This window comes from Mameliella sp. CS4 (assembly GCF_019392335.1).
In the GTDB taxonomy this organism is placed as follows: Bacteria; Pseudomonadota; Alphaproteobacteria; order Rhodobacterales; family Rhodobacteraceae; genus Antarctobacter.
Window position 1 is genome coordinate 1 of the sequence record NZ_JAHXRQ010000014.1, and the last position, 53,274, is coordinate 53,274.

The 53,274-nt window shown below is 65.4% G+C and carries 63 protein-coding genes, 2 tRNA genes and 1 pseudogene (1 of these 66 only partly in view); 56 read left to right on the top strand and 10 right to left on the bottom strand.

The window, feature by feature from the left end:
• The 30 genes and pseudogenes from KZZ07_RS16390 to KZZ07_RS16535 form a co-directional block, all read left to right on the top strand.
• Window positions 1–375: pseudogene (locus KZZ07_RS16390) on the top strand (hypothetical protein); the annotation flags it as partial.
• Entirely contained in the window at window positions 372–1,070 is a 699-nt protein-coding gene (locus tag KZZ07_RS16395; protein ID WP_219515854.1) for a hypothetical protein, read from the top strand. The pseudogene KZZ07_RS16390 and the gene KZZ07_RS16395, both read left to right, overlap by 4 nt.
• Window positions 1,071–1,381: 311 nt before the next feature.
• Window positions 1,382–2,011, top strand: coding sequence for a hypothetical protein (locus tag KZZ07_RS16400; protein WP_219515856.1), 630 nt, complete (start codon window positions 1,382–1,384; stop codon window positions 2,009–2,011).
• A 1-nt stretch (window position 2,012) separates the two neighbouring features.
• Window positions 2,013–4,010, top strand: a complete 1,998-nt coding sequence (locus KZZ07_RS16405) for a phage terminase large subunit family protein (RefSeq protein WP_219515859.1) — start codon at window positions 2,013–2,015, stop codon at window positions 4,008–4,010.
• A gap of 7 nt (window positions 4,011–4,017) precedes the next feature.
• A complete protein-coding gene (locus tag KZZ07_RS16410) occupies window positions 4,018–4,230 on the top strand; it encodes a hypothetical protein (RefSeq protein ID WP_219515862.1) in 213 nt (70 codons plus the stop codon).
• A complete protein-coding gene (locus tag KZZ07_RS16415; protein ID WP_219515866.1) occupies window positions 4,227–5,816 on the top strand; it encodes a phage portal protein in 1,590 nt (529 codons plus the stop codon). Before KZZ07_RS16410 ends, KZZ07_RS16415 begins: the two co-directional genes overlap by 4 nt.
• Window positions 5,806–7,206 carry a S49 family peptidase gene (locus KZZ07_RS16420; RefSeq protein WP_219515869.1) on the top strand — a complete coding sequence of 467 codons (1,401 nt, stop codon included), beginning with the start codon at window positions 5,806–5,808 and terminating at the stop codon, window positions 7,204–7,206. Before KZZ07_RS16415 ends, KZZ07_RS16420 begins: the two co-directional genes overlap by 11 nt.
• A 28-nt stretch (window positions 7,207–7,234) precedes the next feature.
• Window positions 7,235–7,654: a hypothetical protein gene (locus tag KZZ07_RS16425; protein WP_043146242.1), complete on the top strand. Its 420-nt coding sequence runs from the start codon at window positions 7,235–7,237 to the stop codon at window positions 7,652–7,654.
• Between the two features lie 17 nt (window positions 7,655–7,671).
• The gene (locus KZZ07_RS16430) at window positions 7,672–8,622 is read left to right on the top strand and encodes a Mu-like prophage major head subunit gpT family protein (RefSeq protein WP_219515872.1); all 951 of its coding nucleotides are present in this window, start codon (window positions 7,672–7,674) and stop codon (window positions 8,620–8,622) included.
• Between the two features lie 2 nt (window positions 8,623–8,624).
• Entirely contained in the window at window positions 8,625–9,002 is a 378-nt protein-coding gene (locus KZZ07_RS16435; protein ID WP_219515874.1) for a hypothetical protein, read from the top strand.
• Window positions 8,999–9,325: a head-tail joining protein gene (locus KZZ07_RS16440; RefSeq protein ID WP_043146246.1), complete on the top strand. Its 327-nt coding sequence runs from the start codon at window positions 8,999–9,001 to the stop codon at window positions 9,323–9,325. The genes KZZ07_RS16435 and KZZ07_RS16440 overlap by 4 nt, the downstream gene beginning before the upstream one ends.
• Complete coding sequence (locus KZZ07_RS16445) at window positions 9,322–9,954, top strand: DUF6441 family protein (protein WP_219515875.1); 633 nt, start codon at window positions 9,322–9,324, stop codon at window positions 9,952–9,954. Before KZZ07_RS16440 ends, KZZ07_RS16445 begins: the two co-directional genes overlap by 4 nt.
• Window positions 9,955–9,963: 9 nt before the next feature.
• Entirely contained in the window at window positions 9,964–10,386 is a 423-nt protein-coding gene (locus tag KZZ07_RS16450; RefSeq protein ID WP_219515877.1) for an acyl-CoA transferase, read from the top strand.
• A gap of 12 nt (window positions 10,387–10,398) precedes the next feature.
• Window positions 10,399–11,349, top strand: coding sequence for a phage tail tube protein (locus tag KZZ07_RS16455; protein ID WP_219515878.1), 951 nt, complete (start codon window positions 10,399–10,401; stop codon window positions 11,347–11,349).
• Window positions 11,349–11,714: a hypothetical protein gene (locus tag KZZ07_RS16460; RefSeq protein ID WP_219515880.1), complete on the top strand. Its 366-nt coding sequence runs from the start codon at window positions 11,349–11,351 to the stop codon at window positions 11,712–11,714. The genes KZZ07_RS16455 and KZZ07_RS16460 overlap by 1 nt, the downstream gene beginning before the upstream one ends.
• A gap of 74 nt (window positions 11,715–11,788) precedes the next feature.
• Window positions 11,789–12,064, top strand: a complete 276-nt coding sequence (locus KZZ07_RS16465; protein WP_043146252.1) for a DUF7697 family protein — start codon at window positions 11,789–11,791, stop codon at window positions 12,062–12,064.
• Complete coding sequence (locus tag KZZ07_RS16470) at window positions 12,033–14,105, top strand: hypothetical protein (protein ID WP_219515882.1); 2,073 nt, start codon at window positions 12,033–12,035, stop codon at window positions 14,103–14,105. Before KZZ07_RS16465 ends, KZZ07_RS16470 begins: the two co-directional genes overlap by 32 nt.
• Entirely contained in the window at window positions 14,105–14,788 is a 684-nt protein-coding gene (locus KZZ07_RS16475; protein WP_219515883.1) for a hypothetical protein, read from the top strand. Before KZZ07_RS16470 ends, KZZ07_RS16475 begins: the two co-directional genes overlap by 1 nt.
• Entirely contained in the window at window positions 14,785–15,375 is a 591-nt protein-coding gene (locus KZZ07_RS16480; RefSeq protein ID WP_219515885.1) for a hypothetical protein, read from the top strand. The genes KZZ07_RS16475 and KZZ07_RS16480 overlap by 4 nt, the downstream gene beginning before the upstream one ends.
• Window positions 15,372–15,809: a DUF6950 family protein gene (locus KZZ07_RS16485; protein ID WP_219515886.1), complete on the top strand. Its 438-nt coding sequence runs from the start codon at window positions 15,372–15,374 to the stop codon at window positions 15,807–15,809. The genes KZZ07_RS16480 and KZZ07_RS16485 overlap by 4 nt, the downstream gene beginning before the upstream one ends.
• A complete protein-coding gene (locus tag KZZ07_RS16490; RefSeq protein WP_219515888.1) occupies window positions 15,796–18,033 on the top strand; it encodes a hypothetical protein in 2,238 nt (745 codons plus the stop codon). The genes KZZ07_RS16485 and KZZ07_RS16490 overlap by 14 nt, the downstream gene beginning before the upstream one ends.
• 8 nt (window positions 18,034–18,041) lie before the next feature.
• Entirely contained in the window at window positions 18,042–20,513 is a 2,472-nt protein-coding gene (locus KZZ07_RS16495) for a hypothetical protein (protein ID WP_219515890.1), read from the top strand.
• 364 nt (window positions 20,514–20,877) lie between these two features.
• Window positions 20,878–21,177 carry a PilN family protein gene (locus KZZ07_RS16500; protein WP_219515892.1) on the top strand — a complete coding sequence of 100 codons (300 nt, stop codon included), beginning with the start codon at window positions 20,878–20,880 and terminating at the stop codon, window positions 21,175–21,177.
• 114 nt (window positions 21,178–21,291) lie between these two features.
• The gene (locus KZZ07_RS16505) at window positions 21,292–22,047 is read left to right on the top strand and encodes a hypothetical protein (protein ID WP_219515893.1); all 756 of its coding nucleotides are present in this window, start codon (window positions 21,292–21,294) and stop codon (window positions 22,045–22,047) included.
• Window positions 22,044–22,196, top strand: a complete 153-nt coding sequence (locus KZZ07_RS16510) for a hypothetical protein (protein ID WP_190285485.1) — start codon at window positions 22,044–22,046, stop codon at window positions 22,194–22,196. Before KZZ07_RS16505 ends, KZZ07_RS16510 begins: the two co-directional genes overlap by 4 nt.
• Window positions 22,193–22,480: a ubiquitination-like system serine protease family protein gene (locus KZZ07_RS16515; RefSeq protein ID WP_219515895.1), complete on the top strand. Its 288-nt coding sequence runs from the start codon at window positions 22,193–22,195 to the stop codon at window positions 22,478–22,480. Before KZZ07_RS16510 ends, KZZ07_RS16515 begins: the two co-directional genes overlap by 4 nt.
• On the top strand, window positions 22,477–22,698 hold the full coding sequence (locus KZZ07_RS16520) for a hypothetical protein (RefSeq protein WP_219515897.1): 222 nt from the start codon (window positions 22,477–22,479) through the stop codon (window positions 22,696–22,698). Before KZZ07_RS16515 ends, KZZ07_RS16520 begins: the two co-directional genes overlap by 4 nt.
• Before the next feature lie 150 nt (window positions 22,699–22,848).
• Window positions 22,849–23,448, top strand: a complete 600-nt coding sequence (locus KZZ07_RS16525; RefSeq protein WP_219515899.1) for a glycosyltransferase family A protein — start codon at window positions 22,849–22,851, stop codon at window positions 23,446–23,448.
• On the top strand, window positions 23,448–24,224 hold the full coding sequence (locus tag KZZ07_RS16530) for a hypothetical protein (protein ID WP_219515901.1): 777 nt from the start codon (window positions 23,448–23,450) through the stop codon (window positions 24,222–24,224). The genes KZZ07_RS16525 and KZZ07_RS16530 overlap by 1 nt, the downstream gene beginning before the upstream one ends.
• Window positions 24,221–24,778 (top strand): hypothetical protein, encoded by a 558-nt coding sequence (locus KZZ07_RS16535; protein WP_219515903.1) that lies wholly within the window; start codon window positions 24,221–24,223, stop codon window positions 24,776–24,778. Before KZZ07_RS16530 ends, KZZ07_RS16535 begins: the two co-directional genes overlap by 4 nt.
• 70 nt (window positions 24,779–24,848) lie before the next feature.
• Here KZZ07_RS16535 and KZZ07_RS16540 read toward each other — a convergent pair whose 3' ends face one another.
• A complete protein-coding gene (locus tag KZZ07_RS16540; protein WP_219515904.1) occupies window positions 24,849–25,547 on the bottom strand; it encodes a hypothetical protein in 699 nt (232 codons plus the stop codon).
• On the opposite strand from KZZ07_RS16540, the gene KZZ07_RS16545 reads away from it, so the two are divergent.
• The gene (locus tag KZZ07_RS16545; protein ID WP_219515905.1) at window positions 25,546–25,779 is read left to right on the top strand and encodes a hypothetical protein; all 234 of its coding nucleotides are present in this window, start codon (window positions 25,546–25,548) and stop codon (window positions 25,777–25,779) included. The genes KZZ07_RS16540 and KZZ07_RS16545 overlap by 2 nt on opposite strands.
• A gap of 47 nt (window positions 25,780–25,826) precedes the next feature.
• On the opposite strand, the gene KZZ07_RS16550 is transcribed toward KZZ07_RS16545, so the two are convergent.
• A complete protein-coding gene (locus KZZ07_RS16550; protein ID WP_219515906.1) occupies window positions 25,827–26,207 on the bottom strand; it encodes a hypothetical protein in 381 nt (126 codons plus the stop codon).
• A gap of 334 nt (window positions 26,208–26,541) precedes the next feature.
• Here KZZ07_RS16550 and KZZ07_RS16555 point away from each other — a divergent pair, with 334 nt between their 5' ends.
• Entirely contained in the window at window positions 26,542–26,967 is a 426-nt protein-coding gene (locus KZZ07_RS16555) for a thermonuclease family protein (RefSeq protein ID WP_219515907.1), read from the top strand.
• A gap of 307 nt (window positions 26,968–27,274) precedes the next feature.
• Here the strand turns inward: KZZ07_RS16555 and KZZ07_RS16560 are convergent.
• Window positions 27,275–27,358: transfer RNA gene (locus KZZ07_RS16560), tRNA-Tyr, on the bottom strand.
• A 132-nt stretch (window positions 27,359–27,490) separates the two neighbouring features.
• On the opposite strand from KZZ07_RS16560, the gene rlmB reads away from it, so the two are divergent.
• The 8 genes from rlmB to KZZ07_RS16600 all read left to right on the top strand — a co-directional run bounded on the left by rlmB (window position 27,491) and on the right by KZZ07_RS16600 (window position 32,408).
• Window positions 27,491–28,267 carry a 23S rRNA (guanosine(2251)-2'-O)-methyltransferase RlmB gene (gene rlmB, locus KZZ07_RS16565; protein WP_219515908.1) on the top strand — a complete coding sequence of 259 codons (777 nt, stop codon included), beginning with the start codon at window positions 27,491–27,493 and terminating at the stop codon, window positions 28,265–28,267.
• A 9-nt stretch (window positions 28,268–28,276) separates the two neighbouring features.
• A complete protein-coding gene (locus KZZ07_RS16570) occupies window positions 28,277–28,612 on the top strand; it encodes a hypothetical protein (protein WP_219515909.1) in 336 nt (111 codons plus the stop codon).
• A 131-nt stretch (window positions 28,613–28,743) separates the two neighbouring features.
• Window positions 28,744–29,871, top strand: a complete 1,128-nt coding sequence (gene ribB / locus KZZ07_RS16575; RefSeq protein ID WP_219515911.1) for a 3,4-dihydroxy-2-butanone-4-phosphate synthase — start codon at window positions 28,744–28,746, stop codon at window positions 29,869–29,871.
• The gene (locus KZZ07_RS16580) at window positions 29,871–30,422 is read left to right on the top strand and encodes a 6,7-dimethyl-8-ribityllumazine synthase (RefSeq protein ID WP_219515912.1); all 552 of its coding nucleotides are present in this window, start codon (window positions 29,871–29,873) and stop codon (window positions 30,420–30,422) included. Before ribB ends, KZZ07_RS16580 begins: the two co-directional genes overlap by 1 nt.
• Entirely contained in the window at window positions 30,419–30,892 is a 474-nt protein-coding gene (nusB, locus tag KZZ07_RS16585) for a transcription antitermination factor NusB (protein WP_219515913.1), read from the top strand. Before KZZ07_RS16580 ends, nusB begins: the two co-directional genes overlap by 4 nt.
• A 106-nt stretch (window positions 30,893–30,998) precedes the next feature.
• Window positions 30,999–31,574: an HdeD family acid-resistance protein gene (locus KZZ07_RS16590; protein WP_219515914.1), complete on the top strand. Its 576-nt coding sequence runs from the start codon at window positions 30,999–31,001 to the stop codon at window positions 31,572–31,574.
• Between the two features lie 90 nt (window positions 31,575–31,664).
• Window positions 31,665–32,000 carry a hypothetical protein gene (locus KZZ07_RS16595; RefSeq protein WP_219515915.1) on the top strand — a complete coding sequence of 112 codons (336 nt, stop codon included), beginning with the start codon at window positions 31,665–31,667 and terminating at the stop codon, window positions 31,998–32,000.
• A gap of 78 nt (window positions 32,001–32,078) precedes the next feature.
• A complete protein-coding gene (locus KZZ07_RS16600) occupies window positions 32,079–32,408 on the top strand; it encodes a hypothetical protein (RefSeq protein WP_219515916.1) in 330 nt (109 codons plus the stop codon).
• Window positions 32,409–32,695: 287 nt separating this feature from the next.
• Here KZZ07_RS16600 and KZZ07_RS16605 read toward each other — a convergent pair whose 3' ends face one another.
• Both KZZ07_RS16605 and KZZ07_RS16610 read right to left on the bottom strand, forming a co-directional pair.
• Window positions 32,696–33,433 carry a COG3904 family protein gene (locus tag KZZ07_RS16605; RefSeq protein WP_219515917.1) on the bottom strand — a complete coding sequence of 246 codons (738 nt, stop codon included), beginning with the start codon at window positions 33,431–33,433 and terminating at the stop codon, window positions 32,696–32,698.
• Between the two features lie 25 nt (window positions 33,434–33,458).
• Window positions 33,459–34,772 (bottom strand): hypothetical protein, encoded by a 1,314-nt coding sequence (locus tag KZZ07_RS16610; protein WP_219515918.1) that lies wholly within the window; start codon window positions 34,770–34,772, stop codon window positions 33,459–33,461.
• Between the two features lie 114 nt (window positions 34,773–34,886).
• Here KZZ07_RS16610 and KZZ07_RS16615 point away from each other — a divergent pair, with 114 nt between their 5' ends.
• Both KZZ07_RS16615 and KZZ07_RS16620 read left to right on the top strand, forming a co-directional pair.
• Window positions 34,887–35,348: an MmcB family DNA repair protein gene (locus tag KZZ07_RS16615; protein WP_255564407.1), complete on the top strand. Its 462-nt coding sequence runs from the start codon at window positions 34,887–34,889 to the stop codon at window positions 35,346–35,348.
• Window positions 35,349–35,457: 109 nt separating this feature from the next.
• Window positions 35,458–35,838, top strand: a complete 381-nt coding sequence (locus KZZ07_RS16620; protein ID WP_219515920.1) for a VOC family protein — start codon at window positions 35,458–35,460, stop codon at window positions 35,836–35,838.
• Here the strand turns inward: KZZ07_RS16620 and KZZ07_RS16625 are convergent.
• Window positions 35,835–36,032, bottom strand: coding sequence for a DUF6324 family protein (locus KZZ07_RS16625; protein WP_219515921.1), 198 nt, complete (start codon window positions 36,030–36,032; stop codon window positions 35,835–35,837). The two genes, KZZ07_RS16620 and KZZ07_RS16625, sit on opposite strands and share 4 nt — an antisense overlap.
• 92 nt (window positions 36,033–36,124) lie before the next feature.
• Here KZZ07_RS16625 and KZZ07_RS16630 point away from each other — a divergent pair, with 92 nt between their 5' ends.
• Window positions 36,125–36,604, top strand: a complete 480-nt coding sequence (locus KZZ07_RS16630; protein ID WP_219515922.1) for a GNAT family N-acetyltransferase — start codon at window positions 36,125–36,127, stop codon at window positions 36,602–36,604.
• A gap of 1 nt (window position 36,605) precedes the next feature.
• On the opposite strand, the gene paaG is transcribed toward KZZ07_RS16630, so the two are convergent.
• Together paaG and KZZ07_RS16640 are read right to left on the bottom strand one after the other, a co-directional pair.
• Entirely contained in the window at window positions 36,606–37,394 is a 789-nt protein-coding gene (gene paaG / locus KZZ07_RS16635) for a 2-(1,2-epoxy-1,2-dihydrophenyl)acetyl-CoA isomerase PaaG (RefSeq protein WP_219515923.1), read from the bottom strand.
• A gap of 53 nt (window positions 37,395–37,447) precedes the next feature.
• Complete coding sequence (locus KZZ07_RS16640) at window positions 37,448–37,939, bottom strand: MarR family winged helix-turn-helix transcriptional regulator (RefSeq protein ID WP_219515924.1); 492 nt, start codon at window positions 37,937–37,939, stop codon at window positions 37,448–37,450.
• 147 nt (window positions 37,940–38,086) lie between these two features.
• On the opposite strand from KZZ07_RS16640, the gene KZZ07_RS16645 reads away from it, so the two are divergent.
• From KZZ07_RS16645 to KZZ07_RS16690, 10 genes are all read left to right on the top strand, one after another.
• Window positions 38,087–38,551 carry a MarR family winged helix-turn-helix transcriptional regulator gene (locus KZZ07_RS16645; RefSeq protein ID WP_219515925.1) on the top strand — a complete coding sequence of 155 codons (465 nt, stop codon included), beginning with the start codon at window positions 38,087–38,089 and terminating at the stop codon, window positions 38,549–38,551.
• A gap of 225 nt (window positions 38,552–38,776) precedes the next feature.
• A complete protein-coding gene (locus tag KZZ07_RS16650) occupies window positions 38,777–40,306 on the top strand; it encodes a benzoate-CoA ligase family protein (protein WP_219515926.1) in 1,530 nt (509 codons plus the stop codon).
• On the top strand, window positions 40,303–41,121 hold the full coding sequence (locus KZZ07_RS16655) for an alpha/beta fold hydrolase (RefSeq protein ID WP_219515927.1): 819 nt from the start codon (window positions 40,303–40,305) through the stop codon (window positions 41,119–41,121). Before KZZ07_RS16650 ends, KZZ07_RS16655 begins: the two co-directional genes overlap by 4 nt.
• Complete coding sequence (locus tag KZZ07_RS16660; RefSeq protein ID WP_219515928.1) at window positions 41,118–41,546, top strand: DUF309 domain-containing protein; 429 nt, start codon at window positions 41,118–41,120, stop codon at window positions 41,544–41,546. The genes KZZ07_RS16655 and KZZ07_RS16660 overlap by 4 nt, the downstream gene beginning before the upstream one ends.
• A gap of 158 nt (window positions 41,547–41,704) precedes the next feature.
• Entirely contained in the window at window positions 41,705–43,363 is a 1,659-nt protein-coding gene (boxC, locus tag KZZ07_RS16665; RefSeq protein ID WP_219515929.1) for a 2,3-epoxybenzoyl-CoA dihydrolase, read from the top strand.
• 112 nt (window positions 43,364–43,475) lie between these two features.
• Window positions 43,476–44,927, top strand: a complete 1,452-nt coding sequence (gene boxB, locus KZZ07_RS16670; protein ID WP_219515930.1) for a benzoyl-CoA 2,3-epoxidase subunit BoxB — start codon at window positions 43,476–43,478, stop codon at window positions 44,925–44,927.
• Window positions 44,928–45,025: 98 nt separating this feature from the next.
• A complete protein-coding gene (locus KZZ07_RS16675; protein ID WP_219515931.1) occupies window positions 45,026–45,193 on the top strand; it encodes a hypothetical protein in 168 nt (55 codons plus the stop codon).
• Entirely contained in the window at window positions 45,190–46,383 is a 1,194-nt protein-coding gene (gene boxA, locus KZZ07_RS16680; RefSeq protein ID WP_219515932.1) for a benzoyl-CoA 2,3-epoxidase subunit BoxA, read from the top strand. The genes KZZ07_RS16675 and boxA overlap by 4 nt, the downstream gene beginning before the upstream one ends.
• Before the next feature lies 1 nt (window position 46,384).
• Window positions 46,385–46,819, top strand: a complete 435-nt coding sequence (locus KZZ07_RS16685) for an acyl-CoA thioesterase (RefSeq protein ID WP_219515933.1) — start codon at window positions 46,385–46,387, stop codon at window positions 46,817–46,819.
• A gap of 17 nt (window positions 46,820–46,836) precedes the next feature.
• Window positions 46,837–47,733, top strand: a complete 897-nt coding sequence (locus tag KZZ07_RS16690; RefSeq protein ID WP_219515934.1) for a helix-turn-helix transcriptional regulator — start codon at window positions 46,837–46,839, stop codon at window positions 47,731–47,733.
• A gap of 23 nt (window positions 47,734–47,756) precedes the next feature.
• On the opposite strand, the gene KZZ07_RS16695 is transcribed toward KZZ07_RS16690, so the two are convergent.
• A complete protein-coding gene (locus KZZ07_RS16695) occupies window positions 47,757–47,990 on the bottom strand; it encodes a DUF6455 family protein (RefSeq protein WP_219515935.1) in 234 nt (77 codons plus the stop codon).
• Between the two features lie 297 nt (window positions 47,991–48,287).
• On the opposite strand from KZZ07_RS16695, the gene KZZ07_RS16700 reads away from it, so the two are divergent.
• Window positions 48,288–49,487, top strand: coding sequence for a thiolase family protein (locus KZZ07_RS16700; protein WP_219515937.1), 1,200 nt, complete (start codon window positions 48,288–48,290; stop codon window positions 49,485–49,487).
• Window positions 49,488–49,600: 113 nt separating this feature from the next.
• Window positions 49,601–49,677, top strand: a tRNA-His gene (locus KZZ07_RS16705).
• A gap of 622 nt (window positions 49,678–50,299) precedes the next feature.
• Here KZZ07_RS16705 and KZZ07_RS16710 read toward each other — a convergent pair.
• Entirely contained in the window at window positions 50,300–52,264 is a 1,965-nt protein-coding gene (locus KZZ07_RS16710; RefSeq protein WP_255564408.1) for an FAD-dependent oxidoreductase, read from the bottom strand.
• Between the two features lie 74 nt (window positions 52,265–52,338).
• Between KZZ07_RS16710 and KZZ07_RS16715 the strand changes: the two genes are divergently transcribed.
• On the top strand, window positions 52,339–53,274 hold the 5' portion of the coding sequence (locus KZZ07_RS16715) for a LysR family transcriptional regulator (protein WP_219515940.1). Its footprint extends 84 nt past the window's final position; 936 of the gene's 1,020 nt are visible here — the first part of the coding sequence; its start codon is at window positions 52,339–52,341; its stop codon lies off the right edge, out of view.

Here is a 53,274-nt window from a genome sequence, read left to right on the forward strand (position 1 = left end):
AAGTGTTTCTGGCCGGATCGCGCGACCTTTCTCGCCTTTGCCGAGATCGCCCAGCCTCGGGCGCTGGAGGATACGCCGGGCGTGGCGTCGTGGTTTGCCAGTGCCGCCGGGCGCGAGGCGCTGGCGGAGGACCGGCTGGTGTCCGAGTTCCTGTTCTGGGAGCGGATGAAGCGCCCGCCCCAGTCCAAGGGCGACAAGCTGCGCGTGACCGAGGATGCGCGCGAGATGGCCGCGCGGCTGCGCCGGGCGCGGGCGGATCGGGAGGCCGGACGTGCGCCGTTCATGGACGATGCCGAGTGGCTGACCTGGTACGAGGGGCTGGAGGCGCGGGCGCGTGCCCTGGTCGAGGCGGGCAAGCGCGGGGCGGCGGCATGATGGCCTATCGCGGGATCGGGGCGCGGGCGGCTGTGCAGGCGGAGGGTGTCGGGCGCTGTGGTCAGCCTGTTGGCCCGGACGGGCGCGAGCGGGTCAGCGTGCGGCTGTTGCTGGAATGGGCGTTCGCGCGCGAGAAGGCGGCTCTGGAGTACGACGAGGTTGGCGGCGGTGCGCCTGTGGGCTGCGACTCGACCCGGCGGATCATGGAGGCGATGGCCTTGTCCACGGGTGAGCCGGGGTCGTGCCTGCGTGTCGATCAGTCGGGTGGGCGCAGCCTGCCGCACCATGACGCCGAGGTTGTGGTCAGCGTGCTGCGGCGGTCGGTGCCCTGGTCGGTGGCGGTGCAGGTGGCGGAACTGGCGCGGACCTGCGCCTGCCCCCGTTGGGACATCGGGCCTCAGCGGATGGTGCCATGCGGATGGCGCGGGGCAAACCAGAACCAGCGGCTGGCCAAGACCGAGGTGGTTGGCGAAGTCCGGTATCGGACGCGGCGCGGCGAGGTGCGCAAGTCGGTGACCGTCTGTCCGGTGACGGTGGAGCCTTCGGCCTCGCAGGTGGCGGCGGCGCGGCGTCGGTATCTCGACTGGCGCGGGGCATTGATGGACGTTCAGGCGGGGCTGCGCGGCGTGACGTTCGACCTATTCGAGTTGACAGATGCGCTGCCTGCGAAGGCGCCCTGGTCGAAAAGGGGTTGACTGAAATCCGCTGCTGTTGACATAGTGCCGTTGAACCGAAGTGCGCCCGGGGCAGAGATGCCACCGGGCGCTTCTTGTTTCGGGATACCCCGAGCGCGCCAGCCGACAGGCGCGAGCAGAGCCGGGGCGCTGTAGCGGCTGGGCGGCGCCCCATTCCCCGGCGAGATGTCAAGCGAATGTGGGTCCTTCCGGCGAAATAAACGTATACGGGGGCGCTAAGCGCGTGGGTTTCGCGGCGGTAAACTAAATGGAAAGCCTAAACATAACGGATGTTTAGAAGCCGGGACACGGTTTAGGCGGGCAGGAAAGGCATGAGCGGACTGACGGCGACACAACTGGCGACAAAGCTGGACCTGAGCAAAGGCCGCATCAGCCAACTGGTGACCGAGGGAAAGCTCGACGGGTGCTACAAGGGGGACGGGCGGTCGCGCCGGTTTGACCTGGCGGCCTGCGCAAACGCACTGAACAGGAAGCTGGATCCTGGCCAGTTGATGGGGAACGGCGCCCGGACCAGGCAGGCGCTGCGCGAGATCGAGGAAACCGATTCTCCGGTTGAGGCACCGCAGGATATGCCCGAGCGGGACTCGGCGCCGCTGCGGACCACCGACCAGGCCCGCTATGAAATGGCCCGGACGCTCAAGGCCGAGGAAGAGGCCCGGAAGCTGCGCCGCCTCAACGCCCAGGATGACGGGACGCTGGTCCTGGCGGAACAGGCAGGGCGCGAAGCCCGGCGCGCGCTGGCGGCGGAACTGGCCCAGTTCGAAAACGTGTTGCGGAATGCGGCGCGGGCGGTGGCCGACAAGATGGGGGTCGACTTCAAGACGGCCCGTCAGATCATGATCGACGTCTGGCGCGAGCATCGCAGCGCCCGGGCGCAGCAGCTCGACCAGGAGGCCGAGGCGGCAGAGATGGCGCCGGAAGAACAGGACGCCGATTTCTGAGATGGGCTTCCTGACCTCGGCGCGGGCCGTCATCGCCTCGGCGATGGCCGATGCCATGCGCCCGCCGCCACCGCCCGACATCACGCGCTGGTGCCGGGAGAACATCGTCTTCGACGAGCGGTCGCCGTTTCCCGGCCCGTTCTCGATCCGCCCGGTGCAATTCCTGGCGGAGATCCACGCGGTACTGAGTCCGGAGCATCCCTGCCGGGAGGTGACGCTGCGGGGATCGGCCCAGATCGCCAAGACGGAATCGGTGATCAACCCGACCGTGGCGGCCTGGCATGAATACATGCCGCTCAATTCGCTGGTGGTGCACCCGACGAACAAGGCGGCCACCGACTGGATCGACCAGAAGTGGTATCCGATCCGCCGGACGGCGCCGTCGCTGCGGCGCATGTTCGGGCGCGGCGGCGGGGCCGACAAGAACAGCGACGCCAAGTTTCGGCAGGAAACGCTGGACCGGTCCGGCATCCTGAAGGTGACCAGCGCCGGGTCGCCGGATGACCTGGCGCAGACCTCGCACCGGCTGGTGGTCATGGACGATCTGTCGAAGTTCGAGATGCACGCCAAGGGCGACCCCGAGGCGATGGCGGTCAGCCGGGCCGCCGCCTTCGAGGACGCGAAGATCCTGCGCGCCTCGACCTCGCAGATCCTGGGGGCCTGCCGGATCAGCGCCGCCTTCGCGCGGTCGGACCAACGGTTCTACAACGTGCCATGCCCGCATTGCGGCAACATGGCGCCGCTGACCTGGGAGAACTTCAAGAAGCGGATCGACCCGCAGAACCTGGCCGATGCGCATTTCACCTGCGAGGCCTGCGGCTGCGAGATCCGGCATTCGGACAAGCCGGCGCTGATCGCGAACGGCAAGTGGGTGGCGACGAACCCGCGCGGCGATCACCCGGGGTTTCACCTGTGGCGTGCCTACGGGCCACAGCGGGACTGGGCCTCGATCGCATACGAATACGCGCAGGTCATGGGCTGGACCACGGCCAAGGTCAGCGGCGAAACCGAACAGGCGCTGCGCGACAAGGTCGAAGCAGAGACGGAACAAACGTTCTGGAACGATGTCCTGGGTCTGCCCTACGAACAGGCCAGCAAGGGGCCGGACTGGGAAAAACTGCGCGACCGGGTCGAGAACGTGCCGGACGGTGAGGGCCGCGGTGTCGGCATCGTGCCGGCGCGGGGCGTGATCCTGACGGCGGGCGTGGACTGTCAGCTCGACCGGACAGAGGTGCAGGTGGTGGCCTATGGCGCGAACTACCAGCGCTGGGTGATCGAGTACCGGGTGATCCCGCATCACGTCGGCAGCGAAGAGGGGCGGGCGGCGCTGGATGCGTTGCTGAAAACGACCTGGCGGACCGAGAAGGGGCACCGCCTGCCGCTGGACCGCATGGCCATCGACGGCGGCACCTACACAGAGGATGTCTGGGCCTTCGCCAAGCGGTGGCAGGCCAAGCGCCTGATCGTGGTCAAGGGCGGGTCCGGCCAGACCGGGCCGATCATGAAGCGGATGGTCATGGGCGACCGCAAGGACGCCCGGGCCCGCGCTGCGCGGCGTCAGGGGCGGATCCTGAACGTCTCGCAGCTCAAGGCGGATTTCTACACCTGGCTGGGCAAGTACGATCCGCTGGCGCGCGGGTTCGTGCATTTCGCGAAGGGCCTGGGGGATGAGTATTTCCGCCAGATCACATCGGAGGTGCGGGTGCTGAAACGCGACCGGGTCGGCGTGATGGTCAGCAACTGGCAGCTGGTCGAACCGACACGGCGAAACGAGGGACTGGACACGATGATCTACTCGGACGCGGCGGCGCGCGAGCTGGGTTGGACCTCGATGACCAGGGAACAATGGGCCGCCCTCGAGGCGGAACGCGGGGTCGAGGCCCCGGAAGATCAACCGGACCTGTTCGAGACACAGGCTGCCGTCCAGGTGGCCCCGGTCGAGGATGGGGTCGCAACGGTACAGACACGCCAGCGCAGGCTGCGCGGGCGGGCAAGGTAAGGATCACATGAGCGACATCCACTACGCGGCGCGGCTTGCTCTGGTGCAGGCGGCGATCAACGCGATTCTGGCCGGCAAGATGAAGTCCTACGAGCTGGAAGGGCAGCGGGTGACCTACCTGGACATGCCCGCCCTTCGGGCCGAGGAACAGCGGCTGATCACGCTCAAGAACCGCGCGGCTGGCACGCGCAGCGCCTTCAAGCGCGGGGTCATGTCGTGAAGGTGGCCAAGCAGAACCTGGCGGACCGCCTGATCGGCTGGATCAGCCCCAAGACAGGTCTTGACCGTCTGCGCTATCGCAGCGCCCTCTCCACCGCGTCTGGCTATGCTGGTGCGCGGCGTGATCGGAACGTGACCGTCAACTGGCGCGGTGCTGCTGCCTCGGCGGATGCGGATACCTTGCCCGATCTCGACGAACTGCGCGGGCGGTCCCGCGACCTGGTCCGCAACGATCCGATCGGTCAGTCCTCGATCGCGACCAAGGTCACCAACGTGATCGGGGCCGGGCACATGGTCCGCCCGGAGATCGACGCGGAGCGGCTGCGGATGACGCCCGACCAGGCCCGCGCCTGGGAGCGCGAGGCGCTGGACATCTGGACCGACTGGGCCGGGTGCCGGGATTGCGACATCACGCGCGTCCAGACCTTCGGCGAGTTGGAGGACCTGGTCTTTCGGTCGCGGCTGCTGTCTGGGGATGTCTTTGTCGTTCGGCGGTTCAAGCGCCGGGCAGGGCGCCTGCTGGCGACGGCGGTGCAGGTGGTCGAGGCAGACCGGATCAGCAACCCGCACTGGCGGACCGACAGCGACGACATCGCTGGCGGGATCGAGTTCGACGAGGACGGCGCAGCCGTGGCCTACCACGTGGCGGACCGTTACGTCCTCGATCGTGGGTTGAAGGGCAGCACGACGTGGCAGCGCATCCCGGCCTACGGCGCGCGCGGTGAATGGCAGGTTCTGCACGTGCACAACACGCGCTGGCGCCCGGACATGAGCCGCTATGCCCCGATGCTGGCGCCGGTCATCACCTCGCTGAAACAGCGGTCGGAATACACCGAGGCAGAGCTGCAGGCCGCTGTGGTCAGCGCCTGTTTCGCAATCGGGATGACCTCGGAGGGGGGCGACCTGTCGGAGGGGCTGAAAACCTCCGGTTCAGGTGGGTCGGACGCGAAACAGGACATCCGGCTGACTGATCCGGGGATGGTGTTCGACCTGCTGCCCGGCGAGTCCGTGCAGAGCTTTGCGCCTGGGCGCCCGTCGCCGCAGTTCACGCCGTTCATCGAGGCGGTGGCGCAGGAGGTCGGGGCAGGGACCGATCTGCCCTACGAGCTGCTGCTGAAGAAGTTCCAGGCCAGCTATTCCGCCAGCCGCGCCGCGCTTGAAATGGCCTGGCAGTTCTTTCGCGTGGACCGGGCGCAGCATGTCGCCCAGTTCTGCCGTCCTGTCTACGAGGCCGTGATCTCGGAGGCGGTGGCGCGCGGGTTGATCGCGGCGCCCGGGTTCTTCGACAACCCGCTGATGCGGCAGGCCTACCTGCGCGCGACCTGGATGGGACCGGCGCGGATCTCGATTGACCCGGTCAAGGACGCAAAGGCCGACCGGGAATACCTGGACATGGGCGCAACCTCGCTGACCGCGATCACCGCGGCGCGCTTTGGCCTGGATCACCGCGACGTCCGCAAACGGCGGCAGGAGGACGGCAGCGAGGCTGTCGGCGCCTCCGGATCATCCGGCGAAGGTCCGGACGAGGAAGACGACGACGACACGTCGGACACTGAAACAGCACCGGGGGAACGCCATGCCATTTGAAAGCACGATGCAGGTTGACCGCTCGGGCCGCATCTGGGCGATGCGGCCGGATGAAATGATGATCGCGCAGGCCGTGCGTCAGCGTGAAGCCGCGCGCAGTGCGCAGTCGACCGAGGAGGTCGCGGCTCTGGCCGATGGTGAAATCCTCGACGGGTCCGATTTTGCCCGCGTGGTCGATGGCGTTGCCGTGGTGCCCGTTCGCGGTCTGCTGCTGCGTCAGTTCTCTTTCTACTTCTGGTCCTATGAAGAGATCGCGCGGGACGTGGCACTGGCACAGGCGGACCCCAGGGTGCGCGCCATTGTCCTGGACATCGACAGCGGCGGCGGCATGGTGGCCGGCTGCGACGACTGCACCCGGTTCCTGCGCGACAGCGGCGACAAGCCGGTCGAGGCGTTTGTCGGCGGCACGGCTGCCTCTGCGGCCTACTACCTGGCCAGCGCGGCCAGCCGCATCACCGTCGGGTCGGGCGCGATGGTCGGATCTGTCGGGGCCGTGATCGAATACATCGACATGGAACCGCTGTTCGAGGCGATGGGCGCGCGGATCGTCCGCGTGGTCGCAGAGCAGAGCCCGAACAAGCGGCTGGATCCCGAGAGCCCCGAAGGAAAGGCCGAACTGCAGGCGTTGGTCGATGCAGCCGGGCAGGAGTTCGTCGACACCGTGGCCGAAATGCGGGGTGTCACCTCAGCCGAGGTGCTGGACCGCTTCGGGCAGGGCCTCGTCTTTGACGGGGGCGAGGCGCAGCGCCGCGGGATGGTCGATGCGCGCGGGACGATGTCCGGCGTGATCGGCGCACTGTCGGGTGCGCGCGACATGGAAACCGGTTCGGGGCTGGCGGCCCGGACCAATGAAACCGCGGGCCCCGCCACCGCAGCAAAGGAGACTTCCATGAACTGGGAAGATCTGACCCTGGCCGGGCTGCGCGAGCATCGGGCCGACCTGGTGACCGAGATCGAGAGCGCGGCCAAGTCCGGCGCGGCCTCGGACACTGAAACCGCCGTCGCCGCAGCGCTGGAGAAAGAGCGCGCCCGCGTAGCGGCGATCGACGACATCGCCCGCCCGGAGGCCGAGGACATGGTCGCCAAGGCCAAGGCCGAAGGCTGGACCGCCGAGACGCTGGCGCTGGAAATGGTCAAGGCGGACAAGGCCAAGGGCGCCGGCTACGTCGCGGACCTGGCTGCGCAGGACGGTGAGGCGGCGGTGGTGCCGAAACGCCCGGCGCAGACCGAAGGCTCGGGTGGCACGCCCGAGGAACAGGCCGAGGCCGCCTGGGACCGCGACGCCGACCTGCGCGCCGAGTTCGGCGGCAACAAGGACGCTTACCTGGCGTTCAAGCGCCGCGAAGCCGCCGGGAACATCCACCAGTTCAACGGGAAAAAGGCCGGCTGACGCCGCCTGACCGAAAGGAGAAAGACAGATGACGACTCTTCCCGCAGACAGCCCGCGGAAGTACCTGTACGGCGACCAGACCGCCTATCCGGTGATCGCGTCCGACGTGATCTACGAGGGCGCCGCCGTCGGTGAAAACGGGTCGGGCTATGCCCGCCCGCTCCAGGCCGGGGATCGGTTCCTGGGCTTCAACATCGAGACCGCCGACAACTCGGCCGGGTCCGCTGGCGATATCGACGTTACCGTCAAGACCAAGGGCAAGATCCAGCTTGCCGTTGCCTCTGCGGCGATCACCGACAACGACCGGCCTGCGGTCTACGCCAGCGACGACGACACCTTCACGCTTGTCGCCAGCGGCAATTCCCACATCGGCTATGTCGAACGCTTCGTGTCCTCGGGCGTGGCCATCGTCGAGTTCGACGCAGCGCTTGTCGGCGCGGCGGTCTGATCACAGGAGACAGACAGATGAGCAAGAACAAGGGCCTTTCTTCCCGGGCCATCATCGGGAACTTTTACCAGCGGCTCGAAGCGACGCTCGAGGCCTCCTGGGCGTCCAGCATCGCCATGACCTTCGAATCCGATCAGGACAGCGAGACCTACAAGTGGCTTGGCCAGGCGCCGGCGATGGCCGAACGCAAGGGTGACCGCATTTGGCATGGCCTGCGTGAGAACGGCATCACGATCGCCAACATCGAATGGGAAAACGGTTTCGAGATCCCGATCGACTGGGTGCGTCGCGACAAGACCGGCCAGATCATGCAGCGTGTCGATGAACTGGCGGTGCGTGCGGTGACCCACCGCCAGAGCCTGCTGTCGACGAAGATCACCCAGGCGGAAAGCGCCACCTGCTACGATGGGCAGTATTTCTTCGACACCGACCACAGCGAGGGCGACAGCGGAACCCAGTCGAACGACATCGGCGTCGACATCTCGGCCCAGCCGGCAAGCGTTCACGGTTCGACCACTGCGCCGTCGCCGGAAGAGGTCCGGGCAATGGTCTTGAAGGGCGTCGAGCAGATCCTGTCGTTCAAGGACGACCAGGGCGAGCCGATGAACGAACTGGCCCGTCAGTTCACCGTCATGGTGCCGACTTCGTATTTCTCGGCGGCGGCATCGGCACTGCGGAACCCGGTGCTGGGCGGTGGTGACACCAACGTCATGGTCAACCTCGACGGCTTCTCCTTCGCCCTGGCCACGAACCCGCGCCTCACCTGGACCGACAAGCTGGCGGTCTTCCGGGCGGACGGTTCGGCCAAGCCCTTCATCTGGCAGCAGGAGACCGACATCCAGCTGGATGTGATCGCCGAAGGGTCCGAGGAAGAGGTCAAGAACAAGCGGTGGCTGTTTGGCACCTCCTACTGGGCGAACGCCGGTTACGGCTACTGGCAGCACGCCTGCCTGGTGCAGGCGACCTGATCATGATCGAGGTACGCGTGATCAAAGCCGAGGGGGCCGTCCTGCGCGGCCCCTGCAAGGTCAAGCTGACCAAGGAACAGTGGGCGCGGCGTGTCTCTGTCCTGGGTCCGGTGCCCAAACGCCTGAAGGCGGTCGACCTCGACGGCGGTCAGAGCCTGATGTTCAAGCGGGGCGAGGTCATCGAGGTGGCGGAGTTCAAGGGGCGACTGAACACCGCGCTGTTCGAGGAGGTCAATCCGGAGCCCGAGGCGGAGGCCGGGACGGAACCGGCGACAGTTCCCGATCCGGCCACCGGGTCAGTCCAGCAACCTCCGGACGCACCCACCACCGAACAGGATGACAGCGCGGGCGGTGATCCCCAGGCGGGGCCGCCCGCGTGACATTCGCCGCCGACGCCTCTGCCATCTTCGACGGGCCGCTGGGGGTGGATGCCACCTACACACCGGCCTGGGCAGGGCCGCCGGACCCCGAGCCCGAGGACTTGGCGATCCGCGTGATGCCTGACCTGTCCGACAGTCAGGACGGGTTCGGGGCGGGCACGTTCGTGTCCGCCTCGGCGGGCTTCTGGGTGCTGGTCTCGGATGTGGCCGCGCCAGCGGCGGGCGACACGATCACCGTCGACGGTGCAACCTACACTGTTCAGGGCGAGCCGGTTCGGGATGAGCGGCGCCTGAAATGGCGGATCGAGGCGCGCCCGGCATGAGCCTGCGCGTGACACAGGACGGCGACCTGCGCGACATCACCCGCCGGGACTTTGAGCAGCTGGAGCGCAGCCACACGGCGGCGATGCGGCGGGCAGGCCAGTTCCTGCAGGATACCTGGCGCGACGAGATCCGCGAAAGCGGTCTGGGCGGACGGCTGGCCAACTCGGTCAGGCACCAGACCTATCCGCAGGGGCAGAACAGCATGAACGCGGCCGCGCTGGTCTGGGCCAACTCGCCCAAGATCATCCTGTCGCATCTCGAAGGATCGCTGATCCGGTCGCCCAACGGGTTGTACCTGGCGATCCCGGCGCCGGGGGCCGGCAAGCAGCGGTTCGGGCGCAAGATGACGCCCGCCGCCTTCGAGCAGAAGACCGGGTTGAAGCTGCGGTTCGTCTACCGCGACAGCCGCGTCAGTTTCCTGGTGGCCGATGGCACCCGGATCAACAAGGGCGGGTTTGTCCGCCAAAAGCGCGGGCGCCGCCGGAAGGACGGAATACTGACCGGGGAACAGACCTCGGTCGTCTTCTACCTCGTGAAACAGGTCAAGCTGCGCAAGAAGCTGGATTTCCTCGCGAAGTCGGACGGCTGGGCGGCGCGCATCCTCGATTCCGTGGGCTTTGAAGAATGAGGGGCAGGGATGCCGAGTGATGTCGAGGCGCGCATGTCGGCGTTGTACACGCTGGCGAACGGCGCGGTGACAGGCGGTGTCGAGCGCAACCTTGTCGTTCCGGAGGCTATTCCCGCCGCCGGTCTGGTGATCATGCGTGACGGCCGCCCGGCGGTCGAAAGCGTGACCCTGCCGCGCACCTATCACCTCGACCACGATGTCGAGTTCGAGTTCTACGCCCAGGGCGCCACGGGCCGCGAGGCCGTGACAGACGCCCGCCGCCAGGAGCTGGGCGCCGCGATCGAGGCGGACCGGACGCTGGGCGGCCTCTGCGACTGGGTCGAGGCGCAGCCGGTCGAGAGCGACGATCAGCGCGTCCAGGGCGGCAAAAGCATGCGTGTGGACGTGGTGCGGGTCACCTTGTCCTACGCCACCACAAACCCTTTGACCTGAAGGAGGCCTGACATGGCACGAGGAAGGGGCGAGCGGTCACTGGCCGCCGCGGCATTCGAAAGCACCGAAAAGACGGCACCGGGCAGCGGGTTCTATTTCCTGCCGCATATGTCCAATGGGCTGGCGCTGGACCGGGGGCTGATCGAGGATGACCTTGTCGGCACCCGCGACCCGGGCGATGCGGACCTTGACGTGGCGAATGTCGCGGGCGACATCGGCATCCCGATTGACCTGGAGGCCCTGGGCTTCTGGCTCAAGGCGCTGATGGGTGCGCCGACCAGCGGCGACAACTCCGGCAACTCTGGCTACTACATCCACACGTTCGAATCCGGTGCCTGGTCGCTGCCCAGCTTCAGCCTGGAAAAGCAGGTGCCGGACGTTCCCAGCTACGAGATGTTCCGCGGCTGTCGCGCTGATACCCTGCGCCTGACGCTGCAGCGGGGTGGGCGGGTCAATGGAACGGTGGGCGTGATCGGGCAGGCCGTGACGACGCCGGCCTCCAGCACCGCCGCCGGGACGCCGTCCAGCTACGCGCTGTCGCGCTTCATGCAGCGGCAGGCCAGCGTCGAGATCGACGCCTCGGCGCAGGCGAACGTGGTCTCGGCGGATTTCACGTTCAGCAACAACCTGGACCAGGTGGACACGGTGACCGGCGATGAGTTCATCGGCGGGCTGGACCCGATGCGCGCCGCCATGACCGGGAACCTGCGGTTGCGTTTCGCCAGCGAAAGCCTGTTCACCACCGCCAAGGCGGGCACGCCGATCGCGCTGTCCTTCGTGCTGACGAAATCGTCCACGGAAAAGCTGACCCTGGCCATGCCGCGCGTCTTCCTGTCCGTCCCCGGCCGCCCGGTCGAGGGGCCCGGCGGGATCGAGGCCAACTTCAGCTTCATGGCGGCGCGCGCCACCGACGACAGCGCGATGCTGACCGCAACCCTTTTGAACACGGTGGAGAGCTACTGATGCTGAACCTGAACCTGAAACCCGAACCCTACTGGATCGACCTGCCGCGCGGCGTGCAGGTGCAGATCCTGCCTGCTGGCAGCACGATCGTCGAGCAAGTCCGGCTGGACATGCGCCAGGGCGCGGACCCTGACGCAGATCCCGAGGATGCTGCGCCCCAGCCCGCCGGGATGGTGCCCTTTGCCAAGGGGTTGGCGCGGGCGGTGATCGTCGCCTGGGAGGGCGTCGGCGACGAAAACGGCAACCCGATCGAACCCTCGCCCGACTACATCGACGCGATGCTGGAGGACGGGGTGATCTACCGGGCGTTCATGGACAAGTACGTCCTGCCCGCGCTGGCGGTGGACGAAGAGGGAAACGGCTGAGCCGTCGGGCCGAATGGCATTTCGGCTCAGACGGCTATTGCAGCAGTTGCGCGGGCGTCTGTGACGCCTGCCCGATGAAGGTGAACGCACCGCAGAGCATCGAGGGGCGGCAGGTCTGGGACCTGGCCCTGCGCTGCGGCGGACAGATCCGGGCCAGTTCGGGCCGGGTCATCGGATACGACATGACCGCCGTGCTGGCGGTCGGGGATGCCCTGGGCATCCCGCGCATCGCCGTGGCGGAGCTGATGCCACGGATCGAGCAGGCGGCGGTGGCCGCGATCAACGAAGCGGCAGACCAGGAAATCGAAAGCGCAGGACATGGTGCAGCGGAAGGTCACATACCGGGCTGAACTTGCCGGCGGCCAGCAGGTCGAGGGCGGGTTCAAGAAGATCGGCGACTCGGGCTGGCAGGCCTATGAAAAGATCGACCGCGGGCAGAAGTCGGCGGAAACATCCGCCAAGGCTTTCGAACGAATGCTGGATGCGGAGGAACGGCAGTTCAAGGCGCTCAAGGCCAGCATCGACCCGGCCTATGCTGCCCAGATGCGGTTCGAGAGGGCGCAGGCTCAGGTCAACCGGGCGGTGAAACTGGGGATCACCTCGCAACAGGATGCGGCGCAGGTCCTGGCGGGCCTGGAGGCGCGGTCGCGGGGCGCGGCCTCGGCGATGGAACTGGTCGACACGGCCAGCGTGGGCGCCAGCATGGGGCTGCGCAACAGCCTGTTGCAGGTCAACCAGATCGGCCAGCAGGTCGCCGCCGGCGGGAACCTGATGAGCGCGGTGGCGATCCAGCTCCCGGACATCCTCGGCGGGTTTGGGGGTATTTTGCCGCTGATCGCTGGTGCCGCGGTGGGTCTTGGCGCGGCCTTCATTCCCAAGCTGTTCGAAGCAGAAGAGGCGGCAGAGGACCTGGGCCAGGCGCTCGACTCGGCCTTTTCGAACTACAAGTCGGCGTTCGAAGAGGCGCGCACTGCGCAGGAACGGTATACTGCTGCCATCGCGCTGACCGGCATCGCGCAGGCGGAGGTCACGCCCCAGGTTCTGCAATCGCTCAGAATGGAAGCGAACGCCCGCGAAGCCCTGGCAGAACTGCGCAAAATGGATCTCGAGGATCAGCGGCGGGCCGCCAGGGCGCGGCTGGCCGAACATGCGCAGCAACTGGACGAAATGATCCGGCGAGAGCAGGAGATCGCATCTGGCCGGGCGCGTGGTCCGGGGCAGATGATCGGGCGCGATGAGTACGATCCTGCCGTGACCGCGCGTGTCAGGGCGGAAAACGACGCCCTGATCCGCTCAATGGAAGAGCTCAGGCTCAAGCTGGTGATCATCAACGCCGAAATGAACGCCGGTGTCGACGCCACCGAGAAGATCGACGCCCTGATCAAGGACAGCGAAACGGCGGCGCGGGACCTGGGCAGTGCCGTGGCCTCGATTGACTTCAGCAGTCCGAAACAGGGGGCGCGCGAGCTGCGTGACTTGCTGCGGCAGGGTTTTGTCTATGCGGCGGGAATTGCACAGGGACTGGCGGACGATGCCGTCTATGCAAACCGGGTCGGGCGCGGGCGTGGGGGCGATCCCCGCAACTTCGGGGGGTCCATCAAGGACTGGCAGACGAACCATATGGGTGCGCAACTCGGCAAGAGCCTGCAATTCACGCTGCCGGACATCGACGGCGGTGGCGGCGGTGCTGCCTCGCGAGAGGCCAACCGGCTGGATCAGGAGGCGCTGCGCATCCGCCGGGCCACCACAACGGCACTGGAGAAATACAACGCCGAGATGCGGCTGGCGCAGGAACTGCTGGAAACGGGCCGGATCAGCCAGGAGGTCTACAACCGCCATGTCGAGGCCACGAAAGAGGCCTACCGGAAGGCCAGCGAGGGACAACAGCAGTTCACCCGCTACGTCCAGCAGGGCCGGGATGCGGTGATCAACACGATCATGGGCCAGAAAAACGCCTTTGATCAGCTCAAGCAGGCCATTGCCCGCGCCGCCATCGAATACGCGCTGTATCGCACCATCGCGGGCCAGCCGGTGACGGGTGGCATCATGGGGCTGGTCAAATCGGTGGTCGGGGGTCTCCTGCCCAGCTTCGACACGCGCGGCTATACCGGCAACGGGCCGCGCTCTGGCGGGGTCGATGGCAAGGGCGGCATGATGGCCGTCGTGCACCCGCGCGAACGCTGGTCCTCGGACGCGGCGGGCGACTATCGGCGCGGCCCCGGCGGCGGCCAGCGCGACATTCCCTTCATCGGCATCGGCGACGGCGTGCAGGTGCAGTGGATGCGCGCCGCAGAGGCCCGCAGCCTGCAACAGTTGGGCGGCTACGCGCAGTTCCAGCGCCAGAACTTTGGTGCCATGATCGGTGAGCTTCAGGGTAGGGGGACGCTCTGATGGCGCGCGAGATCCTGACTGTGCCGCGCAGCCTTGTCCGGTCCAGTGGAATAAACTGGACGCTCGACCATCGCGGTCAGGACGCGGGGCCCACGACGAACAACATCAACCAGATGTTTACCTCGGCCTTTCCGCACTGGACGGGGCAGCCGAAACTGCACCTGCACCGGGCGGCGATCCTGCACTGGCGGGCCGTGGTCAGCATGGCGCGCGGTCGCGAACGGGTGATCCGCCTGCCGATGATCGACCCGTTGGGCACGGACTGGGATGCAATGGCGGGTAGCTATGCCGCCCAGGGCGTTCCCTTTTCCGGTGGTCAGTATTTCTCGAACGGGCTGGGGTTCGCCTATACGCCCTTCGGGCTGGCGGTTGGCGCCCATGCAATCGGCGCCACGCAGATCACCGTCGATTACGCGCCCACGGGCACGCCGGTCCAGATGGGCCAGCGGCTGAGCCATGACGATTGGCCCTTCGAGGTGGTCAGCATTCTGGACACCAGCGGCTCGGAGCAGACCTTGCAGGTGGAACCCTGCCTGCGCAGCGCTGTCAGCGATGGCGATACCGTCCATTTCGAGGCGCACGGGCTGTTCGAACTGGTCAACCCGGTGGGCGCGTCGCCGCACTACGCGCGCGACCACCGCGCCCGGCCAGAGATCGCGCTGCGCGAGGTGGTGACCAGATGAGCTTTTTCCCAAGCGGATATGACTTCCGGGCGCAGTCGCTGCGATTGTTGCACCTAGCCAATGTCAACACGCCCGACGGTGACTACGGGTTCATCCTGGGCGCTGATGGCAAGTTCACCGATGTCAACGGAAAGACATGGTGGGGCTCGCGCCTGGTGCGGGCGGATGCGCTGGGGTTCGGGCTGAACGGGACGGCCAAGGCCTCCAGCGTGTCGCTGTCCTTTTTCGAGGACCCGGTCGATCCGTCGGACCTGGTGACGCAAATCACCGACCTGGGATCGGCCTACGTCAAGGGGCGGGCCTTTACCCGCTACCTGCAGGTCTTCGACAGCGTGGAACAGATGTACGCGCCCGTGCATGCGCCGCGCCAGGTCACGCAGTTGACGATGGATCATATCACCATCGACGCGCCGGATGACGTGGTCCGGGTCATCCGCTTACACATGGAAAGCCCGTTTCGGGTGCGCAACGGCGCGCGGCGGCTGGTCTACAACACTGCCGATCATTCCCGGCAACTGGGCGAGGACAACCCCAGCTACGAGTTCATCCCGACCGAACCCCGGCAGGAAAAGAGAATCATCGGATGACCCGGCTGCAACTGTTTATCCAGGGCTGGCTTGCAGAGCCCGCCCGTTGGGGCGTGTCAGATTGCTGCCTGTCCGCGCTGGACTGGGCTGGACAGGTGCGCGGCCTCGACCTGACCGAGGATCTGCGCCTGACCTACGAGGACGCGGCGCAGGCGCAGCGCGTCACGCGGTTTTTCACCCAGCCCCTGCGGCTGGCATCCGAAATCCTGGAGGGCAGGGCGGGACTGGCCCGGGCGCGCGAGGCGGTGCGCGGGGACGTGGCCGTGTTCAAGCTGTTTCACCCTGGGCGCGGGCAGGTGTTGCCGGTGGGCGGCATCTGCATCGCGCCGGGTATCTTCGCCTGCCGGGGGGAGCCCGGGGGACAGGCGCCGATGCATTCGGTGCGACCGGAACGGATCATGCGCGCATGGGAGGTGGGCTATGACGGGGCGTAGACGGCTGCTGGGGGCGCTGCTGGTGACAACGGCGCTGTCGGCGCCCGCGCCGGCGCAAGCAGGCGTAGTTGTGGGTTTCGTGCAGGGTATCATTGCCGGGATTGCCAACGCTGCACTGGTGGGCGGGACCTTTGCCACAGCTGGGTTCACCGCTGGTTTCGCAATTTCGTCCTACGTCACGGGGTTCTTCGGCACACTGGCGGGGCGTGCCCTGCTGGCCCTGGGAACCTCGGCCCTTGTCTCGGCCCTGACGCCGCAGCCGGAACTGCCGAAACCGTCGCAGCGTCTGTCGAACTACAACCAGTCCGCCGCGCTGATGGAACGCGCCTACGGCAAGTTGCGCAAGGGTGGTCCGGTCGGGTTCCGGTCCGGGCTGGTCGACAATCGGCGGCACATGACCGTGACCCTGGCATCACATCCGACAAATGGGCCCGTCAGCCACTACCTCGACTTCGAAGAGGTGACGGTCAACGAGGTCGGGAACGTCGTGTCGGACCGGTACAGGCGCAGTGCATACTCTGCGACGGACACGGAACGGGGGTCCTATGTCAACCTGCGCACGCACACGGGCGGGCCGTCGCAGGCAGTGGATGCGATCCTCGATGCAGAGTTCACCGAAATCACCTCAAACCACGATTTCGCGGGGCACAGCTATGCGGCCATCCAGTACCGCCGCGCTGCGGCCGAAAAGGCGCTGCAGGTCTATACCCAGGGGCGCGAACCGGACTATGCGCCGGTCTGGGAGTTCTGGAACGAGATCTACGACCCGCGCGACGACAGCACCGGGTACAGCAACAACTGGGCGCTCTGCTTTGCCCATGAGCTGGTCCATATCTGGGGGTTCGAGGTCGACTGGGACCGGGTCGCGATCGAGGCGGATGTCTGCGACGAAAGTGTGACCAACCGCGATGGCGGATCGCAATCGCGCTACACCTTCAACCATACTTTCACCGACGACCAGAACTTTGAACAGGTCCGGGCACAGTTCATCGCCGCCGCGAACGGGTTCATCTGGCAGCGCCCGGATGGCAAAGTCGATTTCTACGCCGGGCGCTGGATCGAACCGACCCTGACCCTGACCGCCAGCGATTTCGAGTCGCTGTCGATGGTCGAGGGCAACTTTGGGATGAACCCGCCGACCGAGTACGTCGCGGAGTACCGCGAACCGGGCAATGCCTATCGCGAGACGCCATCGGCGCCGTTCATCGTCGACGCGGTGGCGGGCCGCATCGCGCGCCCGCTGGCGATCTACGGGATCGACAACCACAACCAGGCGCTGCGCGTGCTGAAACCGCTGGCACGGTCGGAACGTGCCCCCATCAAGCTGTCCGGCACCCTGCGCCTGGCGGGGTTCGAGGTGATCGGCGGGCGGGAATGGTCCGGGTCCAGCAGCGGCGCAAACCAGTTGGCGCACCGCTTCGTCACGGTGCAGCACCCGATCCTGTTGCGGGACGTGACCTGCGAGGTCTCGATGATCGAGATGAACGCCGACGGCACCAGCTTTCAAATCGAGCTGGCCGAAAGCGTCGAGGACGACTGGAGCTTTATCGCCGCGACCGAAGAACCGGCGCCGCCCAGCTACAACAACGACGACGTGTCCGGCTCGGACCCGGTCGACCCGATCACCGACCTTGCCGGTTCCGTGGTCGAGGGTACGGGCGGGGTGGCGCAGATCATGTGGACCTGGACGGCGCCGGATGACCTGTTCCCGGTCCTGCGGCTGCGCCGCGACGGCGATGAATGGGTCGAGGTCGAGCTGCAGGAAGGCGCCAGCGAATACATCCAGACCGGGCTGGTGGACGGCGCCACCTACGAGGCGCAGATCCGCGCGCGCACCTCGGGCTATGACGTCAGCGAATGGAAGCCGGACACGCCGCTGTCGGTGGTGGCAGTGGCCAATACCACGGCGCCGGCGGCGCATGGGTCCGGCAACCTGTCGGTGTCCAAGTCCGGCAGCGACGTGACCGTGGCTTTCACCTCGCCCGATGACGCGGCCTACTACGCCACCCGGATCTACCGGGCGGATTATGCCGCTGCCTATTCCGGCCCCTTCGACCTGGGCGACGCGGTGCTTGTGCGCACGGAATACGGTCTGCCGGACGCAGACGACGAATGGCTCGACGCCTCTTTGGCGGCGGGCGTCTACGCCTACTGGGTCGCGCCGATCAATGCCTCTGGCATCGAGGGCGACGAGACCGGCCCGGAAACCATTGAAATCGTGTAGGGATCAAAATGGCACTGACAACGACAAAGACCCCGCGGGCGGTTCTGCGCGGGACGCCGGTATCGGCGAACTACCAACCGGATCCGGCGGAACTGGAAACCGTGCTGGACGAGGTGATCGACGGCGCCGCCAGCGACACCGATCTCACGGCTCTCGACACCCGCGTTTCCGCAACTGAGACCGGAAAGGCCGACACCTCCGTCACCGATGCGCTGGACGTCCGCATCACAGACCTCGAAGCGGCCGCGGGGGATTTCGCGCTGCAGGGCGGTTGGGACGCCTCATCCGGGGCGTTCCCGTCTGGCGCAACAGCCATGGACCTGTGGGAAGTCGAAACCGCCGGAACCGTGGACGGCGTGACCTTTGCCGTGGGCGACCAGATCGTCGCCCTGGTGAACAGCGCCAGCACCACGACATACGCCGCCAACTGGTTTCAGCGACCGGCCGCAACCGTGCTGTCCGTCGCGGGCAAGACGGGCGCGGTTGCGCTGGACGTGACCGATGTCGCCGACGCGGCGTCGGAGGCTTATGTCGACGCCTCCGTCGCCGACGTCTCAGTCGATTCGGCCACCAGCTACAGCGATGCAGCGGGGTCCGGCGACCGGACTGCGGTGCAGACGGCCAGTGTTTCCTCGGGTCTGCTGGCCTCCGGGAGCGCGTCCAACCTGATCGACGGCGCGTCCTCAACAGGGGTGTCGGACGGGATCGCGTTCAACGCGGTGACCGCGACAGGGCATTACCTGCGGGTCATGTTCCCGGCCGGTGCGCAGAAATACCTCACCGAGGTCACAATCACCCAGTCCGGCACACAATCGCACGGCACCTGGAAATTGCAGGTCACCTATGACGGCACGACCTGGACAGATGCCGGGTCCGCCGCCACGCTGGGCGGTGCAACCTCGCAGGCATGGACGAGCGACAGCGCATTCAAGGCGGTCCGAGGCTACCAATTGCTGGGCGTCTCGGGCACCACCTCGGCCTCCCCGTTCATCTGGGAATTGACGGCCAAGGTGGTGTCGGCCCCTGGCGATGGGGTGCTCACCTATGACCCCATCGGCGACATGCCCGCCAGCCTCCGGGCCAAATTGGAGGCAGCCTATCTGCTGAACGCGGTGGATGGCTCGACGCTCTATCCGGCCTATGGCGGTGCCGAGATCGACCTATCCGCACCGGCGTCGCAAAGCTACGATCTGACGGCCCTCGGCATTCGCTTGACCGGCGGCGTATTGCGCCTGCCGACGAATTCGGTGATCGGCTCGACCGTCATAATGCGCGCGCCTGTTGACGGTCTCGGTAGTGGTTTTGTGGTCGAGGGACCGAGTGGTAGCGGTCCTTTAGGGACGGCGGGCAAAGGTTTCGGCCCGGATGCTTCGGCATCTTCTGAAAAGGTCATGGCTGCGGGCCAGTCGTGGCGTGACACCCGCGCGCTGTTTGACTACGGTTTGGACCGGGGCACCTGGGCAGCGCACCACCGTGAGCGCGCGTCTGCCTTGACGGCGGGGCTGGCGGTTGGCGGCAGGTACACGGTGGATACATCCCGCGTGACCGAGATGGAGGTCGCCGTGGTCCTCCTCTGGACCTCGGCGCTCGACGCCGACGACCTGGTGGCTCTGGGGCACTGGGTCCGCCGGTACATGGCGCGGCACGGCGTCAGCATGCACTTTGACGACTGCCAAGAAGAGCGTGACGTTTATATCGGAATTGGTGACAGCATGATGGAAGGCGTCGACCTTGTCGCCAACCTGCCAGCGGCTTATTCCGCTCTCAGCGGCTCGTGTGTGGAAATCGTCTCGTCGGCTGGTGGTGGAAACGACGCGGTGCGACTCTTGCCGTTCGACCATTGGGGCAGCGGACACGAAGAGGCCCCGACTGATACGCTGGCAACGGTGAAAACCTCGCTATTTGCAGGGCTGGTTGCTGCGCGAACGCTGCGGGCGCGGAATGTCGGCCCGTGCTATGCGCTCAACTTGGGCAAAGGTTCGTCCTACGCTACGCCGTCCAGTATCACCTCGAATTCGTCTTTGTCGTGGAATGTTTCTGAGCTGCGCAGCAGCGCAGGCCTGTATCACACCGCGCTTCGCACCATAGAGTGGCTTTTCGGCGTCATGGCAGAGCGCGGCCACAAACCAAGCGGCACCATCTACGTGATGATTTCGCTGGGCCTAAATGACGCGGTTTCGACGACAATGACCAGCGATGCAGCCACGTTCCAGGCAAGGCTCCAGGCAATCCTTGACGAGATGGAATCTGATCTGCCTTATCCAGTCGAGGTCCTGATGATGCGGGCACATGCTGACGATCCGGCGAGCGATGCGACGGCGCTAGGCTACGTCCGCACCGGCACTGACGCATTCATTGCGGCCAATGCTAACGTCATGCTCTACAACAACGACGCGCAAGCGTACATCGCGGATGGCGTCCACAACACGGCCGCGGTCATGGTCAGTCAGGGCGAGACATTCGAGGCGCTGCGCAGCTGATCCCGCTGTTCCATGAACCGGAGCGCTTTTCGTAAACGGGGCGTTCCTGGACGCGGCGCAGGCGGTTGTTGGACGAGCTGCGTGATGCCCGGCCAGACACTCATCGACCAGCTGTGGGTGGCGGGGCCGCCCGGGATTAGGGCTTGAAAAATCCGAGCTGATAATACATCCTTAGGTGGAGCGGACTGCTCAATGGTTGCAACTTCAGGTCGGATGGAACTGCTGGTTTTGTCCGACCTCTTTTATTGCGCGGTGGCCCCGACAAGCCCGAGCGTGGTTGCCGTAAAACCAAGTGCAAATCACTGAAAATCTTAACGTCACGCGCCAGCTGACGAAACAATCAACTACAAGACACTGGGGTAATATGGAGCAGTTCATCCAGGACTGGGCGCCGACCTTCGCTGCGCTCATCGGGATCGCCTTTGCCTGGCGGCTGGGCATCGCGCAGAACGCATGGAAAACCCAGCAGCTCGAAAAGGAAATCGCTGAACTGAAGCTGCAGTTCGCAAAGGAATTCTCAGAGCTGAAAGACCGCGTGAAGTCGCTGGAGGCGCACCGGCTGTCCGACGTCGAGATCCTGGCCACGATCCAGACCACGCTCACGCAGATGAGCCGCCTGCTCACGGAGATCCGTGAGGAACTTAAGACCAAGGCGGACAAGTGACTCGCTGGCTGGCCCTGCACCTCTGGGGCCTCTAGCGCTGGGGCGCGATCCTGACGCCCGCGCTGACCCGCGAGATCCGCGACGACACATCCGACAAATGAGAGGAGCATCGGCATGACCGATCGAACCATCGCGGCGGTCGAACCGCTGCTCGCTGTTCTGCGCCTGCACGAAAGCGCCGACGACTACGGCGCCGTCTGGGGCGGGATCAAATCGCAGGATCACCCGCCGCACCCGTTGGTCGAGATGACCGTGGGGCAGGTGCTGGACTGGCAGGACAGCATCGACCGCCGGTACAACAGCGAGGCGGCGGGGGCCTACCAGATCCTGGAGGACACGCTGCGCGGGCTCTACCGCGAGGCGGGCGTGCCCCTGACCGCCCGGTACGACCGGGCCACGCAGGACCGGCTGGCGTTGGGGCTGCTGCGGCGCCGGGGCCTGGACGATTTCTTGGCCGGCCGCATGGCGCCCGAGGCCTTCGCCCTGTCGCTGGCGAAAGAGTGGGCGAGCCTGCCGGTGCCGCATGATGTCCAGGTCAAGGGGCGCACCGTGCGGGCCGGGCAGAGCTACTACGCGGGTGACGGGCTGAACAAGGCGCACGCCAGCATCGACGAAGTCATGACGGCCCTGCGCCAGATCCGCGCCGCGCCGCAGCCGGACCCCAAGGACCCGGTCACCTCGCGGATCGACACCTCGCTGAAGGAGGCGACCAAGGTGCTGGGTGGGGCAGGGACGGGCTATGGCGGCGCCCGCGTGATCGACAGCGCGCCGCCTTGGGCGCTGGATGCGGCCTGGGGGCTGGGCCTGTTCCTGGCCGCTGCTCTCGGCCTGCTGGTCCTCGTGCGCGTCTGGAAGGCGGCGCGGAAGTGATGCTGTGGGTCATGGTCTGGTACATCGGCATGGACATCGTGCAGGTCGAGTTCGAAACGGAAACCCTCTGCGAGGCTGCCAAGGCCAAGCTGGTTGAACAGCATGACATCGACCGGAAGAACATCGCCTGCCTGAAGGTGCGCGGATGACCCGCATCATCGCCCGCGAAACCTCGGTCGAGTTCAAATGCCCCGGCTGTGGCTGGACGCACATGCTGAACACCGGCCCGGGCCGTCCGCGCTGGACCTTCAACGGCGATCTCGATCGGCCCACGCTGTCGCCCTCGATCAACCACCGGCAGGAGTTCACGGCGGCGGACCGGCCCGCCCGCGTCTGTCACAGCTTCGTCGAGCATGGCCGCATCCGGTTCCTGCCGGACAGCACGCACCAGCTGGCGGGGCAGACCGTCGACCTGCCGGAGATCGAGGCGTGACCCGCCTTGCCATCGCGCTGGTGCTGGCCGCCAGCCTCGCCGCCGGGATCTACGCGCTGGGGCGGCGCGACCACGCCCGGGACATCCAACAGGAGAATGACGATGCCACGAAAGCCGCGATCTGGGCGGAGCTTGGCCGCCGCGACTGTGTTGCTGCTGGGGGGCTGTGGGATTTCGCAGCCGGAGAGTGTGCCGGGCCTGTCAGCGACCCTCGGTGACGCGCTGCCCGGCGCGCAGGGCCTGACGATCGAGGATCAGGAGCGGATCGACCAAACCGTCGCGCGCGGCTGCGCGGCCGGTGTCTGGACCCGCGCCCGCTGTGCCGATCACACGCCGGCGAGTGCGGCGCGGCGGGCGGAGCTGGCGCGATGATCACTGCCCTGACGCCCACCGGCGCCCGCCCCGAGGCCTTTGCCGCCTGTGTTGCCCAGATGGCCGCGCAGACCGTGACCGCCCGCTGGGTCATCGTCGATGACGGGCCAGAGCCGATGCCCACGCCGCAGATCCCCGGCTGGGAGATCCTGCACCTGCGCCCGGAGCCCTGCTGGCAGCCCGGGCAGAACACGCTGGCGCGCAACATCCTGCACGGCCTGCCGTATTGCAGCGGGCGCGTCGCGGTGATCGAGGATGACGACGCCTATGCCGATTGGTGGCTGGAGGCCTGCGATCACCGGCTGGACCTGGCGGAACTGGTGGGCGAGTCGCACAGCCTCTACATCAACCGCCTGACCGGCGCCCGGCGCGACATGGGCAACGACCGGCACGCCAGCCTGTGCAGCACCGCGCTGCGTGGGCGCGCGATCGAGGCCCTGGCCGAATGCTGCCGGACAGGTGCCACCGGGATCGACCTGCGGCTCTGGCGGCATTTCGGGTTCGCCAAGCGGCTGTGGCGGCCGGAGCCGCGCGGGGTGACGGGGATCAAGTCCTGGCCCGGGCGTCCGGGCATCGGCGTGGGGCATCGGCTCTGATGCGGGTTCTGCTGGCGGGCAAGTTCGTGCCCGGCGGGCGACGCCCCATCGGCGGGGTGCAGTCCTGGATCGACACGGTGGCGGCAGAGCTGCGCCGCCTCGGCTATTCCGTGATCCTGTGGGAACCTGGCCGCCACGCGCCGCCGCCCTGTGACCTCGGCATCCTGGCCAACTGGGCCGAGACCGGCCACCTGGCGCCGCTCTGCGCCCGCGTGATCAGCGTCAGTCACGGGATCATCGAGGCGGAACGCCCCGGGCCAGCGGACCGGCTCATCTGCGTGTCCGAGGGTGTGCGCGATCACTGGGGCGCTGCCGCCGATGTTCTGCGCCAGCCCATCGACCTGGCGTTCTGGACGCCCGGAGAGGACCGGGGCGCGGCGCTGGCCGTGCGGTTCAGCTATCGCGGATCGCGCACCCATTGCCCGCAGGCCGCCGCGCGGCTGCGCCTGCGGTATCTTCACCTGCGCGACGCGCGGCCTGTGCCGGCGCGCTGTGTCCTGCGCCAGGCGGCGGTGGTCTGGGCGACGGGCCGTGCCGCGCTGGAGGCGATGGCCTGCGGGGCGCCGGTCGTGCTCTACGATCACCGATCCGCCTACCAGCGCGCGCTTCTGGACGGCGACCTAACCCGCCAGATGCACAACAGTTATTCCGGCCGGGGCGGGATCACGCCCGACCTGTCCGAAGTCGTGGCGGCGGCCCGCGGTGCCGCGCCTGCGCGGGCCTGGGTCGAGGCGCACCATGACGTCCGCGCTATCGTTCCGGAGTTGCTGAGATGAGAACCTGCCTTGTCCTGGGCGGCGGTGACACGCTGCAGGACGACATCGCCGCCTATGGTGGCCCGGTCGACGGCGCGATCGCGGCGAATGACGCGGGCATGGTCTGGCCGGGAGAGCTGGACGCCTGGGTGTCACTGCACGCGACGCACTGGATCGGCAAGGGCTGGGTGCAGGGGCGCGCCGATCGCGGCTATCCGCCCGCGCGGCGCCACCTGGGCCACGGTGCGGCGGGGCGCAGTCACGCGGGCAAGGAGCTGCCCGAGGGGGCGGAGTTCATCCCCTACAAGTTCCCGGGCCAGACGAGATCCGGATCATCCGGCCTGTTCGCGGCCAAGGTCGCGTTGATCGACATGGGATTCGACCGGGTTGTCCTGTGCGGTGTACCGATGGATGACCGCCCGCACTACTGGGATGACGGACGCCAGCCCTGGAAGGCCTGCGAGACCTTCCGGCCCGCCTGGCAGGCGCTGGCCCCGGAGTATCGTGCGCGGATGCGGTCGATGTCCGGCTGGACGCGGGAACTGTTGGGTGGGATCTGCCGGGCAGAGGTTTGAGGCTGGCCCCGTAGGGCCAGTGGAAGCCTGATGCTGTCCGAGCCACAGTCTTGGGTAGCTGACCCGATTTCTAAACCGTGTCCCACAAAGCCGCGATGAACTTACACGCACTGCGAATGTCTTTCATCCTCTGAGCCGAGGCTTTGGGCGCTACGAACGCCTCGCCGTGCTGCACGTCGATGGATAGGCATAGGCGGTTCGCTGGCGTTCGGTTTCCTTTCAGATTTGCTTCTGTATGCATGCGAAGCAACGTAGCGACGTAGAGCCCCATATTCTGGCGCTTTAGCTTCGCGGCATCGGTGGCTGCATCGTCCTGGGTCATTCTGAGCATCGCGGCGCCGACCTCGGCAATGCCTTTGCGCTCGCCGTGAACCAACATGTCCGCATGAACAGAAACCTCGACTCCCTCGATCATCAGTTTCGCCTGCTTCGCCGCAGCCTTGTGAAACTGGAAGCCTGCAAGTTGATTGGACATGTCCTGCAGTGCGCCGATAACTTCTATGGACTTTGTCGCATCGTCTTGTCGAAGAGAGCTTTGCGAAGGGTCTTGAGCGCGCTGCTCCAGCATTTGTGAAGCTGCAACAAGGGGTGATTTTGACCGATGCATGTCGCTAAGATGGTCGACAATAGCCTTCCGCGCGTCAGTATAGCGAATTATCGGGGGTTTCTGTGGCGACTTTGCATTCTTCACGATACTGATTTGCGTGGTCGGCTTGGACACCAGATAACGGGCCAAATCGTTGGCGGAGATTCTGGGAGGTGATGACATGGAAGATTTCCTTGTTTCGCGGCAAGTTGAAGAGGGGCGCTGCGTCCACATCGGGACACTGTCACGGCAAGCTGTATTGGCTTGCGAGGCAGAGCACCTCGGATTTGACGGGTTCTTCGTCTTCGAGTCGTTAGATCAAGAGAATATCAAGGGAATCAACATTCTCGGAAAGGTTGCATCATTCGATGCCGGCATCCAGCTGGCGGCAATCTTGTCCGGGGCAAAACCTTGAGTCATGCCCCGGAAGGCACCCGTTAGACAGCTAGGCGCCTCCAAGACTTATTTGGGCGGCTGCCGTCCCGCCAACAACGCCGCGATGCCGCCAAACGGAACGGGCTGCAAGTTGCATGGCGGGCTAAGTGAATGCCGGAGTTCCGTCTCGATGCGGAGCCGATCCTCTTCCTCAGCCAGATGATATCCGATGTGTGTTGCGCCGTGGTCGAGCGAGCGAGAGAATCCTTCGTGCTTCGACATCTCCAATACCAAGCGTTTGTGGAGGTTTTCGGTCTCTCCCACATATAGGGGCACGAATCCGTCTGGTACGATGCGACAGATGTTGTAGACGCCGCTGGCTGGGGGCAAAAGTGCAGGAATTTTGGTGACAGTGAAATAGTAGTACAGACCGTCTAGGTTGGGCCAGTTCCATCCAATACTGCTCATAACGTCGCCCCTCCTAGGGCGCTGCGCCGCAGCATGCCGTCTTGACCTTCCGTGCGAACACGGGCATTCTAGACTGTGGGAGGACGCGCTGCGGCGCGGTTTCGAAGTTTCCCAGGTCCGGGGCTATCTGTGGTAGGAGGTCCCGGACTATCCCACATAATTTAGCATAGTATCGTAGCGCTAGCCGACTTGTCGAGCGTCGTGTTCTCTGATGTTCTCATTTGCCCAAAATCTGTAAAGTCCTGTGGATAACCCGCAGTGCATCCATCACAAGGCGTTTTTGATTCCTATGCTACTAGTGCGCCGTATGAAGGGACGGGTCCTGCCAGTCGTAATGATCCTTGTCGCCGGTGGTTGGGCCTTGGACCGCGCCACCGATCAACCCGTTGACCCAGACGTGGTCACGGGCCGCGTCACCCACATTCGCGACGGCGACACGATCGAGGTCTCGGGCATCCCGATCCGCCTCAACGGTCTGAACTGCGAGGAACGCGGCTCTGACCTCGGGAAGCTCGCGACGGCTGCCATGCGTGACCTGGTCGAGGGGCAGGACCTTACCTGCAGGCTGAACGGCGACCGGACATACGATCGAGAAGTTGGGCGCTGTGTTCTGGACGATGGCCGCGACATTGGTGCGGTCCTGATCGGGCAGGGGGTCTGTGGGCGCTGCGCGCGGTTCGACCCGCAGGGTGGGTATATCGAGGTGCAGCGCCAGGTGGGGCCGTTCACGGGTGAGGTACCGGGTTACTGCGCGCCGTGATTCACCTCTGGTTCAAATGCGCCGCCTGCGGATTCGAGAACACCATCCCCGCCCCGCAAGAGAGCCACGGCATGCTGCGTGACCAGATCCTGCGCCGCTGCCGGTGTCGTCGCTGCCGCCATGTCGGCGCCTCTGACATGCATCGGTTCTACGATCCGGGCGCCGACGCACTGTGGGGAACGCGGACGGAGTGAGAAACCCCGACATCTGCGGGACACCTGTCCTGTAAGTCATTGATTTTCATTGACGCAAAACGGGCCATGTGCGGGACACATGACTGTTGAAATCATTGAATAATTTGGAAGTTTGGTGGGCGACCTTGGAATCGAACCAAGCGTGCGTCTCCGCGAGGGAGTTACAGTCCCCTGCCACACCTTGCGGCCTGTCGCCCACCGAGCGCCGGTCGCTGCCGGCGTGGGGGGCTGATTACATCCGGCCAAAATCCGCGTCAACAGGAAATTCCCTTGGCAAAGACCCTTCTTGGATGCAAAGCCTGTCACCTCAGGAAACGGGGGCATCGGCGATGGCGAAGAAACCGAAATGGGTGGTCGAGAAGGAGCAGGCGAAACGCGCTTCGGCGGCGGAAACCGTCTGGCTGTTCGGGCTGCACGCCGTGCGTGACGCGCTCATGAACCCTCGGCGGGACAAGCTTCGGCTGATCCTGACGCCCAACGCTGCCGAGAAATTGACCGAAGCGGTCGATGTCTCCGGCATGACGCCCGAAATCCACGATCCGCGCAAGTTCGGCGCGCCGCTGGACCCCGGGTCGGTGCACCAGGGCGCTGCGCTGGAGGTCAAGCCGCTGGACTGGGGGCGGCTGGAGGACGTGGCGCTTTCGGGCGAGGGGGCCTTGCGGCTGGTGCTGCTGGACCGCGTGACGGACCCGCACAACGTCGGGGCGATTCTGCGCTCGGCCGAGGTGTTCGGGGCGCAGGCGGTCATCGGCACCCGGCACCACGCGGCGCCGGAAACCGGCGCGCTGGCCAAGACCGCAAGCGGCGCGCTGGAACGCCAACCCTACCTGCGTGAGCGCAACCTGGCGGAGACGATCATCGCGCTCCAGAAGATGGGATATCTGGTGCTTGGTCTGGACGGCGAGGCCGAACAGACCATCGAGGAGGCCCTGGAGGCGCGCCGGGATGTGCCTGTCGCGCTGGTGCTGGGGGCGGAGGGTCCGGGGCTGCGGCCCAAGACAAAAGAGACCGTCGATGCGCTGGTGCGGATCGAGTTCGCGCGCGATTTCGGCTCTCTCAACGTCTCGAACGCGGCGGCGGTTGCGCTTTATGCGGCGCGTGCCTAACTGCGCTGAATGCCGACCACAAAGATTGCCACCTGTTGTTACTGCGGCACCCGCGCTGCACTGCGCCTTGAAGGGATGCAGCGGCACGAACTGGCCTGTTCCGGCTGCGGGGCGCCGTTGCATGACCTGAAATCGCTGCGCACCGATGCCGTCGATGCCGAGGCACATCGCCCACCGCGAAAGGGAAAGCGCAAGCGCGCGCCCGAGGTCCACGCCACACGCCGGGAAACCTGGGAGCCGCCGCTGCGGAAACCGAAGAAAAAGAAGAAGAAACAGCGGCGCAAGAGCCCGGCCTACAAGCTCTTGAGCGAGGCCTTCGACCTGATCGAGGACATCTTCGACTGAGACCGCGTACCCGTGGTCGCCCGGAAAGCCGCGACAGGCCTGGGAAATGGCGTTTCGTTCAAGTCCGCTTGCCTCTGGCATTTGGCCCGGGTCTCAAGTATCCCGCCTGAGACTGGCAGGAGGGAGGCCCTATGCCCGATTTCGAAAACCCCGGACCGGTGGAACAGGACTGGTCCAACGCAATCTCCTCGATCGAGGAAATCATCGACGATGCCCGCAACGGGCGCATGTTCGTCCTGGTCGACCACGAGGATCGTGAGAACGAGGGCGACCTGGTGATTCCCGCGCAATGGGCAACGCCCGATGCGGTCAACTTCATGGCGCTTTATGGCCGGGGGCTGATCTGCCTGTCCATGACCTCGGACCGGATCGAGGAACTGGGCCTGTCACTGATGTCGACGAACAATTCGTCCCGGCACGAGACCGCCTTCACCACCTCGATCGAGGCGCGCGAAGGGGTCACGACGGGTATTTCCGCCGCTGACCGTGCACGGACCATCGCGGTGGCTGTCGATGCCTCGAAAGGGGCGGCGGATATCGCCACGCCGGGCCATGTCTTTCCACTGCGTGCCCGCAAGGGCGGCGTGCTGGTTCGCGCGGGCCACACAGAGGCGGCGGTCGACATCTCCCGTCTTGCCGGGCTGAATCCGGCGGGCGTGATCTGCGAGATCATGAACGAGGACGGCACGATGGCGCGCCTGCCCGAACTGGTCGCCTTTGCGCAGCGCCACGGGCTGAAGATCGGCACCATCAGCGACCTGATCGCCTACCGGCGCCGCAACGACAACCTGGTCAAGGTGCGCACCGAAACGCCGATCAGCTCCGAATTCGGCGGCGAATGGCTGATGCGGGTCTATACCGACGAGACCCACGGCGACGAGCATATCGTGCTGGTAAAGGGCGACATCTCGACCCCCGATCCGGTGCTGGTACGCATGCACGCGATGGATCCGATGCTGGACGTGATCGGCACCGGGCCGAAGGGCCGGGCGCATGAGTTCCAGCACGCGATGGAGGAAGTTTCGCGCGAGGGCCGCGGCGTCGTCGTGCTGCTGCGCGACACCTCCCAGCAGCTGGATGTCAGCGACGAGGTCTCTCCCCGGACACTTCGGCAATACGGGCTCGGGGCGCAGATCCTGTCCTCGCTGGGCCTGTCCAAGTTGATCCTGCTGACCAATTCGCCCACGCCCAAGGTGGTCGGGCTCGAGGCCTATGGCCTTGAAATCACGGGCACCCGCAAGATCTCGGAGCTGGGCTGATGGCATCGAACGAAACCCACCACACGCTTGACCGGCCGACATTCGACAAGCCGGTCAAGGTGCTGATCGTCGTGGCGCCTTACTACAAGGACATCGCCGATCAGCTGGTCGCCGGGGCCGAGGCCGAGATCGAGGCGGCGGGTGGCTGGCACGAGACGATCGAGGTGCCCGGCGCGCTGGAGGTGCCGAGTGCCATCGGCATCGCCGGGCGGTTGTCCAATTTCGACGCCTATGTCGCGCTGGGCTGCGTGATCCGGGGCGAGACGACGCATTACGAGACCGTGTGCAACGACAGCTCTCGGGCGCTGACATTGCTGGGCCTGCAGGGGCTGTGCATCGGCAACGGTATCCTGACCGTCGAAAACTACGAACAGGCCCGCGTGCGGGCCGAGGCCAAGGGCCAGAACAAGGGCGGCGGCGCGGCGGCTGCGGCCTTGCATCTGCTGGCCCTGGAACGTAAGTGGGGCGGCTCGCGCAAGGGGGTGGGATTCGTCCCCTTCGGCGAGGAAATCCAGATCGCAGGCACCAGCAAGGACCCCGACATCGCATGACCAAGCTTTCGGGCAACCAGAAACGCAAGATGCGCAGCGCCTCGCGGCTCTACGCGGTTCAGGCCCTGTTCCAGATGGAACAGTCGGACGCAGGGCTGGACAAGGTGCGGCGCGAGTTTCTGGAGTACCGGTTCGGCGCCGAACAGGTCGACGGTGAAGAGATGATCGACGGGGATGTCGATTTCTTTGCCCGGCTGCTGGAGCAGGCGGTCAACTGGCAGGTGAAGATCGACCAGATGACCGACCGGGCGCTGGTGGCGAAATGGCCCATCGCGCGGATCGACCCCACGCTGCGGGCGCTGTTCCGCGTGGCGGGGGGCGAGCTGCTGGAGTTCGACACTCCGCCGAAGGTGGCGATCGTGGAATATATGGATGTGGCCTCGGCCTTTTTCCCGGAAGGCAAGGAAGCGCGTTTCGTGAACGCGGTGCTGGACCACATGGCCCGAGAGGCGCGGCCCGAGGCCTTCTGAGCCGGGAAATTGCCCGGCTTCGCCTCTGCGCTGGCTGCCATCTGACCGCCCCTGTCTTGCGGAGGATACATTCCGGGACCACGTTGTTCCTAAAAAGGAGTAACGCGTGACTGATTCCGATCCCAAGATCCCCGTCGACCTGAAACAGGCCATCCGCGAGAACGAGTCCAGCTTTCGCTGGCTTGGCATCGTGTTGATCGTTCTGGGCGTTCTGGCTATCCTCTTTCCCCTCGTCGCCTCTATCGCCGCCAAGGTGATGCTGGGCTGGTTCCTGTTGATCACCGGGGCGGTGATGCTCTGGCATGCCTTCCAGGCGCGCAGCTGGCGACCGGCGCTCTGGCTGGGGCTGATCGGCATCCTGCAATTGGCCGTGGGCGTCTACCTTGCCTTCTTTCCGCTGACCGGCCTGATCGGGCTGACCGTCCTGCTTGCCATGCTGTTCCTGGTGCAGGGGGGAATCGAGCTGGCGTTGGCATGGCAGCATCGCCCGGGCCACGGAATGGACGACAACAGCTGGATCTGGCTGGGGCTGTCGGGGGCGATAACCATCCTGCTTGCCCTCCTGCTGATGGCGGGCCTGCCGGGCACGGCTCTCTGGGCGCTGGGCCTGCTGATCGGGCTCAATTTCCTCAGTTCCGGCATCTCTTTTGTCATGCTCGCGGGGGCGGCACGGACGCTCTGAGCCGCAGGGGCGCCGTCTGCCCGCCGGAGGTCATCCTTGTTTCCTGTCCCGGATGATATATATTGAAAGACGAATGCGAAGGAGTCGCCCATGCCCAAGCTCATCCGTCTCTACATCCTGCAGGTCCTGGCCGGTTTCGGCCTGTCGGCGGTCTTTGTCGGCGCGCTCCTGTGGTTCAACGTGGCCAACCTCTGGCACCTGGTCTCTGGCAGCGACATGGGCCTTGTTGCGGTGCTGATGCTGTTCATGTTCAACGGCATCGTCTTTGCCGGGGTGCAATTCGCCATCTCGATCATGCGAATGGGCCACGAGGACGACACATCGGGTGGCAAGCGCCAGCGCGTCCGTCCGCAGGAACCGGCCCGCGTGCGGGTGGCGGCCGAAGCGCCGCAGAACCGGGCGCTGCGGGGATTGCTGCGCCGCTGAAAAAGTAACGGCATTTCGTACCCGGAGCTTGCCGGGTGCGCCGCGCGCCATACCCTTGTCCGGGGAAAGGAGGCGCGAATGCCCCGGATCATCCGACTTTACATCACGCAGAGCCTAGTCGGCGCAGGGCTTGCCACGGTTTTCGTGGCAGGCCTGTTGATGTCGAACGTGGGCAACTTGTGGCATCTGGTGACCCATACCGGCATCGGGCCGTTTGCTGTGCTGCTGCTTTGGGTGCAGTGCGCAGCGGTCTTTGCCGGGGCACAATTCGCGATCTCGGTCATGCGCCTGGGCGAGAGGGATGGGCCTGCGGCACCGCCACGCGGCCCTCGCCGCCCGCTTCCGGTGGAGGTCACAAGCCATTTGCCCAGGGTCGGGCGCAAGCTGCCTTCCGGACGCCCCGGCTGAGCCATGCGGCTCAGCGGCCCGCCCTCCAGCCTGCTTGCCGGTCTGGTCATGATGTGGAAAGCGGCGGGAACCACGCCAACCGTGTGGGTATCGCATTCCCGAGGACCTGTATATACAGGTGGGCGCCAGGTAACGAGACCACGATCCCGCCAGAGCCAGCTCCCTCGGATTTGCTTAAGGCCACCGGAATGTACCCGTCTCACGAGAAGGGCAGAACCCGCCAATCGCAGACCTAAGTTGCGCGGGGGGCCGAGACAAGGGGCTGCGAAGAATTTGTGCCCTGCGCCTTACGGCGTGTCGGTGACAAGGGCGTAGCGTGTCAGTTCCTCGGGCAGGAGGATGTAGATTTCATCGGGTGGCGTGGCGAGTGCGTGGCGCATGATGCGCGTGTCCACGCCCATATCGTCGAGATAGCCCATGACCTCGGCCTGGCCGCGCTGGATGTCCTCGACGGCGGTGAACGCGGGCAGCAGGGTGCTTTCTCCGAAATAGTGCTGGTGCACCCCGATGGAGGCAGAGGCCGCCGCGCTGCGCGTCTGGCCGCCCGCAAAGAGGTAGGGGCAGGCGGAATAGCAGAATTCGCCGGACAGAACCTGCGTCGCGATGCCGGAGGCGCGCAGGTGGCGCCCGAGGTCCAGCGCATCGCGCACCGAGCCGCCCTCGGATTGCAGGAGCAGCGTTTCGATCGGCGGGTCGGCGCGGTCGATCAGGGGGATCAGGCGTTCCGCGTCGCCCTCGGCTATGGCGCCTTCAAGCCGCCATTCTCCCCGGTCAAAGGTCAGGGTCAGGCGTTCGGGCAGTTCGCCCGGATCGCGTTCAGGGGTTACGGCGGGCCGGTCGCGGCCCGGGTCGAAGATGCGGCGTTGGTCACCGGGGCGGACCGGTTCCGACAGGCGCGGGGCGTCAGGGCGGAAGCCGGGCAGGCTGATCGGCCCCTGGCGCATATCCCCCAGCACCAGCAAAACGCCGATACCAACCTGGAAGACCAGCACGGCCGACAGGGTGCGGGCAACGGAGCGGTTCATGGACGGTCTCCCATCATGGCGCTGGTCATGCGGATTTGCCCTTGAGCGGCGTGACCTCCTCGGCCTCGGGGCGCGGGGTCGCGGGGACGGGCGGCGCCGCGGGTGGCCCGGCGACGGCCTCGACCTCGCGCAGGGCAGTGACGGCGGCGCGCAGTTCGGCCAGCGTCAGCGTATCCTCGACGCCTGCCCCCTCACGGCCCTGCCGGATGGCCGCATGGGTGATGGCAAGGATGAAGACCAGCACCATCGGCAGCAGGTCGATGGCGATGGCCCCGGCCCAGGAGGGCACGAAATTGCGGGCATAGAGGATCACCGCATCGGCGGCGGAAAGCGGGGTATAGGTGACGTCGGTCGGCGGTTGCAGTGCCTGGACGTTTTGCGCCGCGCGTTCCAGCGTGGCCGCGCGTTGCGCCAGAACCTCGAGCACCGAGGTGATGGTGGCGGATTGATCGGCGCGGCCCTGGGCGGTGCTGCTGTCGAGTTCGGGCAGAACCACGGAGGCGGCCAGATCCTGCGCCGCGCGTTCGACCAACGGCGCAACGGACAGCTGCCGCAGCTGGGTGATGAGGCCCTGCAGGCGCACGGCGGCCTCGGAGAATTCGACGCTGCGGGCCTCGACACTGCCCGGTTCGACGGTCAGGGCGCGCATGCGGCTGAGGATGGTGTTGCCCTCGGTAAAGGCGGTCTTGACCAGGGGGGTCTGTTCGGCGATCTGCGCCTCGAGCGCGGTCAGCTCGGCGGCTTTCTGGCGCAACACGCGAAAGACGGCGCCGCGCCCGGCAAGGCCCGAAAGCGTGCCCTGTGCTTCGAGGTCCGAGAGATCCTCGAAGCTTTGGCGGACGCGGGCGACGTCCCGTTCCAGCGCTTGCCCGGTCAACGCGATCTCATGCGCGCGTTCCAGCGCCGCCTGGTAGTCCTGCACGGTTTCGGCCAGGTGTTGTTCGACGGCGGCTGAGCCCGCGAGCGCGGCGGCGTTCAGCCAGGAGGACATGGCGACGATGGCGAGGCTGCCCAGCCCCATGGCCGCCATCAGCCCGGTGCGGGCGCGGGTTGTACGGACGGCGGGGAACAGCCGCAGCATGTAGGACCAGAAGACAAAGATCCCCACGGAGACGGCGGTGGAATAGGCGATGGCGGCAAAGACCGACATGGCGCCGTTCTCGTCCAGCAGCGAGGAGACGCCGAGATAAGTGTAGATGCCCGAAGCCACCGAGAGCACGCCAAGCGCCGTCCCCGAGAAGGTGTCGAGCCAGGTCAGGTGTCCTTCGAGTTCGCGCGCAGCGCGCACGCCACGGGCTTCGGCGCGGGTCAGGCGGGTGTCGGTCTGGTCCTGGGACATGTTTGGCCTTGGGTCATCGCTGTGGTTCCGGGCGAGCCTAGTCCATTCCCCGCCAGAGGGAAGGTGGCCCGGGCTGGGGTTGCATCTGTTCACGAAATGTTCAAGAATTTGGGCATGGACTTGCCTGTCACCTCCGATCTGATGCCCGGCCAGCTTTTGGCGCGGGGCGTGTGCCGCCATCTGGCGGGGCATGGCTTTGCCGTGATCGAGGAATTCGTGCCGGACCGGGGGTTGCGGGTCGATGTCATGGCGCTGGGCCCCAAGGGAGAGCTGTGGGTGGTCGAGTGCAAGTCGAGCCGCGCGGATTACATGAGCGACGGCAAGTGGCAGGGCTATCTCGACTGGTGTGACCGCTATTTCTGGGCCGTGGACCAGGACTTCCCTACCGAATTGCTGCCCGAAGAAACGGGACTGATCATCGCCGACGGCTATGACGCCGAGATCCTGCGCATGGGCCCCGAGGACAAGCTGGCTGCGGCGCGGCGCAACAAGCTGATCCGCAAGTTCGCCGTCCACGCAGCGCGGCGGTTGCACGGGTTGCGCGATCCGGGCGCGGGGCTGGAACATCTGGGCTGAGCGCCTTTGCGGGAAATCACGGGGCAGGGGGCAGACGGGGGTTGCCCGTCACGGGGAAACCGGCCCACCATGTCTGCAAGGGCCCCTTTGTCAGCGGAAAGGACTTGCCATGCAGCTTGGCGCGTTTTCGGTCAGCCTCTCGGTCAGTGACCTGGACGCCTCACGGGCGTTCTACGAGGCCCTGGGTTTCCAGGCGGTCGGCGGCATGGCCGAGGAAGGCTGGCTGATCCTGCGCAACGGCGACAGCGTGATCGGCCTGTTCCAGGGTATGTTCGAAGGCAACATGCTGACCTTCAACCCCGGGTGGCGGTCCGAGGACGAGGTGTTGCCGGAGTTCACCGATATCCGCGTGATCCAGGCGCGTCTGCGGGCGCAGGGGATCGAACCGGAAAAGGGCACGGACGACGAGGGTGCGGGACCGGCCTGCATGACGCTGGTCGACCCGGACGGAAACCGGGTCTTTCTGGACCAGCATGTGCCCAAACCCTAGCGTTTGCGGGGGTTTGACTTGCGCGCGGTGGCGGCGGCGGCGCGCAGTTCCTCGGCGATTTCCTCGGCCTCCACGGGGTCGAAGTCCATCGGGATCTCGATCCCGTCGGCGAGGATGAACAGCCGAACCATGCCGGCGTCGGTGGGGCCAATCTGGAGGTTGGCCTCGAAGTCGCGTTCGTCGTTGATGCCCATCTGCCTCTGCCTTCTCTGAGACCCGCGAAAGATCGTCGTGACCTAGCGACGAAAGGCTTGATTTGCAAGCGGTGCGGGGGTTTCTTCCCCGCATGACAATCGACCTGAAAGACCTTGGCCCCGGCGACATCGACTGGCTTGTCGACCAGCATGCGCGGCTCTACGCCCGCGATGAAGGCTTTGATGAGAGTTTTCCGGTGCTCGTGCGGCAGATCCTGGAGGATTTCGAGCGGGACCATGACCCGACCTGCGAAAAATCCTTTGTCGCCTGGGAGGGGGATCAGCGGCTGGGCAGCATTTTTTGCATGCGAGAGGACGATGAAACCGCCAAGTTGCGGCTGTTTTTCCTGCTGCCAGAGGCGCGGGGCAAGGGGCTGGGCCGGACATTGCTGGAGGCCTGCATGGGCTTCGCGCGGGACAGTGGCTATCGCCGGATGGCGCTCTGGACGCATGAAAGCCACCGCGCCGCCTGTGCGCTGTACGAAAAGGCGGGTTGGCGGCTGGTGCGCTCCGAGCCGAAGGTGAGCTTCGGCACGGAGGTTGTCGAACAGGGCTATGAGGTGGACCTGTGACCTAGCGCTGACCGGTGAATTTCGGCGCGCGCTTGTCCAGGAAAGAGGCCACGCCCTCGGCATAATCTGGGTGTTCGCCGCAGGCCTTCATCAGCTCGGCTTCCAAGTCCAGGTGCGCGTCCAGCGTATTGGTTGCGGCGGCGGTGATCGCCTCTTTGGTGCGGGCATAACCGAATGTCGGGCCATCGGAGAATTGCGCGGCCAGCTTGCGCGCCTCGTCCATCAGCGTGTCGTCGGGCAGCGCCTTCCAGATCAGGCCCCATTCCTCGGCTTTTTGCGCGGGCAGCGGCTCGGCCGTCAGGGCCAGACCCATCGCGCGGGCGCGGCCCAGGAAATGCGTCAGGTGCCAGCTGCCCCCCGTGTCCGGGATCAGCCCGACCTTGGAAAAGGACTGTATGAACTTGGCGCTTTCGGCGGCCAGCACCATGTCGCAAGCCAAGGCAACGCTGGACCCGGCCCCGGCGGCCACGCCGTTGACGGCGCAGATCACCGGCATGTCCAGCGCGCGGATCTGACGGACCAGCGGCGCCCAGTAGCTGCGCACTGTCTCGCCCAGGTCGGGCGGGCCATCCATCTTGCGCGGGTCGCGGTCGCCCAGGTCCTGGCCTGCGCAAAAGCCGCGTCCGGCGCCGGTCAGCAGCACGGCGCGTTTGGCCTCGTCGCTTGCGCGGGCCAGGGCGGCGCGCAAGGCGAGGTGCATTTCGGGCGTGAAGCTGTTGAGCCGGTCGGGCCGGTTCAGGGTGATTTCCAGCCAGTTACCGTGATCGTTGACAAAAATGGTGTCCGACATGTTCCCCTCCTCAAGGCGATTGTCGCGGTGGATGGCACGGGCACGCGGCGGGATCAATCTGTCCCGGTCTTGTCCGCGGGTTTCTCCGGGGGCATGCGTAGCGGCGCGCGGGTGCGGTCGTTGCCCGCGATGGCAACCTTGGTGGCCAGGCGGATGAACTCGCGCTTTTCGTCCTCGTCCAGTCCCACCAGCAGGTTGCGCTGCATCTCTTCGACGATGGGACGGATATGGGCGATGCGCTCGGCACCCTCGGGGGTCAGTGCCAGCACCTTGGCGCGGCGATCCTTCGGGTTGGTCTGCCGTTCGATCAGCCCCTTGGCGCAGAGCCGTTCGATGACCCCGCCGATGGTCGCGCGGTCATGGGCGATCATCCCGGCCAGGGTCGCCTGGTCGATGCCGGGATGTTCCTGCAGCATGGCAAGGGCCGCGAACTGCGGCGAGGTCAGGTCGACATCCGCCTCGCGCATGCGTTCGGCAAAAATCGAGGCCGAAAGCTGTTGCAGACGGCGGATCAGGTGGCCGGGCATGGTATAGATGGCTTTCATGCGGTCATGATCGGATGCTCCGGGCAAAGTGACAAGTACGCATATTGTCATGGTACTGCCTTTTCCGGTGGCCGGCCGGTCTGCCGTGACAAGACGAACCCGCTGTGCGAGGTCTGGCGGGCCGATGCGTTGGAGAAAGGGCCGGGGATGGAACGACCGGATGCGGGTCTGAGGCAGTTGACCGTTTACCGGCTGCGTCGCGCCGCGGTGCAGATGCTGTCGTCCATCTCGCAGGAGCTGGCGCCTCTCGGGCTGCGGCGGACGACCTTTTCCGCGCTTTCCGTGGTGGTGGGTCAACCGGGGCTTCGGCAAACCCAGCTGGCCGATGCGCTGGCGATCGAACGGCCCAACCTCGTCAAAATCGTGGATGAACTGGAGGCGGCAGGCCTGATCCAGCGGCGTCAGGCCGATGGGGACCGGCGTGCCTATGCGCTACATCCGACAAAGGCGGGCAAGGCTCTGCATCAACGTGCCTTCGAAGCGGTGCAGGCCGCGGATCGGCGGCTGATGCAGGGGCTGTCCCTGGCCGAGATCGAGGCGCTGAACGCGGCGCTGCACCTGATCGAAGGCAACGCCGGGGGCGCAGTGGATGCGACGCTGCAGGGTGATTGAGCCCGGTTCCCGACCGGTTTTCGCACTATAGTGCAGATTTCTGGTCGGAAGGCAGTTTTGATGCAACAAATTGCACATCCTGCAAATAAGGTGTACGCTTATCAAAATGACGATTCCATCCTGTCCGCAGACAGGTGTGACACGGTGCGTCATGGGTGCAGGTCGATCGGGGAGGATCGCTGCACGGGGTAACGGACGGGATGACCGGCAGGAGGAGGCCAAGTCATGAGTGGAAACGCAGCGATATATTTCGTGGATCGCCATGTGGATGAAGGGCGCGCCGACAAGGTGGCCTTTCGCGAGGCGGATGGACGCAAACGCAGCCTGACCTATGGGCAGCTGGCCGAGGAAACGGGGCGCTTTGCCGGCGCGCTCTATCGGCACGGCGTGCGGCGCGAAGAGCGGATCGCGATGATCGTGCAGGACCAGATCGAGTTTCCGGTGGTTTTTTGGGGCGCGCTCAAGGCCGGGGCGATCCCGGTGCCTCTGAACACGCTCCTGTCGGCCTCGGTCTACGAGTCGATCCTCACCGACAGCCGCGCCTCGATCCTGGTGGTGTCGGAAAAGCTGTGGGAGACGGTGAAACCGGCGATCCAGGACAATCGCTTTCTGCGGGCCGTCGTGGTCATCGGCGAAGCGCCGGAAGGCACCGAGAGTTACGAGGACTTCATCGCCGGGGCGCCGATCGAAGAGCCGGTCGAGGCCTTTGACGACGAAATGGCCTTCTGGCTTTATTCTTCGGGGTCCACGGGGCAGCCCAAGGGCGTGCGTCATGTGCATTCCAGTCTGAAGGCCACCGCCGATACCTTTGGCGCGCAGGTGCTGGGCATCCGCGAAGAGGATACCGTTTATTCCGTCGCCAAGATCTTTTTCGCCTATGGGCTGGGCAATGCCATGTCCTTTCCGTTGGCGGTTGGCGCGACGACGGTGCTGCTGTCCGGACGGCCCACGCCAGAGGTGGTGTTTGCGATCCTGGAGGCAGAGCGCCCGACGCTGTTCTGCGGGGTGCCGACGCTCTATGCCGCGATGAACGCGGCGATGGACAAGACGGGCGTGCCGGCTCATGCCATGCGGCTGTGCACCTCTGCCGGCGAGGCGCTGCCCAAGGAAGTGGGCGAACGCTGGTTCAAACTGACCGGGGCCGAGATCGTGGACGGTGTCGGTTCGACCGAGATGCTGCATATCTTCCTCAGCAACCGACCCGGAGAGATCGTCTATGGCACCTCCGGCACCCCGGTGCCGGGTTACGAGGTGCGGCTGGTGGACGAACACGACGAGGATGTGCCCGAGGGCGAGGTGGGCGAACTGCTGGTGCGCGGACCGTCGGCGGCGGATGGCTATTGGAACCGGCGGCACAAGTCGCGGTCGACCTTCGAGGGGCACTGGACCCGCACCGGCGACAAGTACGAATGCACTGCCGAGGGGCGCTATGTCTACTGCGGGCGCACCGACGACATGTTCAAGGTTTCCGGCATCTGGGTCAGCCCCTTCGAGGTGGAACAGGCGCTGGTGGAGCATCCGGCGGTGCTGGAGGCGGCGGTGGTCGCTTGGGCCGACGAAAAGGGTCTGGACAAGCCCAAGGCCTTTATCGTGCTCAAGGAGGGCCAGGAGGCCGCGGCGGTCGACGGGCTCAAGGAGTTCGTGAAGGAAAAGATCGGGATGTGGAAATACCCGCGCTGGATCGAGGTGGTCGAGGACCTGCCAAAGACCGCGACGGGCAAGATTCAACGTTTCAAGCTGAGAGGGGCGGCATGACTGCTGAATGGACGGAAAACGGCCGGTTGAGCGCTGGCGGCAAGGACCTGGAATATGCCTGCTATGGACCGTCGCCGGACAAGGCGCCGACGCTGGTCCTGTTGCACGAAGGGTTGGGCTGCACCGCCTTGTGGCGGGAATTCCCGAAGGCGCTGGCCGAGGCGACGGGCTTTGGCGTCTTCGCCTTTTCGCGCGCGGGCTATGGTCAGTCCGACCCGGCGGACCTGCCGCGCCCACTGGACTACATGACGCGCGAGGCGGTGGATGTGCTGCCCGACGTGCTGGACGCCATCGGATTCCAGCGCGGGGTGCTGCTGGGCCATAGCGACGGCGCGACCATCGCCGCCATCTATGCGGGCAGCGTGTCGGACCTGCGGGTGCGGGGGCTGGTTCTCATGGCGCCGCACTTCTTTACCGAAGACATGGGCCTGGCCGAGATCGCCAAGGCGAAAGAGGCCTATGAGACCACAGACCTGCGCGAGAAGATGGCCCGCTATCACCGCGATCCGGACAATACGTTCCGCGGCTGGAACGACAGCTGGCTGCACCCGGATTTCAAGGCGTGGAACGTGGGCGACGTGATCGACTATCTGCGCATCCCGGTGCTGGCGGTGCAGGGGCGCGATGACCAATACGGCACGCTGGCCCAGATCGAAGAGGTCGAGAGCCGCAGCTATGCGCCGGTGGACACGCTGATCCTGGACGAATGCCGCCATGCGCCGCATCTGGACCAGCAGGACAAGGTCGTCGCCGGGATCGCCGAGTTCTGCGCCCGGCTGGAGCGGATCGAAGCCGCCGAACCCGAGGTCGCGTGACCGTGTCGGCCTGGTACAGGCCGACCCACGCCCATGTGCCGGGGCAGAATGCCCGGCACGCGGAGGACGCCTTTGAGCACATACGGGCCTCGGCCCGACCGGGCATGACCCCGGCGGACCTGGCGGAAAGCGATGCTTTCCGCCACGGTCTTTTTTACCTCGACAGCGGCTTTTACTGGGAAGCGCACGAGGTGCTGGAGCCGATCTGGATGGCGCTGCCCGAAGGGCTGGATCGCCGGTTCGTGCAGGGGCTGATCCAGACCGCCAATGCCTTTCTGAAGCAGGAGATGAACCGCCCCGGTGCCGCGCGGCGGCTGTGCGGGATTGCGCGCGGCCTGTTGCCCGCGTCGCGCGAGGCCTGGGTCATGGGCATTGGCGCAGAGCGCATCCACGCTATGCTCGATTCTCTGGAGGCAGATTTGTAATCTGCATTATAATGCACTTTACTGCCGGTCTGATGTTGCAATGTGGCGAGTTCTTTGAATCTAAAGGATTTAATTTGTGCTCTATTGTGCATACATAAGTTTACTTACTTTCTGATTTGATGTAGATTGCCTGTAGCTTCGCGACCAGGGAGGACCCGATGACCAAGATGATCGACTTTCAGACCGACCCGTCAAAGTACCGCCATTGGCGTGTCGACTATGACGGCCCGGTGGCCACTCTCATCATGGATGTCGATGAGGACGCGGGTCTTTTCGAGGGCTACAAGCTCAAGCTGAATTCCTACGACCTCGGCGTGGATATCGAGCTGAGCGATATCGTGCAGCGGATGCGGTTCGAACACCCCGAGGTCAAGACCGTCGTGATGAAGTCGGGCAAGCCGGGCGTGTTCTGCGCGGGTGCGAACATCCGGATGCTGGGCGGTGCGGCGCACAGCCACAAGGTGAACTTCTGCAAGTTCACCAACGAGACCCGCAACGGGTTCGAGGCCGCCGAAGAAGAGAGCGGCCAGAAATACGTGGCCGCCGTCAAGGGCGCCTGCGCCGGGGGCGGGTATGAGCTCGCGCTGGCCTGCAACCACATCATGTTGACCGATGACAGCACGTCGTCAGTGGGCCTGCCCGAGGTGCCGCTGCTGGCGGTTCTGCCGGGCACCGGCGGGCTGACCCGCGTCACCGACAAACGCAAGGTGCGCCGCGACCTGGCAGATATCTTCTGCTCGATCGAGGAGGGCGTTAAGGGCAAGCGCGCCAAGGATTGGCGTCTTGTGGACGAGGTCATCCCGAACTCGAAATTCGACGACACGGTGATGGAGCGGGCGCGGGAATTCGCCGCCGCCTCGGACAAGGCAGACGTGGCGGAGGGGATCAAGCTGGGTCCGCTCTCGCGCAGTATCACGGATGATGCCGTCAGCTATGCGCTGGTCGAGGTCGAGATCGACCGCAAGGGCCGCAAGGCCGTCATCACGCTGAAAGGCCCGGAAGAGGACGCGCCGGCGGACATGGATGCCTTTGTCGCGCAGGGCGACCAGGCCTACATGCTGAAGCTCTGCCGTGAGCTTGAGGACGCGATCCTGCACCTGCGCCTGAACGAGATGGAAATCGGTCTCTGGGTCTTCCGCACGCAGGGCGATCCCGAGAAACTGGCGGCGCATGAGGCGCTGCTGGCGGACAATGCCGACCACTGGCTGGCCAATGAGCTGCGCCACTACTGGAAACGCACGCTCAAGCGGATCGACGTGACCTCGCGCTCGCTGGCGGCCTTTGTCGAGCATGGATCGTGCTTTGTCGGCGTGCTGGCCGAGATCCTGTTCGCCGTCGACCGCAGCTACATGATGGAAGACGAATTCGAGGGCGACAATCGCCCGATGGCGACGATCACCCTGACACAGGACAACTTTGGCCCCTATCCGATGGGCAACGGCCTGACCCGCCTGGAAACCCGTTTCCTGGGAGAGCCCGAGCATGTCGAGGAGCTGAAAGCCAAGATCGGCGAGGCACTGGAAGCCGAGGAAGCCGATGAACAGGGCCTTGTGACCATGATCCTCGATGACATCGACTGGGAAGATGAGGTGCGGATCTTCATGGAAGAGCGCGCCAGCTTCAGCCCCGATGCGATGACCGGCATGGAGGCGAACCTGCGCTTTGCCGGGCCGGAAACGATGGAGACCCGGATTTTCGGCCGGCTGACCGCCTGGCAGAACTGGATCTTCAACCGCCCCAACGCGGTGGGGGCCGATGGCGCGCTGCAGCGCTATGGCACCGGCGTGCGCGGCGATTACAACATGGAACGTGTGTAAGGCGCGTTCGGCATGGCGGGGTGAACCCCGCCCTACGGGCCCCGGCGAAGGCCGTTCCCGTGTGCAGATGTAGGGCGGGGCTTGCCCCGCCGTCCCCAGAGGAGGAAAACCAATGCTCGATCTGATCAACGTGAGCTACGACACCCAGATCCCGAACAACGTGGGTCTGTCCAGTGACAAGAAGGTGCTGAAGGCCCTGTCGAAATGGCACCCCGGCTATCTCGACTGGTGGAACAAGCTGATCCCGCAGAACTTCCAGGAATCGATGGTGTACCTGCGGACCGCCGTCAGCGTGGACCCCAAGGGCTGGGCCAAGTTCGACTACGTCAAGATGCCGGAATACCGCTGGGGCGTTCTTCTGGCGCCGCAGGTCGAGGGCCGCACCATCCCCTGTGGCGAACACGCAGGCCAGCCCGCGTGGCAGGAAGTGCCGGGTGAATACCGCAACCTGATGAAGCGCCTGATCGTCATCCAGGGCGACACCGAGCCGGGCTCGGTCGAACAACAGCGTTTCCTGGGCCTGACGGCGCCGTCGCTCTACGACATGCGCAACCTGTTCCAGGTCAACGTCGAAGAGGGCCGCCACCTTTGGGCGATGGTTTACCTGCTGCAGAAATATTTCGGCAAGGACGGCCGCGAAGAGGCGGATGACCTGCTGATCCGCTCGTCCGGGTCGGAAGAGGCGCCGCGGATGCTGGGCGCTTTCAATGAGGAAACGCCGGACTGGCTGTCCTTCTTCATGTTCACCTATTTCACCGACCGCGACGGCAAGATGCAGCTGGAAAGCCTGGCGCAGTCGGGTTTCGACCCGCTGTCGCGCACCTGCCGCTTCATGCTGACCGAGGAAGCGCACCACATGTTCGTGGGCGAAACCGGTGTCGGCCGCACCATCCAGGCGACCGTCGAGGCAATGAATAAGGCCGGCATCACCGATCCCTACGACGTGGGCAAGATCCGCGACCTGAACGTGATTGACCTGCCGACCATCCAGAAGAAGCTCAACCTGCACTACACGCTGAGCCTCGACCTGTTTGGCCAGGAAGTGTCGACCAACGCGGCCAATGCCTTCAACGCGGGCATCAAGGGCCGCTACATGGAGAACCGGATCGACGACGACCACATGCTCAAGCACGACACCTACAAGGTGCTGGATCTCGAGGATGGCAAGATCGTCGAGAAGGACGTGCCCGCCCTGACCGCGATCAACATGCGCCTGCGTGACGACTATATCCGCGACGCGGCCGGTGGCGTGAAACGCTGGAACAAGATCATCGAGAAGGCCGGGATCGAGTTCGAACTGAAGCTGCCGCACCAGGCCTTCAACCGCAAGATCGGCATCTTTGCGGGCCACGACTTTGACCCGGACGGCAACCATGTCTCGGGGGAGGAATACGACAAGGGCATCACCAAGTGGCTGCCGACCCATGCGGACGGCGACTATATCCAGTCGCTGATGAAGCCGGTCTACGAGCCGGGGAAATACGCCAGCTGGATCGCACCGCCGAAGGTGGGCATCGACAACAAGCCGGGCGACTTCGAGTACGTCAAGCTGCACATGGCCTGATGCGCCGGGGACGGGGGATCACCCCCGTCCCGTCCGAACCAATGGGCGGCGCGGGCACCAGATCCGCGCCGGACCGACCAGCAGGAGGAGGAAACGCGATGATCACCAAACGGAACATCGGCCATGCGCCGCGCGTGACCGAGGTCGCGAAGGAACTGGGCGACATCGGCTGCTGCATCGGCTGCGAGAATTGCCGCGGGTTGTGCCAGGCCCTGATCGAGGCCATAGCTGTCCCCGAGGCCGTGCTGCACCGGGGGACGCAATGAACAAGCCGCTGAAACAGCACCTGATCGACCCGGAAATCTGTATCCGCTGCTACACCTGCGAGATGACCTGCCCGGTGGGCGCCATCGAGCATGACGAGAACAACGTCGTGGTGAACCCGGACACCTGCAATTTCTGCATGGATTGCATTCCGGTCTGCCCGACGGGGTCCATCGACGAATGGCGCGTGGTCGACACGCCCTATTCGCTTGAGGAGCAGTACGAGTGGATGGAGCTGCCCGAACAGGGTGAGGTTTCCGTGGCCGAAAGCGCCGAAGGGGGCACCGAGAGCGGCGAGGATCCGGTGGCGGCCCTGCTGGCCGAGGCGCACAAGGGTGCCGGCGGCAAGGCAAAAGCCCCGGCCAGCGCAGCCAAGCCGACGGTCAATCTCTACAACCTCGCCAACCCGGTCGAGGCCGTGGTGCAGGGCAACTATCGTCTGACGGCCGAAGGCGCGGACACGGACGTCCGCCACATCATCCTCGATTTTCAGGGCAAGCCCTTTCCAGCCCTCGAAGGCCAGTCGCTGGGCATCATCGCGCCGGGCGCCGACGCCGAGGGCAAGGCGCATCTGCCACGGCTCTACTCCGTCTCTTCGCCCCGCGACGGCGAGCGCGCGGGCTATCACAACGTCTCTCTTACGGTGAAGCGTGAGGAGGGCGGCGTCTGTTCGAACTATGTCTGCGACCTCAAGAAGGGCGACAAGGTGCAGGTGACAGGGCCTTTCGGGGCGACCTTCCTGATGCCGAACGATCCCGACGCACGCCTGTTGATGATCTGCACCGGCACAGGCTCGGCGCCGATGCGGTCCTTCACGATGGCGCGCCAGCGCACGGTGGGCAAGAAATCCGGCGGCATGGTGATGTTCTTCGGCGCCCGCACGCCGGATTCGCTGCCCTATTTCGGGCCGCTCAACAAGGTGCCCTCCAGCCTGCTGCAAAAGCACCTGGTCTTCAGTCGGATGCCCGGCCAGGAAAAGGAATACGTCCAGGACCGGATGAGCGTCGAAGAGGACATCGTCGCCGACATGCTGCAGGATCCCAACACGCATATCTACATCTGCGGACTGAAAGAGATGGAAGAGGGCGTCGAACGGTCGTTTACCAATATCGCGGAAAGCATCGGTCAGCAGTGGCGCAACCTGCGCGACATCCTGCGCGAGGAAGGCCGCTATCACGTCGAGACCTACTGAGATGGAAGACCGTCCCGACAATGCCCATCGGCATGTGATCCGTGTGACTTGGGGCGATTGCGACCCGGCGAAAATCGTCTACACGGCCCGCATCCCCTGGTTTGCGCTGGATGCCATCAACGGCTGGTGGGTCGAAAACCTGGGCGGCGACGGCTGGTTCCAGATGGAGATCGACCGCAACGTCGGCACGCCCTTTGTCCGGCTGGAAATGGATTTCCGCAGCCCGATCACGCCCCGGCATGAACTGGTCTGCCACGTCTGGCCGGTTCGTCTGGGCGAGACCTCGATCACCTTCCGGGTCGACGGCGAGCAGGACGGCAAGCTGTGTTTTTCCTCGCGGACGGTCAGTGTCTTCATCCAGGCGGATGCCTTTTCCAAGCGCACGCCGCCAGAGGACATGCGCGCCGCGATCGAAGCGCGGCTGCCCGCGGCCTAGATCGAGGCACGGTAGCCATGACCGGAGCGGTGCGCGGGACAGACGAGGCGGATCCGGCGGCGCTCTACCGGCTGGTCGGAGACCGCGTGCGCGCGGCCCGCAAGTCCTCCGGGCTGACGCGGCAGGACCTGGCCGAGCTTTCGGGTGTCTCGCCGCGCTATCTGGCCAAGCTGGAAGGCGGCGACGGCAATATCTCGATCGGTCTGTTGAGGCGGGTGGCGCTTGTCCTTGGTCAGCCGATGGCGGAGCTTTTGGCCGAGGATGATCCGCTGGCACCGGACCTGGCGCAGCTTTCTCAACTGTACCGCAACGCCTGCGGCGCGACGCGGGCGCAGGTCTTTCGTGTGCTGGACCCGGGCCGCCTGCGCGCGCACAAGGCCGAACGTATCTGCCTTGTCGGGCTGCGGGGGGCCGGAAAGTCCACGCTGGGTGCGCGCATCGGTGCCGACCTGGGCCTGCCCTTTGTCGAGATGAACGCAGAGATCGAGCAGAGCGCCGGCATGGCGGTCTCCGAGATCATCGCGCTATACGGACCCGAGGGGTATCGCCAGATCGAATCCGAGGCGCTGGACCGCATCCTGTCGACAAAGCGGCGGATCGTGCTGGCCGCCAGCGGCGGCATCGTCGAGGAGCCGCAGACCTTTGAACGGACGCTGGCAGGGTTTCACACGATCTGGATCAAGGCCGCGCCCGGGGATCACATGGACCGGGTCCGGGCGCAGGGGGATACCCGACCGATGGCGGGCAATCCGCGTGCCATGTTGCAGCTGCGCGAAATCCTGAAGGCGCGGGAGGTCAGTTACGGCAAGGCGGACCACCACCTGGATACCAGTGGCCGGTCGGTTGAACAGTCCTTGCAGGATCTGCGCGGGCTGATCGACGCGCAGGGGCTGTTGGCAGGGCAGGACGGCTAGGCGCGCCACCCCCCTCGACCGGCTCAGAGCCAAGTGTTGCGGCAGTAGTCCGGCGCCTGGTCCAGATGGGTGTTGCAGGCCTGCAGCCGCTTGCAGTCCTCCTGCTGACGGCATTGGGCGCAGCGCATCACAGCCGAGCGAAAGGCCGTGGCCTGACCTTCGGGGCTGCGTCCGGTCGCTTCGGCCAGGTCGTAGCCCAGACGCTGGGCCATGCCGTGGGTCAGTTCGGTGCTTTGCGCCATCTTTCTCATGAACATCGGGACGTTCCTTGCAAATGCAATCATATCTTGACGCGGACCTTGCCGCAGGATCGGTGTCTGCACCTTGACCTCTGTCAATTTGGCTGACTGAGGCGTTTGTTCTTGGGGGGATTTGATTATCAGTGTAAATTAGGATAGAATATAACTAATTTGAGAGAGGGACATGTCGGGGTGCCAACAGGGCGGAACAGGGCCAACCCGACACCCGCAGCGGCAGCGCTTCCTTTCTTCGAAGATAAACACTCGTCGGTCTGAGGGCCGGGCGTTCCATATCCACTCAACACGGAGGCGGCCATGCAGGCCTATATTCCTTACGGCGCTTACTGGAGCACACCCTTTGCCCGCTGGCAGGGGGAGTTTGCGGAGTTGCATGCGATGGAATTCGCGGCGCATGTGACGCGCGAGGCGCTGGCGCAACGTGACATACCCGTCGAGACGTTCGATTTTGCGGCTTACGGTCTGACGGTTCCGCAATACCGCAGCTTCTACGGGTTGCCCTGGTTTACCGGGATGATTGGGGCCGAGCGCCTGCCGGGGCCGACCGTCAACCAGGCCTGCGCCACCGGCGCGCGGCTGCTGGCCACTGCCGCTGGCGAATTTGCCATCGGGGCGGCCTCTGCTGCGCTGCTGGTCTCGGGGGACCGGACCTCGAACAGCCCGCATGTCTACTATCCCGCACCGGGTGCGCCCGGCGGCACGGGGCGGAGCGAGGACATCGTTCTGGAGAGCTTCAACAAGGACCCTTTCGCCCGCTGCGCGATGATCGACACGGCGGACAACGTGGCGCGCCGCGTGGGGATCGAGACGGCCGAACAGCACGACCTGACCCTGCATCGCCAGGGCCAGTACCAGGATGCGCTAAAGGACGGTCGGGCCTTTCAGAAACGCTATATGGCGGCGGATTTCGCGGTGCCCGATCCACGCTTTCGCAAGACGATCAGGACGATCTCGGGCGATTGTGGCGTCTATCCGGCCTCGCCCGAGAAGATGGCGGCCCTGAAGCCGGTCCGCGAGGGGGGCACCGTCACCTTTGCCGCCCAGACCCATCCGGCGGATGGCAACGCCGGGCTGGTCATGGTGTCGGACCCGGCCCGTGCGCGCGATCTGGCCACGCGCGGGGATGCGCCGTTGGTCGAACTGGTCGCCGTGGCACAGGCGCGCGAGGACAAGGCCCATATGCCCGCCGCCCCCATCGACGCGGCGCGCCGCGCGCTGGAGCTTGCCGGGCTGTCGATCAATGACATGGAGGTGATCAAGTCGCACAATCCCTTTGCCGTCAACGACATCGCCTTTTCCCGCGCTTTCGACATCGACTGGCGGACAATGAACAACTTTGGCAGTTCGCTGATCTGGGGGCACCCACAGGGGCCGACCGGCCTGCGCGGCATCATCGAGATGATCGAAGAACTGGAAATGCGGGGCGGTGGACACGGTCTTTTCCAAGGCTGCGCGGCAGGGGATTCCGCAATGGCGCTGATCCTGAAAGTGCAGTAAATTGAGGCTCCGGACAGCGCGAATTTCTGGTTCACAGAGGGCTTGCGCTGTTCGGAACGTGCTGCTAGGAAGCCGCACGGTTTCCGGCAGGCTTGTCCTGCAAGACCTGATGTGCCGCCTTAGCTCAGTAGGTTAGAGCGCTTGATTGTGGATCAAGAGGTCCCCCGTTCGAGCCGGGGAGGCGGTACCAATCTCCAGACTGAGTTTCCGAGAAATTGCCATCTAAATCCCAGTGCTTATGTGATTCTTCACTTTTTCGCTCATATGCTTTTCAGGTGGGCGGACAGGCCCGGAGCGGCACCAGAACCATCCAGGAACAGAGCGGAAGCTGAGCGACCAACCGTCGTCGTCAGGCGGCATGTCTTGCCTTGGGTGTGGAGGTCTGGCCTGCTGCCGGTTTCGATGGTGTCGAACGCCCGGCACGCCAGCGCAATACTGGCGCCCACCCGCCATCCTTCACTCAGCACTTGCAGACGGTGGCATTGCTCATGCCGTGCTCGGGGTACAGTTCGGCCAAGGGTACGCCATTCTCCACCTGCCGCAGAACGCCCCTGCCGGGGCATTCCCATGCACCGCCGGCGAGGCCTGATCTGGACCTCGGTGAATTGTGTCTTCCTCATCGGAAACTCTTCAGGTGTCCCGCTGAGAGACCCCTGCTTCCGCATCCCCCTCGGAGGTGCCCCATAGCCTTGTCACCGCCGAGCAGTCCCTCGACTTTTGATATGGAGGACCTTCAGGATCTGCCCGTTCCGGAGCGGTATGCCGTGGCGCAGGTTGTACGGACCTTGTCCTGCGCCGCCACGCCCTTCTGTTCAGGTGCGCATCGCGGTGACATAGGCCTCGCGGATGGCGGCGTGGATATCGCGCGATGCCACGGCGTCACCCAGGCGATGCAGCCTCGCGTTGAATGTCTCAGACCCTTTGAGAGCATGGTAGAGTCCGTCCAGCGGCTGGGTGCCCTGTTCGATCACGACCTGATCTGCCTCGATGTCCACCGCCTTGCCGCTGAAGCAATGGGTGAAGCGGGCCGTCAGAGTCCCGCCGTTCCTCGTGACACGGGTCAGGTCGAGATCGGCCATGACCCGAATGTCCTGCTTCGCAAAGTGTTTTCTGTAGCCGGTGTTGTCCTGGTAAGGCATTTCCTGGCCGATGAGGCCATCGCTGGTGGTGAAGATCACCTCGCTTCCCGCCTTGCTGGCAAAGAGCGCGCAGGACGGGGCCGGGGCGCGACCTGTTCCGTCATGGATCAGGACGCGGGCGGCGGGCCTGACAGTTCCAGAGAGCATGTCCCAAGTGGAATGGCAGAATTCAGCCCCTTCGATGTCATCGAAATCGGGCATGCCGCCGGTGGCAACAAAGACGGTATCCGGGTTTTCGGACAAAATGTCGGAGGGCTCGGCAAGGATGTTTGTCCGGAGCTCGACGCCCAGCCGGGTCAGCTCTGCCAGCCGCCAGTCCAGGATACCCACCAGGTTGGCCCGTTCCGGGGCCCGGGCGGCGAGGGCCAATTGGCCACCAAGCTGCGCTGCGGCTTCCAGCAGGACGACGTCATGCCCGCGCAAGGCCGAGACGCGGGCGGCCTCCAGCCCGGCGATCCCGCCGCCGACCACGACCACCCGGCCGGGGGTGTCTGCCGGGGCAATCTCGTGCGGAATGTCCAGTTCATTCCCGGTGGCCGCGTTGTGAATGCAGGTCGCCTTTTTGTAGAGGCAATAAGAGGCACCGACGCAGGGGCGGATACGTTCCTCTGTCCCATCGAGAAGATGTTGCACGAGGTGCGGATCGGCCAGATGCGCGCGGGTCATGCCGACAAGATCCACGATGCCTTCGCGCAGCGCGTGTCGGGCCGTAGCCGTGTCCCGGATGCCGCCCGCATGAAGAAGCGGCAGGGTGGTTTCGGCCCGGAACCGGGCAACGGAAGCAAGGTAAGGCGCATCGGGCTGGAATAGGCCCGGCATATTGTCCTGTGACAGCAACAGATCACTGTCCATCCGCCCGTAAATCGCGTCGAAGAAATCGACCAGGCCCTCACGTTCGAACATCTGGGCCAGGGCGATGCCGTCCTCGGCGGTCAGCCCGCCCTCTGTCCCTTCGTCGATGACAAGGCGAATGCCCACGGTCATGTCGTCGCCGACGGCTTTGCGAATGGCTTCGTGAACCATCAGGCCGAACCGCCCCCGGTTTTCCAGCGATCCGCCAAACGCGTCGGTCCGCCGGTTCGCCAGCGGCGACATGAACTGACCGATCAGGTGGCCGCCGCAGAGCGTCTCGACCCCGTCCAGCCCGCCATCCCGCGCGCGCCGTGCTGCCTGCGCATAGTCCGCGATGACACGGTCGATGTCGTCGCGGTCCATTTGCCGTGGAAAGCCCCGGCTGCGGGTCTCGCGGATCGGCGAGGGGGCGATCACGGGGTGCCAGTCGCCGTGAAAGGCATTGGCCCGGCGTCCGAGATGGGAAATCTGCGTCATGACCGCAGCGCCCTGCGCATGGATCCGGGTGGCCAGCTGCTGCAGAAAGGGCACAATCCGGTCGTCGCTCATGTCGAGCTGCCCGCCGCCCCAGCTGGAATCGCGCGAGACCATTGCGCTGCCGCCGATCATCGTCATGGCCAGCCCGCCCCGCGCCTTGGCCTCGTGGTAGGCCTGATAGCGCGCGCCGGGCATGCCGCCGTCATCCTTCATCGAGGCATGGCTGGTGCTGACGATCCGGTTGCGCAGAGGCAGCTTGCCCAGCGTGAAGGGCGCCAGCAGCGGGTCATTGGATGTGGGTCTGGTCATGGTGCCGCTCCTTGCGTCGTCTGGGGCAGCTTCCCTCATCGGGCGGTGCTGAAACAGGTGGAAAAAACGGAAGGGTGCGATACGCTCAGCGTATGACCGAACTGGCGCATCTCATTTCTTCACCCAAGGCGCTGCTGGTCTTCGAGGCCGCGGCGCGACACGGCAGTTTTACCCGCGCCGCGCGGGACTTCAATATTTCGCAGCCTTCGGTCAGCCGGAATATCGCGCAACTCGAACAGGATATCGGACAGGCGCTGTTCCTGCGCGGTGCCGGCGGGGCCCGGCTGACGGAGGCGGGGCAGGTGTTGTTCCTTGCCGCGAGCGAGGGGCTCAATCGGATCGCCAATGCCATTGCCATGCTGCGCGAACAGAGTGACACGCATGACACGGAGGTGGTGCTGTCCTTTTCCAATGCCTTCGTCACCAATTGGCTCGTCTCGCGGCTGGCCGCGCTGTCGGACAGTTTTCCCGAGGCTGTGTTGCGCTTTGACCTGGTTCCGGGGACGCGGAAATCCGTAACGGGGGAGGTCGACCTTGCGACATTGATCGCCGATCCCGCGCCAGAGGCCATCGTCCTGGCGCCCGAGGTCATCATCCCGGTGTGCAGCGCGGCTTACCTCGCCAAACATGGTCCGTTGCCGGACCGGGAGGGCGTGGCCGGAGAAATCCGCGCCGAGGGCCACAGGTTCCTGCACCTCTCAGATCACTCCAGGTCGATCTGGGACCCGGTTCTGGGCGCGGGTCATTCTGACGGCGCAGAGGGCATGTGGCATGAGTTCTCGGACTACGCGGCGATCATCCAGGCGGCATCGGATGGGTCGGGGATCGCCCTGGGCTGGTTGAATGTCGTGGCGGGAAGCCTGCGCAGCGGGCGGCTTGTTCCGGCCTGGCAGGGCCGATGGATCGAAACCGGGCGCGCGATCCAGCTGTTCTCGACACGGCCGGGGCCGATGCGGCCCTTGGCGCGCGACATCGGACGATGGATCTGTACGCAGATGGCCGAGGATATC

Excerpts from the sequence above, each read along its gene's own strand:
- KZZ07_RS16685 (WP_219515933.1), top strand. The coding sequence starts at position 46,385 with ATGGAAGACCGTCCCGACAATGCCCATCGGCATGTGATCCGTGTGACT.
- KZZ07_RS16405 (WP_219515859.1), top strand. The coding sequence starts at position 2,013 with ATGGGCTTCCTGACCTCGGCGCGGGCCGTCATCGCCTCGGCGATGGCC.
- KZZ07_RS16420 (WP_219515869.1), top strand. The coding sequence starts at position 5,806 with ATGCCATTTGAAAGCACGATGCAGGTTGACCGCTCGGGCCGCATCTGG.
- ribB (WP_219515911.1), top strand. The coding sequence starts at position 28,744 with ATGCCCGATTTCGAAAACCCCGGACCGGTGGAACAGGACTGGTCCAAC.
- boxA (WP_219515932.1), top strand. The coding sequence starts at position 45,190 with ATGAACAAGCCGCTGAAACAGCACCTGATCGACCCGGAAATCTGTATC.
- paaG (WP_219515923.1), bottom strand. The coding sequence starts at position 37,394 with ATGTCGGACACCATTTTTGTCAACGATCACGGTAACTGGCTGGAAATC.
- KZZ07_RS16475 (WP_219515883.1), top strand. The coding sequence starts at position 14,105 with ATGGCGCGCGAGATCCTGACTGTGCCGCGCAGCCTTGTCCGGTCCAGT.
- KZZ07_RS16485 (WP_219515886.1), top strand. The coding sequence starts at position 15,372 with ATGACCCGGCTGCAACTGTTTATCCAGGGCTGGCTTGCAGAGCCCGCC.
- KZZ07_RS16455 (WP_219515878.1), top strand. The coding sequence starts at position 10,399 with ATGGCACGAGGAAGGGGCGAGCGGTCACTGGCCGCCGCGGCATTCGAA.
- KZZ07_RS16690 (WP_219515934.1), top strand. The coding sequence starts at position 46,837 with ATGACCGGAGCGGTGCGCGGGACAGACGAGGCGGATCCGGCGGCGCTC.
- KZZ07_RS16630 (WP_219515922.1), top strand. The coding sequence starts at position 36,125 with ATGACAATCGACCTGAAAGACCTTGGCCCCGGCGACATCGACTGGCTT.
- KZZ07_RS16695 (WP_219515935.1), bottom strand. The coding sequence starts at position 47,990 with ATGTTCATGAGAAAGATGGCGCAAAGCACCGAACTGACCCACGGCATG.
- KZZ07_RS16465 (WP_043146252.1), top strand. The coding sequence starts at position 11,789 with ATGAAGGTGAACGCACCGCAGAGCATCGAGGGGCGGCAGGTCTGGGAC.
- KZZ07_RS16700 (WP_219515937.1), top strand. The coding sequence starts at position 48,288 with ATGCAGGCCTATATTCCTTACGGCGCTTACTGGAGCACACCCTTTGCC.
- KZZ07_RS16655 (WP_219515927.1), top strand. The coding sequence starts at position 40,303 with ATGACTGCTGAATGGACGGAAAACGGCCGGTTGAGCGCTGGCGGCAAG.
- KZZ07_RS16530 (WP_219515901.1), top strand. The coding sequence starts at position 23,448 with ATGCGGGTTCTGCTGGCGGGCAAGTTCGTGCCCGGCGGGCGACGCCCC.
- boxC (WP_219515929.1), top strand. The coding sequence starts at position 41,705 with ATGACCAAGATGATCGACTTTCAGACCGACCCGTCAAAGTACCGCCAT.
- KZZ07_RS16445 (WP_219515875.1), top strand. The coding sequence starts at position 9,322 with ATGAGCCTGCGCGTGACACAGGACGGCGACCTGCGCGACATCACCCGC.
- KZZ07_RS16425 (WP_043146242.1), top strand. The coding sequence starts at position 7,235 with ATGACGACTCTTCCCGCAGACAGCCCGCGGAAGTACCTGTACGGCGAC.
- KZZ07_RS16400 (WP_219515856.1), top strand. The coding sequence starts at position 1,382 with ATGAGCGGACTGACGGCGACACAACTGGCGACAAAGCTGGACCTGAGC.
- KZZ07_RS16615 (WP_255564407.1), top strand. The coding sequence starts at position 34,887 with ATGGACTTGCCTGTCACCTCCGATCTGATGCCCGGCCAGCTTTTGGCG.
- KZZ07_RS16435 (WP_219515874.1), top strand. The coding sequence starts at position 8,625 with ATGATCGAGGTACGCGTGATCAAAGCCGAGGGGGCCGTCCTGCGCGGC.
- KZZ07_RS16430 (WP_219515872.1), top strand. The coding sequence starts at position 7,672 with ATGAGCAAGAACAAGGGCCTTTCTTCCCGGGCCATCATCGGGAACTTT.
- KZZ07_RS16525 (WP_219515899.1), top strand. The coding sequence starts at position 22,849 with ATGATCACTGCCCTGACGCCCACCGGCGCCCGCCCCGAGGCCTTTGCC.
- KZZ07_RS16595 (WP_219515915.1), top strand. The coding sequence starts at position 31,665 with ATGCCCAAGCTCATCCGTCTCTACATCCTGCAGGTCCTGGCCGGTTTC.
- KZZ07_RS16450 (WP_219515877.1), top strand. The coding sequence starts at position 9,964 with ATGCCGAGTGATGTCGAGGCGCGCATGTCGGCGTTGTACACGCTGGCG.
- KZZ07_RS16500 (WP_219515892.1), top strand. The coding sequence starts at position 20,878 with ATGGAGCAGTTCATCCAGGACTGGGCGCCGACCTTCGCTGCGCTCATC.
- KZZ07_RS16600 (WP_219515916.1), top strand. The coding sequence starts at position 32,079 with ATGCCCCGGATCATCCGACTTTACATCACGCAGAGCCTAGTCGGCGCA.
- KZZ07_RS16555 (WP_219515907.1), top strand. The coding sequence starts at position 26,542 with ATGATCCTTGTCGCCGGTGGTTGGGCCTTGGACCGCGCCACCGATCAA.
- KZZ07_RS16710 (WP_255564408.1), bottom strand. The coding sequence starts at position 52,264 with ATGACCAGACCCACATCCAATGACCCGCTGCTGGCGCCCTTCACGCTG.
- KZZ07_RS16490 (WP_219515888.1), top strand. The coding sequence starts at position 15,796 with ATGACGGGGCGTAGACGGCTGCTGGGGGCGCTGCTGGTGACAACGGCG.
- KZZ07_RS16505 (WP_219515893.1), top strand. The coding sequence starts at position 21,292 with ATGACCGATCGAACCATCGCGGCGGTCGAACCGCTGCTCGCTGTTCTG.
- KZZ07_RS16395 (WP_219515854.1), top strand. The coding sequence starts at position 372 with ATGATGGCCTATCGCGGGATCGGGGCGCGGGCGGCTGTGCAGGCGGAG.
- KZZ07_RS16480 (WP_219515885.1), top strand. The coding sequence starts at position 14,785 with ATGAGCTTTTTCCCAAGCGGATATGACTTCCGGGCGCAGTCGCTGCGA.
- nusB (WP_219515913.1), top strand. The coding sequence starts at position 30,419 with ATGACCAAGCTTTCGGGCAACCAGAAACGCAAGATGCGCAGCGCCTCG.
- KZZ07_RS16545 (WP_219515905.1), top strand. The coding sequence starts at position 25,546 with ATGGAAGATTTCCTTGTTTCGCGGCAAGTTGAAGAGGGGCGCTGCGTC.
- KZZ07_RS16620 (WP_219515920.1), top strand. The coding sequence starts at position 35,458 with ATGCAGCTTGGCGCGTTTTCGGTCAGCCTCTCGGTCAGTGACCTGGAC.
- KZZ07_RS16605 (WP_219515917.1), bottom strand. The coding sequence starts at position 33,433 with ATGAACCGCTCCGTTGCCCGCACCCTGTCGGCCGTGCTGGTCTTCCAG.
- KZZ07_RS16470 (WP_219515882.1), top strand. The coding sequence starts at position 12,033 with ATGGTGCAGCGGAAGGTCACATACCGGGCTGAACTTGCCGGCGGCCAG.
- KZZ07_RS16675 (WP_219515931.1), top strand. The coding sequence starts at position 45,026 with ATGATCACCAAACGGAACATCGGCCATGCGCCGCGCGTGACCGAGGTC.
- KZZ07_RS16540 (WP_219515904.1), bottom strand. The coding sequence starts at position 25,547 with ATGTCATCACCTCCCAGAATCTCCGCCAACGATTTGGCCCGTTATCTG.
- KZZ07_RS16645 (WP_219515925.1), top strand. The coding sequence starts at position 38,087 with ATGGAACGACCGGATGCGGGTCTGAGGCAGTTGACCGTTTACCGGCTG.
- KZZ07_RS16625 (WP_219515921.1), bottom strand. The coding sequence starts at position 36,032 with ATGGGCATCAACGACGAACGCGACTTCGAGGCCAACCTCCAGATTGGC.
- KZZ07_RS16610 (WP_219515918.1), bottom strand. The coding sequence starts at position 34,772 with ATGTCCCAGGACCAGACCGACACCCGCCTGACCCGCGCCGAAGCCCGT.
- KZZ07_RS16550 (WP_219515906.1), bottom strand. The coding sequence starts at position 26,207 with ATGAGCAGTATTGGATGGAACTGGCCCAACCTAGACGGTCTGTACTAC.
- boxB (WP_219515930.1), top strand. The coding sequence starts at position 43,476 with ATGCTCGATCTGATCAACGTGAGCTACGACACCCAGATCCCGAACAAC.
- KZZ07_RS16650 (WP_219515926.1), top strand. The coding sequence starts at position 38,777 with ATGAGTGGAAACGCAGCGATATATTTCGTGGATCGCCATGTGGATGAA.
- KZZ07_RS16570 (WP_219515909.1), top strand. The coding sequence starts at position 28,277 with ATGCCGACCACAAAGATTGCCACCTGTTGTTACTGCGGCACCCGCGCT.
- KZZ07_RS16460 (WP_219515880.1), top strand. The coding sequence starts at position 11,349 with ATGCTGAACCTGAACCTGAAACCCGAACCCTACTGGATCGACCTGCCG.
- KZZ07_RS16495 (WP_219515890.1), top strand. The coding sequence starts at position 18,042 with ATGGCACTGACAACGACAAAGACCCCGCGGGCGGTTCTGCGCGGGACG.
- rlmB (WP_219515908.1), top strand. The coding sequence starts at position 27,491 with ATGGCGAAGAAACCGAAATGGGTGGTCGAGAAGGAGCAGGCGAAACGC.
- KZZ07_RS16535 (WP_219515903.1), top strand. The coding sequence starts at position 24,221 with ATGAGAACCTGCCTTGTCCTGGGCGGCGGTGACACGCTGCAGGACGAC.
- KZZ07_RS16580 (WP_219515912.1), top strand. The coding sequence starts at position 29,871 with ATGGCATCGAACGAAACCCACCACACGCTTGACCGGCCGACATTCGAC.
- KZZ07_RS16640 (WP_219515924.1), bottom strand. The coding sequence starts at position 37,939 with ATGAAAGCCATCTATACCATGCCCGGCCACCTGATCCGCCGTCTGCAA.
- KZZ07_RS16410 (WP_219515862.1), top strand. The coding sequence starts at position 4,018 with ATGAGCGACATCCACTACGCGGCGCGGCTTGCTCTGGTGCAGGCGGCG.
- KZZ07_RS16515 (WP_219515895.1), top strand. The coding sequence starts at position 22,193 with ATGACCCGCATCATCGCCCGCGAAACCTCGGTCGAGTTCAAATGCCCC.